The 54981-nt window shown below is 72.5% G+C and carries 57 protein-coding genes (2 of these 57 cut by a window edge); 29 read left to right on the forward strand and 28 right to left on the reverse strand.

All coding sequences use genetic code 11. The features are described 5' to 3' along the window. A protein-coding gene (locus tag ACYVLJ_RS27700; RefSeq protein WP_460440889.1) for a rhomboid family intramembrane serine protease crosses the window boundary here: on the forward strand, positions 1 to 99 show its end. 510 nt of this gene lie to the left of the window's left edge; 99 of the gene's 609 nt are visible here — the last part of the coding sequence; the start codon falls outside the window, past its left edge; the stop codon is at positions 97 to 99. Here ACYVLJ_RS27700 and ACYVLJ_RS27705 read toward each other — a convergent pair. Together ACYVLJ_RS27705 and ACYVLJ_RS27710 are read right to left on the reverse strand one after the other, a co-directional pair. Then, positions 87 to 542, reverse strand: a complete 456-nt coding sequence (locus ACYVLJ_RS27705) for a hypothetical protein (RefSeq protein ID WP_460440890.1) — start codon at positions 540 to 542, stop codon at positions 87 to 89. The two genes, ACYVLJ_RS27700 and ACYVLJ_RS27705, sit on opposite strands and share 13 nt — an antisense overlap. 87 nt (positions 543 to 629) lie before the next feature. Beyond that, entirely contained in the window at positions 630 to 1175 is a 546-nt protein-coding gene (locus ACYVLJ_RS27710) for a DinB family protein (protein ID WP_460440891.1), read from the reverse strand. Positions 1176 to 1282: 107 nt separating this feature from the next. Here ACYVLJ_RS27710 and guaA point away from each other — a divergent pair, with 107 nt between their 5' ends. Beyond that, on the forward strand, positions 1283 to 2839 hold the full coding sequence (gene guaA, locus ACYVLJ_RS27715) for a glutamine-hydrolyzing GMP synthase (protein ID WP_451977993.1): 1557 nt from the start codon (positions 1283 to 1285) through the stop codon (positions 2837 to 2839). Positions 2840 to 2894: 55 nt separating this feature from the next. On the opposite strand, the gene ACYVLJ_RS27720 is transcribed toward guaA, so the two are convergent. Further along, entirely contained in the window at positions 2895 to 3131 is a 237-nt protein-coding gene (locus ACYVLJ_RS27720) for a hypothetical protein (RefSeq protein ID WP_460440892.1), read from the reverse strand. Beyond that, positions 3124 to 4419, reverse strand: a complete 1296-nt coding sequence (locus tag ACYVLJ_RS27725; protein ID WP_460440893.1) for a PspC domain-containing protein — start codon at positions 4417 to 4419, stop codon at positions 3124 to 3126. Before ACYVLJ_RS27725 ends, ACYVLJ_RS27720 begins: the two co-directional genes overlap by 8 nt. A gap of 130 nt (positions 4420 to 4549) precedes the next feature. On the opposite strand from ACYVLJ_RS27725, the gene ACYVLJ_RS27730 reads away from it, so the two are divergent. Beyond that, entirely contained in the window at positions 4550 to 5851 is a 1302-nt protein-coding gene (locus ACYVLJ_RS27730) for a PspC domain-containing protein (RefSeq protein ID WP_451978174.1), read from the forward strand. 7 nt (positions 5852 to 5858) lie between these two features. Next, a complete protein-coding gene (locus ACYVLJ_RS27735) occupies positions 5859 to 6539 on the forward strand; it encodes a transcriptional regulator (protein WP_460440894.1) in 681 nt (226 codons plus the stop codon). Between the two features lie 278 nt (positions 6540 to 6817). Here the strand turns inward: ACYVLJ_RS27735 and ACYVLJ_RS27740 are convergent, their stop codons facing one another. Then, a complete protein-coding gene (locus tag ACYVLJ_RS27740; protein WP_460440895.1) occupies positions 6818 to 7786 on the reverse strand; it encodes a DMT family transporter in 969 nt (322 codons plus the stop codon). Between the two features lie 103 nt (positions 7787 to 7889). Between ACYVLJ_RS27740 and ACYVLJ_RS27745 the strand changes: the two genes are divergently transcribed. After that, a complete protein-coding gene (locus ACYVLJ_RS27745; RefSeq protein ID WP_451977978.1) occupies positions 7890 to 8792 on the forward strand; it encodes a LysR family transcriptional regulator in 903 nt (300 codons plus the stop codon). Here ACYVLJ_RS27745 and ACYVLJ_RS27750 read toward each other — a convergent pair. The 7 genes from ACYVLJ_RS27750 to ACYVLJ_RS27780 all read right to left on the reverse strand — a co-directional run bounded on the left by ACYVLJ_RS27750 (position 8789) and on the right by ACYVLJ_RS27780 (position 15633). Then, positions 8789 to 9868 carry a serine/threonine-protein kinase gene (locus tag ACYVLJ_RS27750; protein WP_460440896.1) on the reverse strand — a complete coding sequence of 360 codons (1080 nt, stop codon included), beginning with the start codon at positions 9866 to 9868 and terminating at the stop codon, positions 8789 to 8791. The genes ACYVLJ_RS27745 and ACYVLJ_RS27750 overlap by 4 nt on opposite strands. A 13-nt stretch (positions 9869 to 9881) precedes the next feature. Beyond that, on the reverse strand, positions 9882 to 11534 hold the full coding sequence (locus tag ACYVLJ_RS27755) for a serine/threonine-protein kinase (protein ID WP_460440897.1): 1653 nt from the start codon (positions 11532 to 11534) through the stop codon (positions 9882 to 9884). Positions 11535 to 11749: 215 nt separating this feature from the next. Then, positions 11750 to 12610 (reverse strand): hypothetical protein, encoded by an 861-nt coding sequence (locus tag ACYVLJ_RS27760; RefSeq protein WP_460440898.1) that lies wholly within the window; start codon positions 12608 to 12610, stop codon positions 11750 to 11752. A 259-nt stretch (positions 12611 to 12869) separates the two neighbouring features. Then, positions 12870 to 14030: a hypothetical protein gene (locus ACYVLJ_RS27765; protein ID WP_460440899.1), complete on the reverse strand. Its 1161-nt coding sequence runs from the start codon at positions 14028 to 14030 to the stop codon at positions 12870 to 12872. A 337-nt stretch (positions 14031 to 14367) separates the two neighbouring features. Further along, on the reverse strand, positions 14368 to 14685 hold the full coding sequence (locus ACYVLJ_RS27770; RefSeq protein ID WP_451977964.1) for a hypothetical protein: 318 nt from the start codon (positions 14683 to 14685) through the stop codon (positions 14368 to 14370). Between the two features lie 64 nt (positions 14686 to 14749). Beyond that, a complete protein-coding gene (locus ACYVLJ_RS27775; RefSeq protein ID WP_451977960.1) occupies positions 14750 to 15046 on the reverse strand; it encodes a chorismate mutase in 297 nt (98 codons plus the stop codon). Between the two features lie 161 nt (positions 15047 to 15207). Further along, positions 15208 to 15633 (reverse strand): DUF1707 SHOCT-like domain-containing protein, encoded by a 426-nt coding sequence (locus tag ACYVLJ_RS27780; RefSeq protein ID WP_451977958.1) that lies wholly within the window; start codon positions 15631 to 15633, stop codon positions 15208 to 15210. A gap of 155 nt (positions 15634 to 15788) precedes the next feature. On the opposite strand from ACYVLJ_RS27780, the gene pcrA reads away from it, so the two are divergent. Then, positions 15789 to 18200, forward strand: a complete 2412-nt coding sequence (gene pcrA / locus ACYVLJ_RS27785) for a DNA helicase PcrA (RefSeq protein WP_451977955.1) — start codon at positions 15789 to 15791, stop codon at positions 18198 to 18200. A 417-nt stretch (positions 18201 to 18617) separates the two neighbouring features. Next, positions 18618 to 18749 (forward strand): hypothetical protein, encoded by a 132-nt coding sequence (locus ACYVLJ_RS27790; protein ID WP_460440900.1) that lies wholly within the window; start codon positions 18618 to 18620, stop codon positions 18747 to 18749. A gap of 274 nt (positions 18750 to 19023) precedes the next feature. On the opposite strand, the gene ACYVLJ_RS27795 is transcribed toward ACYVLJ_RS27790, so the two are convergent. Beyond that, positions 19024 to 19704, reverse strand: a complete 681-nt coding sequence (locus ACYVLJ_RS27795; RefSeq protein WP_451977949.1) for a M23 family metallopeptidase — start codon at positions 19702 to 19704, stop codon at positions 19024 to 19026. A gap of 838 nt (positions 19705 to 20542) precedes the next feature. Here ACYVLJ_RS27795 and ACYVLJ_RS27800 point away from each other — a divergent pair. From ACYVLJ_RS27800 to ACYVLJ_RS27820, 5 genes are all read left to right on the forward strand, one after another. Next, positions 20543 to 22414 (forward strand): hypothetical protein, encoded by a 1872-nt coding sequence (locus ACYVLJ_RS27800; protein WP_460440901.1) that lies wholly within the window; start codon positions 20543 to 20545, stop codon positions 22412 to 22414. Beyond that, positions 22404 to 22727: a hypothetical protein gene (locus tag ACYVLJ_RS27805; RefSeq protein WP_460440902.1), complete on the forward strand. Its 324-nt coding sequence runs from the start codon at positions 22404 to 22406 to the stop codon at positions 22725 to 22727. The genes ACYVLJ_RS27800 and ACYVLJ_RS27805 overlap by 11 nt, the downstream gene beginning before the upstream one ends. 119 nt (positions 22728 to 22846) lie before the next feature. Continuing rightward, complete coding sequence (gene sucC, locus ACYVLJ_RS27810; protein ID WP_460440903.1) at positions 22847 to 24016, forward strand: succinate--CoA ligase subunit beta; 1170 nt, start codon at positions 22847 to 22849, stop codon at positions 24014 to 24016. Position 24017: 1 nt separating this feature from the next. After that, complete coding sequence (gene sucD, locus ACYVLJ_RS27815) at positions 24018 to 24908, forward strand: succinate--CoA ligase subunit alpha (protein WP_460440904.1); 891 nt, start codon at positions 24018 to 24020, stop codon at positions 24906 to 24908. Positions 24909 to 25116: 208 nt separating this feature from the next. Then, positions 25117 to 25896, forward strand: coding sequence for a DUF5336 domain-containing protein (locus ACYVLJ_RS27820; protein WP_451977936.1), 780 nt, complete (start codon positions 25117 to 25119; stop codon positions 25894 to 25896). Between the two features lie 34 nt (positions 25897 to 25930). Here ACYVLJ_RS27820 and wzt read toward each other — a convergent pair whose 3' ends face one another. After that, positions 25931 to 26674 carry a galactan export ABC transporter ATP-binding subunit Wzt/RfbE gene (gene wzt, locus ACYVLJ_RS27825; RefSeq protein WP_451977933.1) on the reverse strand — a complete coding sequence of 248 codons (744 nt, stop codon included), beginning with the start codon at positions 26672 to 26674 and terminating at the stop codon, positions 25931 to 25933. A gap of 72 nt (positions 26675 to 26746) precedes the next feature. Here wzt and ACYVLJ_RS27830 point away from each other — a divergent pair, with 72 nt between their 5' ends. From ACYVLJ_RS27830 to ACYVLJ_RS27850, 5 genes are all read left to right on the forward strand, one after another. Next, positions 26747 to 27373 carry a TetR/AcrR family transcriptional regulator gene (locus ACYVLJ_RS27830; RefSeq protein WP_451977930.1) on the forward strand — a complete coding sequence of 209 codons (627 nt, stop codon included), beginning with the start codon at positions 26747 to 26749 and terminating at the stop codon, positions 27371 to 27373. Positions 27374 to 27433: 60 nt separating this feature from the next. Continuing rightward, the gene (locus ACYVLJ_RS27835; protein WP_460440905.1) at positions 27434 to 28894 is read left to right on the forward strand and encodes a cell division protein PerM; all 1461 of its coding nucleotides are present in this window, start codon (positions 27434 to 27436) and stop codon (positions 28892 to 28894) included. A gap of 77 nt (positions 28895 to 28971) precedes the next feature. Further along, entirely contained in the window at positions 28972 to 29589 is a 618-nt protein-coding gene (purN, locus tag ACYVLJ_RS27840; RefSeq protein WP_451977924.1) for a phosphoribosylglycinamide formyltransferase, read from the forward strand. After that, entirely contained in the window at positions 29579 to 31138 is a 1560-nt protein-coding gene (gene purH / locus ACYVLJ_RS27845; protein ID WP_451977921.1) for a bifunctional phosphoribosylaminoimidazolecarboxamide formyltransferase/IMP cyclohydrolase, read from the forward strand. Before purN ends, purH begins: the two co-directional genes overlap by 11 nt. A gap of 30 nt (positions 31139 to 31168) precedes the next feature. Continuing rightward, positions 31169 to 31870: a hypothetical protein gene (locus ACYVLJ_RS27850; protein WP_460440906.1), complete on the forward strand. Its 702-nt coding sequence runs from the start codon at positions 31169 to 31171 to the stop codon at positions 31868 to 31870. Here ACYVLJ_RS27850 and ACYVLJ_RS27855 read toward each other — a convergent pair. The 3 genes from ACYVLJ_RS27855 to ACYVLJ_RS27865 form a co-directional block, all read right to left on the reverse strand. Then, positions 31867 to 32373 carry a GNAT family N-acetyltransferase gene (locus tag ACYVLJ_RS27855; protein ID WP_451977915.1) on the reverse strand — a complete coding sequence of 169 codons (507 nt, stop codon included), beginning with the start codon at positions 32371 to 32373 and terminating at the stop codon, positions 31867 to 31869. The two genes, ACYVLJ_RS27850 and ACYVLJ_RS27855, sit on opposite strands and share 4 nt — an antisense overlap. Further along, entirely contained in the window at positions 32370 to 33119 is a 750-nt protein-coding gene (locus ACYVLJ_RS27860) for a hypothetical protein (protein ID WP_460440907.1), read from the reverse strand. The genes ACYVLJ_RS27855 and ACYVLJ_RS27860 overlap by 4 nt, the downstream gene beginning before the upstream one ends. A 67-nt stretch (positions 33120 to 33186) precedes the next feature. Beyond that, positions 33187 to 33654, reverse strand: a complete 468-nt coding sequence (locus ACYVLJ_RS27865; RefSeq protein WP_451977908.1) for a GNAT family N-acetyltransferase — start codon at positions 33652 to 33654, stop codon at positions 33187 to 33189. Between the two features lie 215 nt (positions 33655 to 33869). Between ACYVLJ_RS27865 and ACYVLJ_RS27870 the strand changes: the two genes are divergently transcribed. The 4 genes from ACYVLJ_RS27870 (at position 33870) to ACYVLJ_RS27885 (ending at position 40064) form a co-directional block, all read left to right on the forward strand. Continuing rightward, on the forward strand, positions 33870 to 34568 hold the full coding sequence (locus ACYVLJ_RS27870) for a hypothetical protein (protein ID WP_460440908.1): 699 nt from the start codon (positions 33870 to 33872) through the stop codon (positions 34566 to 34568). Positions 34569 to 34731: 163 nt separating this feature from the next. After that, positions 34732 to 36339 (forward strand): DNA polymerase Y family protein, encoded by a 1608-nt coding sequence (locus ACYVLJ_RS27875; protein ID WP_460440909.1) that lies wholly within the window; start codon positions 34732 to 34734, stop codon positions 36337 to 36339. Positions 36340 to 36341: 2 nt separating this feature from the next. Then, positions 36342 to 36758: a hypothetical protein gene (locus ACYVLJ_RS27880; protein ID WP_460440910.1), complete on the forward strand. Its 417-nt coding sequence runs from the start codon at positions 36342 to 36344 to the stop codon at positions 36756 to 36758. Continuing rightward, on the forward strand, positions 36759 to 40064 hold the full coding sequence (locus tag ACYVLJ_RS27885) for an error-prone DNA polymerase (protein WP_460440911.1): 3306 nt from the start codon (positions 36759 to 36761) through the stop codon (positions 40062 to 40064). Here ACYVLJ_RS27885 and ACYVLJ_RS27890 read toward each other — a convergent pair. The 3 genes from ACYVLJ_RS27890 to ACYVLJ_RS27900 are packed head-to-tail and all read right to left on the reverse strand — an operon-like array spanning position 40036 to position 42023. After that, entirely contained in the window at positions 40036 to 40785 is a 750-nt protein-coding gene (locus ACYVLJ_RS27890) for a class I SAM-dependent methyltransferase (RefSeq protein WP_460440912.1), read from the reverse strand. The genes ACYVLJ_RS27885 and ACYVLJ_RS27890 overlap by 29 nt on opposite strands. A 31-nt stretch (positions 40786 to 40816) precedes the next feature. Then, on the reverse strand, positions 40817 to 41245 hold the full coding sequence (locus tag ACYVLJ_RS27895) for an acyl-CoA thioesterase (RefSeq protein WP_460440913.1): 429 nt from the start codon (positions 41243 to 41245) through the stop codon (positions 40817 to 40819). After that, on the reverse strand, positions 41214 to 42023 hold the full coding sequence (locus ACYVLJ_RS27900) for a helix-turn-helix domain-containing protein (RefSeq protein WP_460440914.1): 810 nt from the start codon (positions 42021 to 42023) through the stop codon (positions 41214 to 41216). The genes ACYVLJ_RS27895 and ACYVLJ_RS27900 overlap by 32 nt, the downstream gene beginning before the upstream one ends. A 277-nt stretch (positions 42024 to 42300) precedes the next feature. Between ACYVLJ_RS27900 and ACYVLJ_RS27905 the strand changes: the two genes are divergently transcribed. Further along, positions 42301 to 42888, forward strand: coding sequence for a pentapeptide repeat-containing protein (locus ACYVLJ_RS27905; RefSeq protein ID WP_451977879.1), 588 nt, complete (start codon positions 42301 to 42303; stop codon positions 42886 to 42888). Between the two features lie 43 nt (positions 42889 to 42931). Here the strand turns inward: ACYVLJ_RS27905 and ACYVLJ_RS27910 are convergent, their stop codons facing one another. After that, the gene (locus ACYVLJ_RS27910) at positions 42932 to 45934 is read right to left on the reverse strand and encodes a TNT domain-containing protein (protein ID WP_460440915.1); all 3003 of its coding nucleotides are present in this window, start codon (positions 45932 to 45934) and stop codon (positions 42932 to 42934) included. Positions 45935 to 46121: 187 nt separating this feature from the next. Between ACYVLJ_RS27910 and ACYVLJ_RS27915 the strand changes: the two genes are divergently transcribed. Together ACYVLJ_RS27915 and ACYVLJ_RS27920 are read left to right on the forward strand one after the other, a co-directional pair. Beyond that, positions 46122 to 46976 carry a bifunctional methylenetetrahydrofolate dehydrogenase/methenyltetrahydrofolate cyclohydrolase gene (locus ACYVLJ_RS27915; protein WP_451977873.1) on the forward strand — a complete coding sequence of 285 codons (855 nt, stop codon included), beginning with the start codon at positions 46122 to 46124 and terminating at the stop codon, positions 46974 to 46976. Next, a complete protein-coding gene (locus ACYVLJ_RS27920; protein WP_460440916.1) occupies positions 46976 to 47299 on the forward strand; it encodes a DUF3017 domain-containing protein in 324 nt (107 codons plus the stop codon). The genes ACYVLJ_RS27915 and ACYVLJ_RS27920 overlap by 1 nt, the downstream gene beginning before the upstream one ends. Here ACYVLJ_RS27920 and ACYVLJ_RS27925 read toward each other — a convergent pair. Both ACYVLJ_RS27925 and ACYVLJ_RS27930 read right to left on the reverse strand, forming a co-directional pair. Then, complete coding sequence (locus ACYVLJ_RS27925) at positions 47296 to 48477, reverse strand: MFS transporter (RefSeq protein WP_451977867.1); 1182 nt, start codon at positions 48475 to 48477, stop codon at positions 47296 to 47298. The two genes, ACYVLJ_RS27920 and ACYVLJ_RS27925, sit on opposite strands and share 4 nt — an antisense overlap. Before the next feature lie 202 nt (positions 48478 to 48679). Next, positions 48680 to 49003, reverse strand: a complete 324-nt coding sequence (locus ACYVLJ_RS27930; RefSeq protein ID WP_451977865.1) for an ArsR/SmtB family transcription factor — start codon at positions 49001 to 49003, stop codon at positions 48680 to 48682. Positions 49004 to 49113: 110 nt separating this feature from the next. Between ACYVLJ_RS27930 and ACYVLJ_RS27935 the strand changes: the two genes are divergently transcribed. After that, on the forward strand, positions 49114 to 50280 hold the full coding sequence (locus tag ACYVLJ_RS27935) for an MFS transporter (RefSeq protein WP_451977863.1): 1167 nt from the start codon (positions 49114 to 49116) through the stop codon (positions 50278 to 50280). Here the strand turns inward: ACYVLJ_RS27935 and ACYVLJ_RS27940 are convergent. Continuing rightward, complete coding sequence (locus ACYVLJ_RS27940) at positions 50277 to 50465, reverse strand: DUF1918 domain-containing protein (RefSeq protein WP_451977860.1); 189 nt, start codon at positions 50463 to 50465, stop codon at positions 50277 to 50279. The genes ACYVLJ_RS27935 and ACYVLJ_RS27940 overlap by 4 nt on opposite strands. Positions 50466 to 50660: 195 nt before the next feature. Here ACYVLJ_RS27940 and ACYVLJ_RS27945 point away from each other — a divergent pair, with 195 nt between their 5' ends. Together ACYVLJ_RS27945 and ACYVLJ_RS27950 are read left to right on the forward strand one after the other, a co-directional pair. Then, complete coding sequence (locus tag ACYVLJ_RS27945) at positions 50661 to 51095, forward strand: TrmH family RNA methyltransferase (RefSeq protein WP_451977857.1); 435 nt, start codon at positions 50661 to 50663, stop codon at positions 51093 to 51095. Positions 51096 to 51107: 12 nt separating this feature from the next. Further along, positions 51108 to 51740, forward strand: coding sequence for a spermidine synthase family protein (locus ACYVLJ_RS27950; protein WP_460440917.1), 633 nt, complete (start codon positions 51108 to 51110; stop codon positions 51738 to 51740). Between the two features lie 18 nt (positions 51741 to 51758). Here the strand turns inward: ACYVLJ_RS27950 and ACYVLJ_RS27955 are convergent, their stop codons facing one another. Both ACYVLJ_RS27955 and ACYVLJ_RS27960 read right to left on the reverse strand, forming a co-directional pair. Then, positions 51759 to 52340, reverse strand: a complete 582-nt coding sequence (locus ACYVLJ_RS27955) for an HhH-GPD-type base excision DNA repair protein (protein ID WP_451977852.1) — start codon at positions 52338 to 52340, stop codon at positions 51759 to 51761. 29 nt (positions 52341 to 52369) lie between these two features. After that, positions 52370 to 53164 (reverse strand): helix-turn-helix transcriptional regulator, encoded by a 795-nt coding sequence (locus ACYVLJ_RS27960; protein ID WP_460440918.1) that lies wholly within the window; start codon positions 53162 to 53164, stop codon positions 52370 to 52372. Between the two features lie 49 nt (positions 53165 to 53213). Between ACYVLJ_RS27960 and ACYVLJ_RS27965 the strand changes: the two genes are divergently transcribed. Both ACYVLJ_RS27965 and ACYVLJ_RS27970 read left to right on the forward strand, forming a co-directional pair. After that, positions 53214 to 53627: a DUF2000 family protein gene (locus ACYVLJ_RS27965; protein WP_460440919.1), complete on the forward strand. Its 414-nt coding sequence runs from the start codon at positions 53214 to 53216 to the stop codon at positions 53625 to 53627. A gap of 135 nt (positions 53628 to 53762) precedes the next feature. After that, entirely contained in the window at positions 53763 to 54251 is a 489-nt protein-coding gene (locus ACYVLJ_RS27970; protein WP_460440920.1) for a hypothetical protein, read from the forward strand. Here ACYVLJ_RS27970 and ACYVLJ_RS27975 read toward each other — a convergent pair. Both ACYVLJ_RS27975 and ACYVLJ_RS27980 read right to left on the reverse strand, forming a co-directional pair. Further along, on the reverse strand, positions 54241 to 54918 hold the full coding sequence (locus ACYVLJ_RS27975; RefSeq protein ID WP_460440921.1) for a hypothetical protein: 678 nt from the start codon (positions 54916 to 54918) through the stop codon (positions 54241 to 54243). The genes ACYVLJ_RS27970 and ACYVLJ_RS27975 overlap by 11 nt on opposite strands. Beyond that, positions 54915 to 54981, reverse strand: partial view of a class I SAM-dependent methyltransferase gene (locus ACYVLJ_RS27980; protein WP_460440922.1) — the 3' end only. The gene runs 551 nt beyond the window's last position; the window shows 67 of its 618 coding nt (coding positions 552-618); its start codon lies off the right edge, out of view; it ends in the stop codon at positions 54915 to 54917. Before ACYVLJ_RS27980 ends, ACYVLJ_RS27975 begins: the two co-directional genes overlap by 4 nt.

Genomic DNA, 54981 nt, shown 5'->3' on the forward strand with positions numbered 1-54981 from the left:
ACGCTCGTCCACGACAACCACGGCCTGCCCCTGCTGCTGGGAATGGCACTCGGCTTCCTGAGCCTGCCGCGGCCGGTCGGGAGTGTTCAGTCCGGGTAGTGGCCACCGAGGCGGCACCAGTGCGCGACCAGGTGCGGCTGCGGGGGCACGGCCAGGAGCTCGGCGAGGTCCGCTTCGGCCTGGCGGGCCGCTTCCTCGGCGCGGTCCCACGACTGGGCTTCCCGGCCGGCGTCGAGCACGTCCACTCCGGTGCCCCGGTGGAGGTCCGCCCGGGCCTGGGCGACGGCGATCTGCTCGCACCGCAGTTCGTCGGCCCGCCCGAGGTCCTCGGTGTGCCGGGCGTCCAGGACGATCCCGCTGCCCGACCGGGTGCCGTAGCGGACGGCGATGCGCAGGAGGTTGTTGCTGAACGCACGCGTTTCGGCGGGCACCCACGACAGTCGTTCCCAGTCGGGCAGGGGCTGGTCGTCGGGGCGGCAGACCGCGTAACCCGGCACGTCACACCAGGTCAGACGGCCGGGCGGGCGGAGTCGGTAGAGCATGCGGGCCCCCTCGGCGGTGGCGGGCCCCGGGTCGGCGCCGCCCTCGATACCCGTTGTGTCGGGCCGACGGTGACTCGGCGTTACAGATCACCGGCTCCGGTAGAGGTCGCGCAGGAGGAGGACCTCGGCGCAGTGGTGGATCATCTCGCGGTGGATGTGGAGCACGAGCGTCGCCATCGGGTACTCCGCGTACGGGCCTTCAGCCGGGCCGCACGCCTTCGCGAGGCCTTCGTCGTCGAGTGACTTCACGCCTTCGACCCACCGGGCGTAGTACTCGTCCAGCAACGCCATGGCCTCGGCCGCCGTCCCCGGGTACGGGTAGTCGTCGTAGGTCATCGCCGGGCCGTCGAAGTGGGACGCCGTCCGCATGCCCAGGACGCCGACGAGGACGTGGTTGAGCCGCCACGCGATCGTCGTGACCGGCGGCGGGGCCGGCTCGGGGAAGGCGAAGTCGATGGTGAACGGCCCGGTGCCGGGTTCGTCGTCCGACTTCCGCGGCCGCACGGTCCAGCAGCCCGCGACCGGCTCCCAGAGGTACTCGTCGTCGGTGAGGCCCTCGAGCTTCGGGCGCGTGTGCACCTGCCAGTGGAAGTCGAGCTGGTCGGTCAGTTCCTTGGTCCAGTTCACAGCCATGCGGGAACCATAGGAAGGATCGAGGACAGAGGCGGCCCTGAATCCCGGGTGACCCAGCCCACCTGGGACGATGGACGTCAATCCCGCCGCAGCCAGGAGGTCGCCAGGTGCCCAGTCCCACCGGTCCGGTTCTCGTCGTGGACTTCGGGGCGCAGTACGCGCAGCTGATCGCCCGGCGCGTCCGCGAGGCACAGATCTACTCGGAGGTCGTGCCGCACAGCGCGACCGTCGAGGAGATGCTCGCGAAGAACCCCGCGGCGATCATCCTCTCCGGCGGCCCTTCGAGCGTGTACGCCGAAGGCGCCCCGAGCATGGACCCGAAGCTCACCGAAGCGGGCGTCCCGATCTTCGGCATCTGCTACGGCCACCAGCTGCTGGCCAGCGCGCTCGGCGGCGTCGTCGAGCCGACCGGGGTCCGCGAGTTCGGCCGCACCGAGGTCCGCGTGACCGGCGACGGCGGCGTGCTGCACGCCGGGCTGCCCGCGCACCAGCCCGCGTGGATGAGCCACAACGACAGCGTCACCAAGGCGCCGGAAGGCTCGGTCGTCACCGCGTCCTCCGACGGCGCCGAGGTCGCCGGCTTCGAAGACGTCGAGCGCCGCTTCGCCGGCGTCCAGTACCACCCCGAGGTCGCGCACTCGCCGCACGGCCAGGAGGTCCTGCGCCGGTTCCTGCACGACATCGCGGGCATCAAGCCGCAGTGGACGACGTCGTCGATCGTCGAAGAGCAGATCCAGCGGATCAGCGACCAGATCGGCGACGGCCGCGCGATCTGCGGCCTCTCCGGCGGCGTCGACTCCGCGGTGGCCGCGGCCCTGGTGCAGCGCGCCATCGGCGACCGGCTGACCTGCGTGTTCGTCGACCACGGCCTGCTGCGCGCGGGCGAGCGCACCCAGGTCGAGCGGGACTACGTCGCCGCGACCGGCGTCAACCTCGTCACGGTCGACGCGCGCGAGCGGTTCCTCGACGCGCTCGCCGGCGTCACCGACCCCGAAGAGAAGCGCAAGATCATCGGGCGCGAGTTCATCCGCGTCTTCGAGCAGGCCGAGCGCGACCTCAAGGCGCAGGGCGACTACAAGTTCCTGGTCCAGGGCACGCTGTACCCGGACGTCGTCGAGTCCGGCGGCGGCGAGGGCACGGCCAACATCAAGAGCCACCACAACGTCGGCGGCCTGCCGGACGACCTGCAGTTCGAGCTCGTCGAGCCGCTGCGGCTTCTGTTCAAGGACGAGGTCCGCCGCGTCGGCCTGGAGCTGGGCCTGCCCGAGACGATCGTGCAGCGCCAGCCGTTCCCCGGCCCCGGCCTGGGCATCCGGATCATCGGCGCGGTCGACCAGGAGCGCCTGGACACCCTGCGCGCGGCCGACTTGATCGCGCGCGAGGAGCTGACGGCGGCCGGGCTGGACCGCAGCATCTGGCAGTGCCCGGTGGTCCTGCTCGCGGACGTCCGCAGCGTCGGCGTCCAGGGCGACGGCCGCACGTACGGCCACCCGGTGGTGCTGCGCCCGGTGTCGTCCGAGGACGCGATGACCGCGGACTGGACGCGCCTGCCCTACGACGTTCTGGAGCGGATTTCCACCCGCATCACCAACGAGGTCGCGGAGGTCAACCGCGTGGTCCTGGACGTGACGTCCAAGCCGCCGGGCACCATCGAGTGGGAATAGGACTCGAGGCCCCGGCGTGGGATCCGGGGCCTCGAGAGAGTGGTGGTTTTCGGTGCTAGCGGCGGCGTTTCCCGAAGGACGCGCCGAGGAGCATGAGCCCCACGAACACCGCGCCGCCGGCGATCACCCAGCGGAAGTCGAACGTCGGCAGCCAGCTCGCGCCGTCCGAGAGGACGTAGGCCGAGATCAGCAGCGTCGCGACCCCGACGATCAGGGTGAAGACGTCCACGCCGCGCCGCGCGGGCGGAGCCTCCGCCGGGTTGTCGTAGGCGTAGGGGTTCTGGTCAGCCACGGCGCACCTCCACGTTGCCCACGCTGTTCTTGACGTGCAGGGTGATCTTCTGGCCGCCGGGGCCGTCCGTGCCGTAGTCGGTGCCGCTCAGGGTGTCCTGGCTGATGCCGTCGACGGACCGGTCGAAGCAGTCGGTCGTGCCGGCGCCGGTGTGGCAGTCGTAGGTGACGTCCGCGGTGTCCGGCACGGTGATCTTGGTGTCGCCCGCGCCGTTGACCACCTCCGTGGTGATCGGCGAGCCGGCGGGCAGCGCGGTCAGGTCGAGGTCGATGTCGCCCGCGGCGTGCTGGTAGAGCGGTTTCACGTCGGTCGCCGAGCGCGGCGTCACCTTGAGGTCGCCCGCGCCGCCGCGGAAGTCGAAGTTCTGGAACGGCACGGTCGTCAGGATCATGCCGGCGATCGCCAGCGGCACCGCGAGCCCGATCAGGCCGCGCCCGCCGCGGGCGAACGCCCCGACGACCAGGCCGATCCCGACCACGCCCAGCACCAGGCCGATGATGTGCTGCGCGGAGAACCAGGTGGCGCCGTTGAGGTTCGCCAGCACGCCACCGCCGGCGGTGACCACGGCGAGCCCGAAGGTCGCCGAGCCCACCTTGGAGTTGCGGCGGCGCGGGTGGTGGCGCGGTGGTTCGTGCGCCGACGTCGGCGGCGCGGGCGGCTGCGACGACGGCGGCTCGGGCAGGTCCCAGCCGGCCGGGTCGGCGGCGAGGGGATCCCAGCCCTGGGACGGCGACTTCGCCTCGGCGGTCGCGGTGTCGGTCATGGTGAAGGCTCCGTTCCCGGTGAAGGACGTCGAGTGCGCCCGTGAGACGACCGGAGCGGGCCGGTTCTCCTGGCCGCGGCTGCGGTGCAGCAGGTAGAGCGCGATGGCGATGAGCGCGAAGCTGATGAGGGCCCCGCCGTCGAACCACGAGCCGCTGAAGCTGCCCCCGACGCTGACGACGGTGAGGACGCAAAGCACCACGGCGAACGCGGGCGACACGGACGACCGGCCGCGCCCGATCAGCGACTCGAAGCCGGAGACCTCGTCGCTCTCGCCGGGCAGGAACAGCCACCCCAGCAGGTAGAAGGGGACACCGAACCCACCGAAGATCGTCGCGACCACCAAGGCGACCCGCACGACGACGGGGTCGATCCCGTACCGGTACCCGATCGCGGCGGCCACCCCGGCCACCTTCCGCCCCGCGTGCGGCCGCCGCGGACGGCTGACCCAGAAGTCCTTCACGGTTTCCTCGAAGCCGTTCAGAGGACTCGGCTTCGGTGCCCGTGTCTCACTCGCACCACTCATACCGAAGAGCATGCGGCACGCCGGTCGGGCGGACATCCGGGATGGTCCCTGATTCTCCCCGGAGAGGGGCGCGCCCCTGGGACCGGATCAGGGGCTTCCCCGATGGAACCCCAGGCCCGTGCGTGTGACCATGGACCCCGTGCAGGAGTCCCTCGACCACGTCACCACCGAGCAGGTGGCCGTCCCGGAGAAGCCCAAGATGTTCCGGCGCCGGTCCGGGCGGGCGATCGCCGGGGTCGCCGGTGGTCTCGCCGACCACCTCGGGGTGCCGGTCGTCTGGGTGCGGACGGCCTTCGCGCTGCTCGCCGCCCTCAACGGCGCCGGCCTGCTCGCGTACGGGCTCCTTTGGGTGTTCGTCCAGCAGCAGACCGAAGAAACCGCGAAGGCGCCGACGTCGAAGGAGCGCCAGCAGGCGTTCGGCCTGATCGCGCTGGGCGTCGGCCTCGCCGTCGCGAGCGGGACGCTCACCGGGTTCATCAGCGGCTGGGTCGCCGTGCCGCTCGCGGTCGCGATGATCGGTCTCGCCGTCGTCTGGCGGGAGGCCGACGAGTCGCAGCGCCGCCGCTGGCGCGTCGGGGCGAAGGACGGCTTCGCGGGGGCGTTCCTCGGCGGGGGCGGCTGGTCGGCCGCGATCCGGATCGTCGCCGGCGTGGCGCTGGTGATCACCGGCATCACGGTCGTCGTGCTGCGCAGCGGCACGCTCGACCAGGTCCAGTTCGCGCTGATCGCGGTCGTCGCGACGCTCATCGGCGTCGCCGTGCTGACCGTGCCGTTCTGGCTGCGGCTGGTCCGGGACCTGTCCGACGAGCGCAAGGCCCGCATCCGCACCGACGAACGCGCCGAGATCGCCGCGCACCTGCACGACTCCGTCCTGCAGACCCTGGCCCTGATCCAGAAGCAGAGCGAGCAGCCCCGCGAGGTCGCCCGGCTCGCCCGCAGCCAGGAGCGTGAACTGCGCGGCTGGCTCTACGGCCCCAACGGCTACGGCAAGCCGGCCGAGAAGTCCCCGGCCGAGGAAGCCCAGACCACCGGCCGGCTGTCGGAAGCACTCGCAACGGCGTGCGGCGAGGTCGAGGACACGTTCGCGATCTCGGTCGGCCAGGTCGTCGTCGGCGACGCCGAGCTCGACGAGTCCCTGGTGGCGCTGGTCCAGGCCGCGCGCGAGGCGATCGTCAACGCGGCGAAGCACGCCGGGGTCGAGGAGGTCAGCGTCTTCGCCGAGGTCGAGCCGACCTCGGTGACGGTGTTCGTCCGCGACCGCGGCAAGGGCTTCGACCCCGACCTCGTCCCGGACGACCGCCACGGCCTCGCGGACTCGATCCGCGGCCGGATGACCCGCCACGGCGGCACGTGCAAGGTGCGCACCGCGCCGGGGGAGGGCACGGAAGTGCAGCTCGCCATGCCGGTGAAAGCGGGCAAGGGGGCAGCGTGAGGCGGCTATGCTCGACGACGTGACTGACACCCAGCGCGAACCGGTCAAGGTGTTCCTCGTCGACGACCACGCGCTGTTCCGCGCGGGGGTGCGCACGGAGCTCGACTCGATCACCGACGAGGTCAAGGTGGTCGGCGAAGCCGGCTCGGTCGCCGAGGCGGTGGCAGGCATCGCCCGGACGAAACCGCAGGTGGTGCTGCTCGACGTCCACATGCCCGACGGCGGCGGCGCCGAGGTGCTGCGCCGGGTCCGCCCGGAGCTGCCGGACGTGGTGTTCCTCGCGCTGTCGGTGTCCGACGCGGCCGAGGACGTCATCGCGGTCATCCGCGCGGGTGCCCGTGGGTACGTGACGAAGACGATCTCGTCCAAGGAACTGGTCCGGGCGGTCGTCCGGGTGTCCGACGGCGACGCGGTCTTCTCGCCGCGCCTGGCCGGGTTCGTGCTGGACGCGTTCGCGGACCGTCCCGGTTCGGCGCCGATCAACGATCCGGAGCTGGACCTGCTGACGCCGCGGGAGCGCGACGTCCTGCGGTTGCTGGCGCGGGGGTATGCGTACAAGGAGATCGCGTCGGAGCTGTTCATCTCGGTGAAGACCGTCGAGACGCACGTTTCGAGCGTTCTTCGGAAGACTCAGCTTTCGAACCGCTACGAGCTGTCTCGCTGGGCTTCCGACCGCCGCCTGGTCTGATTTCCCAGCCGTCGCTCCGACCGCCGCCCGTTCGCTCTCCACCGCCCGGCCCGAACGAACCAGATCGTTCATTGCGGCCGCCCTGCCCGGCGGTTTAACGAACTAGATCGTCCACTAGCCTCGGCTCGGCGTTAACTCACCGGTTCGTTCATCGCGCCGAGCCCGTTAACGTACTGGAACGTTCATTGGCCGTGGACGCTAACGAACTAGATCGTTAACAGGGCGCCCGAGAAAGCCGCTGCTAACGAACCAGATCGTTCATCGCTGGACCGACCCGATCAGTCGGCCAGGGGAGCGAGAGGCCGGGGTGTGCGCCCGGCGGTGTCGTCACCAAGCCCATCCGCCTGGTCACCGGGCTCCTCCAGGGCCCCTCGCTCCGGCTTCCGGAGGCGGGTCAGCGCGACCCCGCCGAGGACGACCAGCATGCCCGCGATCACCCGCAGGTTCAGCTGCTCACCCAGGAACACCGCGCCCAGCAGCACCGAGACCACGGGCAGCAGATAGCCGACCACCGAAGCCGCGACCGCGCCTTCGCTCGCCAGCAGCTGGTAGTTGAGCGCGAACGCGATGCCCGTCGACCCCACCCCGAGCACCAGCATCGCCAGCAGCGGCACCGGCGAGACGTGCACCGGCGTGAACCCGCCCGCGGGCAGCGCCACCACGAGCATCCCGCTGGCCAGCAGCATTTGCCCGCCCGAAATCGCGTACGGCGAAACCGAAGTCGCAGACAGGTACTTGCCCTCGTAGACGAACGCGAAGCCGTAGCTCGCCGCCGCCGCGAGGCAGGCCAGCGCGCCCCAGCTCAGCAGTCCCGACGCCTGCCACGGCGCGAAGATCAGCAGGATCCCGCCGAGCCCGGCGACCAGGCCCGCCAGCCGGGTCCCGGTCATCCGCGACGACGTCCCCATCAGGGGCGCCGCCAGCAGCACCCACAGCGGCGTCGTCGAGTTCAGCACGCCGGTGATCCCCGAGTCGACCGTCGTCTCGCCGATCGCGAACAGCAGGAACGGCAGCGCGTTGTGGAAGAACGCCGCGACCGCCAGGTGCCCCCACATCCGCCGGCCGCGCGGCAGCCGCGCTCCCTGCAGCCGGCACAGCAGCACCAGCGTCGCCGCGCCGAGCACCAGCCGCGCCAGCACCAGCTGCACCGGCGAGAACATCCCCAGCCCCAGCTTGATCCAGAAGAAGCTCGAGCCCCACATCAACGCCAGCGCGGCGATCCTCAGCAGGGTCTTCGTCTCTCCCACCCGGTCCTCCTTCTCCGATCAAGCGCCAGCTTCGCGCCGCGAAGTCATAAGGACAAGCGAAAATAACTGCAGGGACGCTTAAGCTCAGCTGTACGATCGGGCCATGCTCGACGTCCGCCGCATGCAGGTCCTCCGCGCCGTGATCACCAGCGGGTCGATCACCGCCGCGGCCCGCAACCTCGGCTACACGCCGTCCGCGATCAGCCAGCAGTTGTCGGCCCTGGAACGCGAAGCCGGCACCGAACTGCTCGAACGCGTCGGGCGCGGCGTCCGGCCGACCGCAGCCGGCGCGCTGCTGTCCGAACACGCCGAGACGCTGAGCACCGAGCTCGCGAAGGCCGAGGCGGCGCTGACCGAGCTCAAGGAGGGCCGCATCGGCCGCGTCGCGATCCGCTACTTCGCGACGGCCGGCGCGTCCCTGGTGCCGCCCGCCATCGCCGCCGTCCGGCGCGAGCACCCCGGCGTCCGCCTCGACCTCAAGCTGGTCGAGCCGCAGGACCCGATGGCCGACGTCGAAGCGGGCGAAGCCGACGTCGCGATCACCGTCTTCCCGCGCAGGACCCCGCCCGCCAAGGGCGTCGAGCTGGTGCACCTGCTCGACGACCCGTACCGCGCCGTGCTGCCCAAGACCCACCCGCTGGCCCGCAAGCGCGTGCTCGACCTGACGGAGTTCGCGGAAGAGCCGTGGGTCGGCGTCGACGGCCTGCCCGGCGTCTGCCGCGACATCCTGGACAGCGCCTGCGCGTCCGCCGGCTTCGCGCCGAACGTCGTCGTCGAATCCGAGGACTACCAGACGGCGCAGGGGTTCGTCGCCGCCGGCATCGGCGTCGGGCTGATCCCGGAACTCGGGCTCGGCGCGCAGCACCCGGGCGTGGTCGTCCGCAAGATCCGCAACCCGGAGCCGGCGCGCGCGATCCACGCCGCCGTGGCGTCGCGCGCGTGGGGCCACCCGGCCGTCCGCACGCTGCTCGAGGCCATGCGCGCGGCGACCGCCAAGGTGGCTTAGACGAAGAACAGCTCCGAGACGAGGATGCCGACCAGCACGGCCGCCAGGATCGCGGCCACGGTGATCAGCGTCTTCTTCGACACCGGCAGCGTCCACTCGCCCTGCTGCTGCGGGGGCTGAGGAGCCGGCGGCGGCGCGTACTGCGTCGCCTGGGGTGCGTGCACCGGCGGGATCTGCTGCGTCACGCCCTGGGCCGCGTAGCCGGGCGGCGGCGTGACCGGGATCTGCTGCTGGAACTGCGGTCCCGACGGCGGCATCGGCGGCCGGCCCACGGGCATCGTCGGCATGGCGGGCGCGGTCGGCGGGATGAACGCCGTCTCCCGGCCCTCGGTGATCGCCTTCAGCGAGCGGACCGTGTCCGCCATGGTCGGGCGCGTCGTCGGGTCCGGGCGCAGCATCTTCCGCAGCGCCTCGGTGAGCACGCCCGCGTTCTGCGGCGGACGTTCCGAGGACTGCCCGTCGTCGCCGAACGGCGGCACGCCCTCGACCGCGGTGTAGAGCGTCGAGCCGAGGGAGAAGACGTCCGCGGGCGGCGTCGGCGGCAGCCCGCGCGCCACCTCGGGCGCCACGTACGCCGCGTGCGGCCCGCCGCCGCTGATGCCGATGTCGGTGAGCTTCACGCCGCCGTCGTCGGCCAGCAGCACCGTGCCCGGCTCGAGCGTGCGGTGCACGAACCCGGCCGCGTGGATCGCGGCGAGCGCGTTGCCGAGCTGGATCCCCAGCAGCGCCGCCTGGTCGGGCGTCAGCCGGCCGTGCTCGGCGAGGAACGTCGCCATGCTGCGCGACGGGATGTACTCCATCACCAGCCAGACGTCCTGGCCGTCGGGCAGCACGTCGAACACCTTGATCGCGCACGGGTGCTCGATCCGCGCCGCGTCCTTGCCCTCCTGCATGGCGGCCGCGCGGGCCTGCTCGGCGCGCTCGCCGGTCAGCCCGACCGGCAGGTACATCCGCTTCATCGCGACGGTGCGGAACAGCCGCGTGTCGAACGCCAGCCACACGATGCCCGCGCGGCCACGGCCGATCGGCTGGTCCAGCCGGAACCGGCCGCCGACGATGGTTCCTTCAGAACTCAAGTCGGATCCTTGATCATCCGCTAGCTGGGGACGTCGGCGCCGTCGAACCGGTGCCGGTGTCGGTCGGCTTCGTGGGAGTCGTCGGCGTCGTGGGTGTCGTTTCCGGCGTCGTGGTCTTCGGAGTCGTCTTCGGCTCGGTGCTCCGCGTGGTCGTGCGCCTCGACGTAGTCGTCTCCGATGCCGGAGGCGGCACCTCCGCCGTGCTGATCGGCTCCTCCGTCGTGGACGGGAGCGACTCCGACGTCGCGGCGGGCTTCGGCTTGCTGCTCGACACCGGCGCCGCCGGTGCCTCCGGGTTGTTCGGGCTCAGCAGCCAGACGGCCAGCGCGACCAGGGCCACGACCACGACGCCGCCGATGATCGCCGGGCGCTTCCAGGCGCCGGGCCGCTCGTCTTCGTCGTCGACCGGGCCGGTCGCGCGCCGCGGCGGCGGGGGCGGCTCGTCGTCGTAGTCGTCGTACGGGTCGTCCGCGTACCGGCCCTGCTCGTGCGGCGGCACCGGCACGGCGCGGGTCGCGGCCAGGCCCGGCGGCACGCCGCCGACGTACTGCTGCGGCTGGTGGTCCTCGGGGTAGCGGTCGTACCCGTCGTAGTCGTCCTCCGGGTAGCCGGAGCCCTCCGGGTAGTCGTCCTCGTCGTAGTACGGCACGGCCTGCGTCGGGGCCTGACCGCCGTCGAGGAGGCTGCCCGAGTGGCCCGCCGGGACCTCGTCGAACATCTGGGTCGCGTTCGGGTCCGCGGCGGCGGCCGCGCCGAGGGCGCCGGCCCCGAGCGCACCGGCCCCGAGGACACCCGCGGACGGCGACATCACGGTCTCGTCCGCCGGGGCGCCCAGCGGCGTCTCGCCCCGGGCGACGGCCGCGAGCAGCTCTTCGCACTCCTCGGCGGTCGGCCGGTGCTGGACGTCGGGGTGCAGCAGCACGGCCAGCACGCTCGCCAGCGGCCCGGACTGGCGCGGCGGGATGATCTGCCCGGCCGCGACCGCGTGCAGCAGGCTCAGCGTGTTCTCCGACAGCCCGAACGGCGGCTGGCCTTCACACGCCGCGTAGAGCGTCGAGCCGAGCGAGAAGACGTCCGACTCGGGCCCCGGGTCGCCGCCGATCGCGACCTCGGGGGCCAGGTAGGCGGGGGTGCCGGCGATCATCCCGGTCTTGGTGACCGTGACGTCGTCCTTGGCGCGCGAGATGCCGAAGTCGGTGATCTTCACGGTGCCGTTGCCGGCCAGCAGGATGTTGCCCGGCTTGATGTCGCGGTGCACGATGCCGACCGCGTGCGCCTCGCGCAGGGCCGCCGCGACCTGGGCGCCGATGCGCGCCACCTCGGTCGGCGGCAGCGTGCGGCGTTCCTGCAGCACGGCGGCCAGGCTGGTGGAGTTGAGGTACTCCATGATCAGGCACGGCTGGCCGTTGTCGTCGGTGACGACGTCGAAGACGGAGATCGCGTTCGGGTGGTGCAGGCGAGCCGCGATCCGGCCCTCGCGCATCGTGCGCTGCCGGGCGTCTTCCTTGTCGTGCTCGTCCAGGTGCGGCTGGAGCAGGAGCTGCTTGATGGCCACGGTGCGGCCCAGGACCTCGTCGTGCGCCTGCCAGACCGCCCCCATCGCGCCCGTGCCGATCCGGCCGACGATGCGGTATCGATCGGCGACCAGGCGACCCTCGTCGCTCACGCGACCTCCCTTTGGGCTCCGACTTCACCAGGGCGTGAGGATCGGTGCCTGGTGACGCGGCCACGCGCACGCCGCTTCGCTGGAGCGTATGCACATGTCGTGGGCTGTGTGCCGGCTTCGCTGAGACCGGCCCGTGACAAGGCTAGGCGCTCACTCTGCGCACACGAATCCGGTACAGGCACTTGAACCACGGGTGAAGGGGTGATCGCCGAGGGCTACATGTACTGGGCCGAGATGAGCTCGGCCTCGGTGATCAGCCCGCCGGCGTCGGCGACCCGGAACAGCTGCGTCACGCGCACGAGGGCGCCGTCCGGCCGGTGCAGCGTGGCGACCGCGAGGATCGAGCCGTCCGGCTTGATCTGCGTGTCGGCCTCCTGGACGTCGATGGCGTCCATCGAGCTCCAGGTGCGGACCAGCTCGCCGGCCGCGCCGTCGGCCAGGGACGGGCTCAGCAGCGCGAGCGCGCCCGCCGAATCCCGCGCGATGGCGGCGTAGAAGTCCTTGACGGCCTGGATCTTCCGGGCCGCGCTGCGCGCGTCGGCCGCCGCGTCCGGCACCGCGTCCGCCGGGGCCGGCCCGGCTTGGGGCTGCGGGCTGCCGCCGCTGGACTCCTCCGCCGACGGCGCGCCGCCGGAGTGCGTGCTCGCCGTGGGCACGCTGCGCTGCTCGGGCGCGCCGCCCCCGGCCTGGTGCTGCGGGACGGCGAGGCCGCCGAGCTCCGCGGCGCCGCTGAAGCCGCTGGGCGTGGCCTGGGCGGTGTCGGACACCGCCCGGTGCGCGCTGGTCAGCATCGGCGCGGCGACCACCGCGCCGGCGACGAGCGCCCCCGCGGCGACGAGCCCGGCCAGCTTGGCGCGGCGGACGAACCGGCTCTCCGGGTCACCCGCGTCGTCGTCCTGGTCCGGCTCACGGACGGGCTCCGTGCGCGGCGGCAGGAACTTCTGCGGGTCGCGGAAGACCTGCTCGAGATAGTCGCGGTCGGCGTCGCCGACGCCGTCGAGTATCTCGGCCGGGATCACGTCCTCGACGCGGACGGCGTGCGGTGCTTCACGCCGTGTTCGCTGCCGATCAAGCACGAATGTCCTCGCTCTGGGTTCCGGGGACGGCGGCTCGGCCGTTCGGCCGGGCTTCCGTTGGTCCGGATGGCCGACTCGTGGCCGGTTCCGGATCCGCTGTCGTCAGGTAACCCTGTGCGGACGGGCATCACCAGGCTCTGTCGCCGGAATGCCGTCGCGATACGACGAGCGGCAGCTTATGTCACCCACCCGGACCAGGGATAACCGCTCAGCGCACCGCACGTGCATCGGAACGGGCGAACCGCACGTGCAGGTGCAGCTACTGACCGTCAGAAGTGATCTTGTCGCCGTCCCCGAACGTCAGCGTGCGCTGTTCCATCGTCTTGGAACCGTCCGTGTGGGTGATCTCGACTGTGTTCACGGTGACACCGCGTTGCTGGTCGATGCTGACCTTCTTGACCTCGAAGTAGGCGATGCCGGCGTACCGCTCCGCGAGGGCCTGCGCGCCTTGGTCGTGCAGCTGGCCGGTGGTCACCGACGACGCCGTGGCGGGGTCCGTCGTGACGGTGTTGAAGAACTTCTCCGAGTTGTCGCCCATGGTCTGGGCGTCCGGCGGGAAGGAGTACCACCACGGCGCCTTCGCCGGGGTTTCGCGCTGGGCGGGCGTGACCGGGGGCTTCTGCGGCGCGGCGCTCGGGCTGGTCGTGGTGTCGGTCGTCCGCGGCCCGTCGGTGCTCGCCGGGGGAGGCGGGGCGACGCCGTCGACCGGGCCCGCGCCGCCGCCGCTGGTCCGCCCGGCCTCCTTGTCCGGCCGGGACGAGCTGTCGGGGCCCGCCGCGGAACCGCCCTGCCGGGAGTCGGTGGGGGGCTCGCCGGAGGGGTCGATGACGGTCGGGGCGCCCTGGTAGCCGGGCCACGCGCCCTGCACGGCGTCGTCCGCCGGCGGCTTCCCGACCAGGTACGACCCGGCGAACAGCAGCCCGACGACGACGGCACCGGAGGCACCGGTGGCGAACCAGGCCGCCTTCTTCCACGTCTTGGGCGGGGTCACGGACGCCGGCACCGAGCCGATGGTGAAGCCGCCGAGCCCGTCGATCGGGGGCGCGGCGTAGATCCGGACGTCTTCGTCCTCCTCCACGCCGCGTGCCTGCGGGGTGGCGAGCGAGACGCGGGTACGCCGGGCCGCCTGGTCGGCGCGCGACTCCGTGGTGATCTCGGCTTCGTCTTCCAGCGGCAGGCTGCCCTGCGACGCGGGGAAGAGCGGGGCCGCGGGCCGCCGGTCGCGGGGTTGCGGCAGCGGCTGGGGGAGCGGGAGGGACCCGGAGACGGGCGGGTCGACCTGGGCCGGGCCGGCCGCGTGGTGGCGCGGGGCGCGGGCCGGGGGCAGGGGCGGCGTCCAGCCGTCCGAACCGCCGAGCCGGTGCCGCCCGGGATGCGCGGGCGCGGTGCCGCGTCCGTGGAACTCCGTGCCGTGGGTCATGTGGGCTCGACCACCCGGCGGCCCCGTCCTGACGCCGTCCGGCCGCAGGACGACCCGATCGGAGCACCATCCTCACGAGCGGCTTCGCGTTCCGAATCCTGCGCAGATGCACGCGCATGCGAGACTGGGCGCGCGGGGCCGGTGCCCCCGCGCGTCCTCCGGGCTTCGCCCGACCCAGACGCAAGGGTCCTCACGGCGTCAACCCTAGGAGCATCCGGCGTAGAAAGTCGCCCCCAAACCTGCAAGTTGCACAGGTTTCACTCGGTCGGGCGCGACCGATAGGGGGAAGCTGACGCTGCGGAGTTTCACTCAGCGCCATCACCCCAGGTCAGGGGATTCAGCCTCCGGAGCGGTAACGGTCCCGCGTGGACTGCAGGGCCTTCGTCGCCACCACACCGCTACCCGCAGCGACGATGATCGCCACCACGTCGAGCGTCGGTCCCCCGGCCGTGAGCAGCCAGGCGAACAAGGACGCCGCTGTGGTACCACCGGCGATGGCCCAGCGGCTGCGGACGTACTGCCCGACCGGGGCGCCACTGGCACCGCGCTTACCCGCCGCGTTGTTCAGCAGCGCCAGATAACCCACATGGCCCAGCGCGGCCAGCACGCTCGCGAGCGCGACGATGACGGCGATGAGGTTGACGAGCCAGTCCATGCGTCCAGTCTGCCCGCAGCCGGGCCGCCGGTGCCTCAGGGAAGACCCCGAATTCGGACAACCGTTACCGGCCGAGCCGCCCGCGGCCGAGGTTGAGCAGCGCCATGGCCAGCTGCCTGCCGTCCGGGCCGAGCTCCCGGTAGCGCGCGAGGACGTCCATCTCGCGGTTGTAGACGATGCGAGTGCCCCCCGCGGCCATCCGCGCGGCCCCGATCGTCTTGGACACCTCGACCCGGCGTTTCACCAGGCGCAGGATCTCCTTGTCCAGCCAGTCGATCTCCTCGCGGAGCGACGCGATGTCGTCTCCGGCGGGGGTGTGCTCGGCGGGCTGGCCGTCGGCGTTCGTCGCTTGTGCGTTCATCGGGACCTCTCCCTCGGTGCCCGGACCCGGCCCCTGGGACGGCGACAGCCCCGGGTCCGTGGACTCCGGGGCTGGCGTGATGGCGGTTCGGGCACTACGCGATCACGGGAGCCGGAGTCCGGGTCCCGTAAAAAAATCGCTCTGCGTGGTGCCGCATGGGTTCAGTATGGCACAGCGGTCCCGCGCGTCTCCCGGAACGAGCGCACCCGGGCATGAACGAAGACGCTGACCGCGAGCCAGAACACCGGGAACGCGGGCCAGAAGAACCCGGCGCCCAGCACCGCCCACCGGACGATGGCCACGACCGCGATCGCCACGACCACGGCGAGGTGCAGCCGCAGCGCGGGATGCCGCCGCAGCGCGGCGAAGGTGAGCGGGAACCCGGGCGCGGCCGGCGCGGGCCGCGGCAGGTCGGCGGTGAGCGCGGTCAGCTCGTCGGTGAACCGCGCGGCGTAGACGTGGGTGAGGCGCTCTTCGACCTCTTCGAGGGTGAGCCGGCCTTCGGAGCCGGCGGTCTGGACGGCGGTGGCGACGCGTTCGCGATCGGCGTCGGCGGCCCGGATGCGGGCGGTGCGGTTGTCTTCCATGTCCGCCGATGCTCCGCGCGGCGGGCCGCCGGCGCGTCGGACGCCAGGCGACACCTCGCGCTACGCCCGGCGCGGTAGCCGCGGCGGACCCCGGAGCCGCCACCCCGGCACGCTTTGCCCGGAGCCGGACCCGCCCGGGGTAGCGTGGACGGACGATGGACACCCTCTTCGATCTCCCCGCCGAGACCCCCGCGCGCAAGCCCGCTTCCGGCGGGCAGGCCGAGCTGCTCGACGACCTGAACCCCGCCCAGCGCGAAGCCGTCACCCACGCCGGTGGCCCGCTGCTGGTGGTGGCGGGCGCGGGATCGGGCAAGACCCGGGTGCTGACCCGCCGGATCGCCTACCTGCTCGGGCAACGCCGCGTGCACCCGGGCGAAATCATGGCGATCACGTTCACCAACAAGGCGGCCGCCGAGATGCGCGAGCGCGTGGCCGCGCTCGTCGGGCGCCGCGCGAACGCCATGTGGGTGTCGACGTTCCACTCGATGTGCGTGCGGATCCTGCGCCGTGAAGCCAAAACGCTCGACATGTCGTCGAACTTCTCCATCTACGACTCGGACGACACGAAGCGGCTCATCACGCTCGTCGCGCGCGACCTCGACATCGACCCGAAGAAGTACGCGGCGCGCACGCTCGCCGTGCACATCTCGAACCTGAAGAACGAGCTCACCGACCCGGACACGGCGTCGGCCAACGCGGCCAACGACCTCGAGCGCCGCGTCGCCGAGGTCTACGTCGAGTACCAGCGGCGGCTTTCGCTGGCCAACGCGTTCGACTTCGACGACCTCATCATGCGCACGGTTTCGCTGCTGCAGGCGTTCCCGGCGGTCGCCGAGTACTACCGCCGCCGGTTCCGCCACGTGCTGGTCGACGAGTACCAGGACACGAACCACGCGCAGTACACCCTGGTCCGCGAGCTGGCCGGGACCGCGCCGAACGAGGCCGGGGTGGACCCGGCCGAGCTGGTCGTCGTCGGTGACGCGGACCAGTCGATCTACGCCTTCCGCGGCGCGACGATCCGCAACATCGAGGAGTTCGAGCGGGACTTCCCGAACGCGCACACCATTCTGCTGGAGCAGAACTACCGCTCCACGCAGACGATCCTGTCCGCGGCGAACGCTGTCATCGAGCGGAACCCGAACCGTCGCGCGAAGCGGCTGTGGACCGACTCGGGTGACGGCGAGAAGATCGTCGGCTACGTCGCGGACAACGACCACGACGAGGCCGCGTTCGTCGCGGGTGAGATCGACTCGCTGGCGGAGAAGGGCGAGGCGGACTACTCCGACGTCGCCGTCTTCTACCGCACCAACAACCAGTCCCGCGTCTTCGAAGAGATCTTCATCCGGCTCGGCCTGCCGTACAAGGTCGTCGGCGGCGTGCGGTTCTACGAGCGGCGCGAAGTCCGCGACATGATCGCGTACCTGCGCGTGCTGGCGAACCCGGAGGACACGGTCAGCCTGCGCCGCGTGCTGAACGTCCCCAAGCGCGGCATCGGCGACCGCGCCGAAGCCGTCGTGGCGACGCACGCCGAGCGCGAGCGCATTTCCTTCGCGCAGGCGCTTCGCGACGCCGTCGACGGCAAGGTGGCGCTGCTGAACCCGCGTTCGGTCAAGGCGATCGGCGGGTTCGTCGCCATGCTCGACGAGCTGGGCGCGCTGATCGCGGACGGCGCCGAGGTGCACGACGTCCTCGAAGCGGTGATGGACAAGACGGGCTACCGGATCGAACTCGAGGAGTCCGAAGACCCGCAGGACCACACGCGCGTGGAGAACCTGGACGAACTCGTCACGGTGGCGCGCGAGTTCACCGAGATCACCGCCGAGGTCGTCGCGGACGAGAACGCCGAGCTGGTCGTGGACGAGGGTGTCCCGGCGCCGGGTTCGCTGCCGGCGTTCCTCGAGCGCGTGTCGCTGGTCGCGGACGCCGACTCGGTGCCTTCGCCCGACGGCGGCGAGGAAGGCGACGGCGGCGCGGGCGTGGTCACGCTGATGACCGTGCACACCGCGAAGGGCCTGGAGTACCCCGTGGTGTTCTGCACGGGCTGGGAGGACGGGGTCTTCCCGCACATGCGCGCGCTGGGTGACCCGACCGAGCTGGCCGAGGAACGGCGGCTCGCGTACGTCGCGATCACGCGGGCCCGGAAGCGCCTGTACGTCTCACGCGCGATCACGCGCTCGGCCTGGGGCCAGCCGTCGATGAACCCGGCTTCGCGGTTCCTCGACGAGCTGCCGCCGGACCTCGTCGACTGGCGACGGCTCGAGCCGTCCAGCCCCGGGTTCGGCTTCGGCGGCGGTTCGCGCGGCACCCCGCGGGCGGCCACGACGTGGGGCGGGCGCCGGTCTTCGCCTTCGCCGTCTTCGGGCACGTCGCCGTTCGGGAAGGGCTGGAAGGACACGGTGGCGCTGAAGCTGGACGTCGGCGACCGGGTCAGCCACGACAAGTACGGCCTGGGCACGGTGATCTCGTGCGACGGCGTCGGCCCCCGGGCCACGGCGACGATCGACTTCGGCGCGGCCGGCAAGGTCCGCCTGATGCTGATCGGCAGCGTCCCCATGGTGAAGCTCTAGCGCGCGTTACCCGGACGAGTGAATCCGGCGGCGATCCTCGCGATCGCCGCCGAAATCGTCGTACCCACCCGGTACAACTGACCCCGTGATCGAACAAGAGTTCGACGGAGGGGGTAGTGTGGTGTGGACGCGGTGCTGTTTCACCTGTTGGCCGAAGGGGTACAGAAATACTTGCGAGGAGTCCTGGGGACTGCGGTTCCCGATCGGGGTCGGGCGCCTTCGGGGGCCCCGGGAAATCCTTCGCGTGCGGGAGCGGAGGCGTGCCGGCTGGCCGCCGCCTGGCAAGCGCTGCTCAGGCAGCACGAGCTGGGCGCGGACGGTCACTGCGTCACTTGTGGGCACTGTGTGTCCTGCGGCCGGGGACGCCGCTGGACGACACGTCGCGCCGCGCGTGTCCGCTCCGCGGGGGGCGCCGAAGTGCGGGGTCGGCTGTTCTGGGACCGGCTGTTCTGGGACCGGCTGCCCGTGCGGCGGCGCGCGGGGCTGTGCACGGTGTGGCAGGTCGCGGTCGCGTACTTCATCCGCCGGTTGCCGGGCGGGCAGCGCTAGCCGGTTCCGGGCCCTGAGGCCGTTTCTGACGGCCTTGCGGGGGCTCAAGAAGGTCTCGGGCGCCCTGAGGGACTTCGGGCGGGCTGCGCCGGTCTGGACCATTCTTCGGCTGTTGATCAGCCACCTTTTGATCAGCCACGGCGTTCCCTTGCGGGCTGCCGTTCTTCGCGCGGCCGAGGGACGTCGTCGGCCCTCAGCGGCGGATCATGGCGCTGCAGCCGGACTGTTCGAATGCGGCGTCTTCGCGGACGAAGATCGCAGTGGGGTGAACGGATCAGATGACGATGCCGCGCGCGGCCAGCCAGGGCCGGGGGTCGATCTTCTTGGTGCCGTTCTGCCACACCTCGAAGTGCAGGTGCGGGCCGGTGCTCTGACCGCGGTTGCCGATCTCGGCGATCTGCTGGCCGCACTTGACCTTCTGCCCCTCCTTGACGGAGAAGCTGTTCATGTGGCCGTAGACCTGGATCGTGCCGTCGTCGAGCTGGACGCGCACCCAGAGGCCGAAGCCGCTGGCCGGGCCGGCCTCGATCACGGTGCCGTCGGAGGCGGCGTAGATCGGGGTGCCGATCGCGTTGGCGATGTCGATGCCGAGGTGGCTCGTGCCCCACCGGGCACCGAAGCCCGAGGTGAAGGTCCCGTGGGCCGGGAGGCAGGTCTTGGGGCGAGCGGCGTCTTCGGCGGCCTTCTTGGCGGCGTCGGCTTCGCGCTGCTCACGGGCCTGCGTGATGGAGGCGCTGTCAGCGATCTTCGCGGCCTCGGCGGAGGCGTCGACGGCGTGCCCGGTCGGCAGGAGCTCGGGGGCACCCCCGGAGCCCGCACCTCCCGCGGTCAGGGAAGCGCTGGCGTCCTGGCTGTTGGCCAGCGGCGTCACGGCGGCGTCGGAATCGGTGACGGTCTTGAGGGTCTGTCCCGCAGCTGCGGCGGCGAACGCACCGGCCGCCACGGCGGCGACCACGACACGGCCACGAAGGGCCGAGGAGGGCGGGGCGATGCGGTGCGCACCCCGGACACGGACGACCGCACCTTCGAGTGCGTCCTTCAGTGCCGGGGAAGGAGCTTGGCCGCCGGGGGAGCGGTGTGAAGCCAAGACAGAGCCTTCCATCGTCGGGGAGCCGGGTCTGAGGACTGCGGGCGGGGGAACCCGGTGAGCCAACCTCGGGGGTGGTTCGCTCGTCGTCCTGCTTCGTGACCTGACTGTAATGGGGACCGGGGGACAGTAACGAAGGGGCACCGCTGTAAGCAAGATCTGCCCCGCGCGTCGGCCGATCGGGTGGCATCGATCAGGCGCCCACCTGTGGGAATTACCCAAAGTTAGAAGGGGTTTACAACGATCGTTGTGACTTGGCTTACAGCTCTTGTGCTCGGTGCGAAACCACCTATGGGCAGTGGCGGCGGAAAGGGGCGGAATAAGGGTTTGCCTGCGGATGTTTGGGCACTTTCGACGTCTCGCGCCCGCGTCCCGCCCTCTCGCGACGGCGACGGTGACTGTCGAGCCGCGACGCAAGCCGACCGTTCAACGACGGAGTTTGACCGCTCGCCGACTCGGGTACGGAAGCGGTCGCCAGCGGTCCGTTTTGTCGCTTTTCGCGGCCTCTCGGCCGACCCCGCCCGCCCGTGACGGCGTGACCCGCGCACCTGGGTGACGCCCCGGCGACCACTGGCCACCCGCGCGGGCCCGGTAGCGCCTTGCTCGGCCCGCTGCCCTCCGTCCGGCCCGGCCTCTGCCGCCGCTTGACGACCCGCCACCCCGCGGGCGTCTCCCTCGACCCTCGGGCTTGCTAGCGTCGCTGCCAATGCCCCCACGATCTGAGCCTCCCGGCACCGCGCCCGGGTCCCCGGCCACTCCGGACGAGCACGATCCCGCCTCCCGGCCGCCCTCCGGCGAGCGAAAGCGCGCGCAGCCGGACACCCGCAGCGAGCCGCTCACCTGGGCCGAAGACGACCGCCGGCCCACAGTCGCGCTCGGGCTCGCCGGGCTCGGGGCCGTTGCTCTCTCCGCCGCGGCCTTCGTTCGCGTCTCGCCCGCCGCCGGTCCCGGCTTTGCCGGCTGGCCGTGGCTGGTCCTGCTCGCGCTCGCCCCCGTCGTCGCCGCCGTCTGGGTCTCCGCCGCCGGGAAGCCCGGGCTCGGGGCCGGGATCGTCCTCGGGCTCGCCGCGCTCGCTCCCGGGCGGCTGGTCCTCGACCTGCAGTTCGCCGTCAACGGGCCGCTCACCATCCGGCCCGAGCTCTACCTGCCCGACCACTTCGTCGGCGGCTCGGCCGTCGGGGCCGGGTTCTGGCTGCTCGTCGCCGGGCACGTCCTCACCGGGGCCGCCGGCGTCGCCGCCTGGCGCGCGAGCCGGAAAGACGACGAACCCGAACGTCGGCGGTGGCGCCTGTTCGTCCCGCTGCTCGCGGTGACCGCGTCCGTCGGGCTGCTGACCGAGCCCGTCGACTCCGCCAACGGCTTCCTCCTCGCCCGCGCGGCCTTCGAAGGGCCCTGGCCCGCGCTCGGCGGCTACCTGCTGCTCGCCGCCGCGCTGCCGCTGACCGCCGTCGTCGCACTCGCCGCGCCGTCCGAGCGCACGGCCCGGGGTGCGCTCCTCGGGCTGACCGCCGGGACCTTCGCCGTCGCCGTGCCGCCCGTGCTGGCCGCCCTCTTCCGGGCCGACCTCGACGTCACCTGGGGGCCGCTCCTCGCGCTCGGCGCGACGCTCGTCATCGCCGGCCTCGCCTTCACGCCCCTGGCCGAAGCCCCCGAGAAGCCCGAAGGCGACCTCGCCGGCAGCGCGAAGCTGCCCGGGCTCTTCTGGTGGCGGCTGACGACCGGCGTGCTCGGCCTCGCCACCGCCGTCGCCGCCCTGGTCGGGACCTTCGCGCCGCAGGTCGCCGTCAGCGCGCTGAACCCGGGCGCCGCCGCGCCGGTCAGCGCCGCCGCCGAAAGTCCCGCGCGGTGGTTCCTGCTCGTCGCCGCGCTCGTGGTCGCCGTCCCGTCCCTCGGCACGTTCGTCCCGAAGACGGCGCCGGGCGCGCGGTCCGTGCTCGGGCTCGCCTGGGCCGGGATCGTCCTGGCCGGGACGGCCGTCCTGAACACCGCGCTGACCGCCACCCAGGCCGGCAACCTCGCCGGGTTCGGGGGCGCGAACCTCGGCGGTACCTCGGGCGCCACCCCGGCCTTCACCTACGACCTCGGCGCCGGCGCGGCCTGGACGTTCGCCGCGCTCGTGCTCGCCGCGCTGACCGGGCTCGCCGCCGTCGGGACCGGCGTCGTCGAACGCGAAGACGCCGGGGACGGCGCCGCGCCGGACAAGAACGTGCTCACCCCCGTCGTCGCCGGCGCGGTGCTGGCCGTCGCCGCGTTCGGGCTGCCCGTCTTCAGCGTTCCCGGCTACGTCGCGCCCGGGCTCTGGTCGGACTTCGACACGCCTTCGTGGGGGCTGCTGACCGCTGCCGTGGTCGTCGTCGGCGCCGCTCTGCTGGCGCTGAGGTCCCGGCCGAAGCCGGCCGCGGCCCTGCTGACGGGCGCCGCCCTGCTCGTCGCGTTGCACGCCGCGGAGCTGCCGCTCGTCGGTGGCGCGCTCGGCGGCGCGAGCCCGTCGACCGGGTTCTGGGTCGCACTGGCCGCCGTGGTCGCGCTGCTCGTCGCGGCGGGACTCTCGGCCGCGGGCGGACGCCGTGCCTCGTGACCGCCTCCGGGTGCTGCTCGTCGAGTTCACCCGGCCCGACCCGGCCGCCGTCGCACTGGGTCGCGTCCTGCGCGACGAAGGCATGGAGGTCGTCCACGCCGGCCCGGTGGACACCGTCGAGCAGATCGTCCGCACCGCCGAGCAGGAGGACCCGGACGCCGTCGGCGTGCTCGGCGACGAACCGCCGCCGGAGCTCGCCGGGGCGTTGAACGGCGTTCGCGTGTTCACCGCCGCGGACCCCGGAGAAGTCGTGGAATCGTTGGCCGGTGGGCGGTCTCACACCGCGGGAACACCACCTGACCGCGTACGGTGACCGACTTCACCAGGTGCGGAGTCCCCTGCGTCTGCGCAGGTCGCTAACCTCGACTGGTCCGACAGCGCGGTCCGGTAACACGGACCACCACAGTGGCGTGTCGTCAGGAGACTGGAGTAGTGGACCTCTACGAGTACCAGGCGAGGGATCTCTTCGCCGCCCACGGAGTACCGGTTCTGCCGGGCTCGGTGGCTAGCACCCCCGAAGAAGCCAAGACCGCCGCGGAGCAGATCGGCAACCAGGTCGTCGTCAAGGCGCAGGTGAAGGTCGGCGGCCGCGGGAAGGCGGGCGGCGTCAAGCTGGCCCAGACGCCCGACGAGGCGAAGGAGAAGGCGGAAGCCATCCTCGGCCTCGACATCAAGGGCCACATCACGCGTCGCGTGCTGGTGGCCGAAGCCTCGGACATCGCGTCCGAGTACTACTTCTCCTTCCTGCTGGACCGCGCGAACCGCACGTTCCTGGCGATGGCGTCCTCCGAGGGCGGCATGGAGATCGAGCAGCTCGCGGTCGAGCGCCCCGACGCGCTCGCGAAGATCCCGGTCGACGCGATCGCCGGGGTCGACAAGGCGAAGGCGCTCGAGATCCTGAAGGCCGGCAACTTCCCGGCCGAGATCATCGACGAGGCCGCCGACGTCGTCGTGAAGCTCTGGGAGACCTTCGTCTCCGAGGACGCCACCCTCGTCGAGGTCAACCCGCTGGTCCGCGACCCGCAGGACAAGATCATCGCCCTCGACGGCAAGGTCACCCTCGACGAGAACGCCTCCTTCCGCCAGCCGGGCCACGAGGCCCTGGTGGACAAGGACGCGGAGAACCCGCTCGAGGCGAAGGCCAAGGCCAAGAACCTCAACTACGTCAAGCTCGACGGCGAGGTCGGCATCATCGGCAACGGCGCCGGGCTCGTCATGTCCACTTTGGACGTCGTGGCGTACGCGGGCGAGAAGCACGGCGGCGTGAAGCCGGCGAACTTCCTCGACATCGGTGGCGGCGCGTCGGCCGAGGTCATGGCGGCCGGGCTGGACGTCATCCTCAACGACACCGACGTGAAGAGCGTCTTCGTCAACGTCTTCGGCGGCATCACCGCCTGCGACGCGGTGGCGAACGGCATCGTCGAGGCCCTGAAGATCCTGGGCGACGAAGCCAGCAAGCCGCTGGTCGTCCGGCTGGACGGCAACAACGTCGTGGAGGGTCGCAAGATCCTGGCGGACGCGAACCACCCGCTGGTCACCGTGGTGGACACAATGGACAACGCGGCCGACAAGGCTGCCGAGCTCGCCGCGGCAGGTGCGTGAGATGTCGATCTTCATCAACGAGAACAGCAAGGTCATCGTCCAGGGGCTCACCGGCTCCGAGGGCATGAAGCACGCGACCAAGATGCTGAAGTCCGGCACGAACATCGTGGGCGGCGTCAACGCCCGCAAGGCCGGCCAGACGGTCACCATCGAGGGCAAGGACCTCACCGTGTTCGGCACGGTCGAGGAGGCCATCAAGGAGACCGGCGCCGACGTGTCGGTCATCTTCGTGCCGCCGAAGTTCGCCAAGGACGCGGTCATCGAGGCGATCGACGCCGAGATCCCGCTCGCCGTGGTCATCACCGAGGGCATCCCGGTGCACGACTCGGCCTACTTCTGGGCGCACGCGGTCGCGAAGGGCAACAAGACCCGCATCATCGGCCCGAACTGCCCCGGCGTGATCAGCCCGGGCAAGTCGAACGCCGGCATCATCCCGGCCGACATCACCGAGGCCGGCTCGATCGGTCTCGTGTCGAAGTCCGGCACGCTGACCTACCAGATGATGTACGAGCTGCGGGACATCGGCTTCTCCACCGCCGTCGGCATCGGCGGTGACCCCATCATCGGGACCACCCACATCGACGCCCTCGCGGCGTTCGAGAAGGACCCCGAGACCAAGGTCATCGTGATGATCGGCGAGATCGGTGGCGACGCCGAAGAGCGCGCCGCGGCCTACATCAAGGAGAACGTGACGAAGCCGGTCGTCGGTTACGTCGCGGGCTTCACCGCGCCCGAGGGCAAGACCATGGGCCACGCGGGCGCCATCGTGTCGGGTTCCTCCGGCACGGCCGCCGCGAAGAAGGAGGCCCTCGAGGCCGCCGGCGTCAAGGTCGGCAAGACCCCGAGCGAGACCGCCGTCCTCGCACGTGAGCTGTACAACAGCCTCGGCTGAATTCGACGCATTGCTCCTGGTGAGGCCGGGCACCGACTGCGGTGCCCGGCCTCACTGCGTTTGGGGACGAAACCTCCTGAGGTATTCACGCGTCTGTTGGGTCGGTGGCCGCGTAGTGCGCTAGCGTTCTGCGCACACAAGCCGCCTCGTCTTCCCCCGGGTGTCTTCGTACCCCGGAGTGCCGGTCGAACCGACAGGAGTGCATCCGATGACCTTCCCCAGCGGTGGGCCTGGCTACCCCCAGCAGGGTGGCGGCCAGCAGCCCCCCGGACCGCCGTCCAGTGGCTTCCCGGCGCAGCAGCCGCCGCACTCGCACCAGGCGCCGTCGCCCGGCGGAGCCGCGGGCCTGCCCCAGAACCTGCCGCTGCTGCTCGCGCTGGTGGTCGCGGTCTTCGGTCTGGTCGAGTACTTCCTGGGTTTCGCCGAAACCGGTGACGTCGGTCTCGGCGGCACGTTCCTGCTCGGCGGCGGCCTGCTCGCCGGGCTGCACGCGCTGCCGAAGGGCCCGAAGACGCTGCCGTTCGCGGCGCTGTTCAGCGTCCTCGGCGCGCTCGAGGTCCTGCAGACGCTGGTCGGGATGCAGACGTCGCCGGGCGTCGTCACCGTCATCCTGATCCTGGGGATCCTGCAGATGATCGTCGCGGTCGGCGCGCTGCTGCTCGAGTACGACGTGATCAAGCCGCCGGCGCCGAAGCCCGCCGCGCCGCAGTACGGCCAGTACGGCCAGCCCGGTCAGCAGCAGTACGGCCAGCCCGGCCAGGGCTACCCGCAGGGGACGCAGGTCCAGCCGGGGCCGGTGGCGTCCACCGGTGAGCCGTCGGCGCCGTTCTCGCAGCCGGGCCAGTACGGCTCGCCGAACCCGCCGTCGACCACGCCGCCGCCGGGGCAGCAGGCCACGACCTACGCCCCCCAGCAGGGCCAGTTCTTCCAGCAGCCGCCGCCGGAGAACCCCGGCACGCCGCCGGGCGGGTTCGGCAAGTCGAACTGACGTTGGTCCTGGAAACACCCGCTGTGACGCCCGGTCACAGCGGGTGTTTCTTGTATGCGGCCAGGACTTCGTCCAACGGGCCGGCGAAGTGGATCCGGCCCTCGTCCAGCCAGAGCGCGCTCGTGCACAGCTCCCGCAGCAGCTCATCGGAGTGGTTGGCGAACACCAGGACGCCGGCGCGGCGGGCGAGGTCCACCAGCCGGTCGCGGGCCTTGGCCATGAACGCCGCGTCGACCGCGCCGAGGCCTTCGTCGAGGATGAGGATTTCGGGGTCCATGGTGGTCACCACGCCGAGCGCGAGCCGCACCCGCATCCCCGCGGAGTAGGTGCGCAACGGCAGTTGCAGGTAGTCGCCGAGCTCGGTGAACTCCGCGATGTCGTCGACGCGCTTCGCCAGCTGCCGGCGGCTCATGCCGAGGAACAGGCCGCGGATCATGATGTTGTCGTGGCCCGAGACTTCGGGGTCCAGGCCCACGCCGAGGTCGAACACCGGCGCGATCCGGCCGACGACGCGCGTGCTGCCGCGGGTCGGTTCGTAGATGCCGGACAGCAGCCGCAGGAGCGTCGACTTCCCGGCGCCGTTGTGCCCGACCAGGCCGACCCGGTCGCCTTCGCCCAGCGTCAGGGTGATGTCCCGCAGGGCCTCGATGACCGGCACTTTCGCGTCGGCGCCGATGGGCCCGCCCGCCTTGCCGAACACCTGTTTCTTCAGCGACCGGGTCCTGGCGTCGAAGACCGGGAAATCGACGCAGGCGTCCCGCACCTCGATGCTCACCATGGTGCCCCCTCGGTTGGTATGCGAATGCACGTTATCATTCGCATTCAGGCGAGGGGAGGTAACGTGCGGCCGGTGAGTGAGCAGTCCGCCGAGCCGGCCTTCCGCCCACCGCAGCAGGCGCGCAGCCGGGAGTCCCTGCGGAAGGTGCTGGCCGCCGCCGAGCACGTGCTGGCCGGACAGGGCCTCGACGAGTTCACGGTCGCGGCGGTCGCCGAGCAGGCCGGCCTGTCGGTCGGCGCGATCTACCGCCGGTTCGCCGGCAAGGAGCAGCTGCTCTACGCCGTGAAGGACGAGCTGCTCGGCCAGCTGGAGGCCGCCGTGGGCGAAGCGCTTCGCGCACCCGGGCCCGGGCTGAGCGGGATCGTCGGCGCGTTCGTCCAGGCCATGGCCCGCACGTTCGCGCGGCACGACCGGATCTTCCCCGAGCTGCTCGACGCGCAGCGGGCCGAAGGCCGCGACCGTGGCCTCGAGGCGCTGGCCACGATCCTGGACGCCTTCGTCGAAGCCGTCCGGACCGGCCTCGGCGAAGACCACGCGGCGGCCGTCCGGATGGCCGGCCGGACCATCATCGGCTCGTGCGTGCACCGGGCCGCCAGCGGCCGGTACTGGCCCGACGACTTGACCTGGGACGCGTGGGCCGCCGAGACGACCGCGCTGGTCCTGGCCTACTTGGCGGGGCCACTCGACCGGGTGGGTTAGCTTCCCCACGTCGCCGCGCGGCGGCGTGGCTCACCCGGACGGACCAGCGCGGATGTCAGGGTGCGGATCATGGATGTGCTCACCGACTCCCGCGAAGAGCCGGTGGGCGACCTCGAACCCGGCGTCGGACTCTCGCGGGCGGCGCGGGTGCGGGTGTTGCTCGCCGCCGCGCTCGGTCCCCTGGTCACGGGCTACGCCGCGGTCGCGACCGTGCTGACGCTCGTCACGCTCACCGCCGAGCGCACCGTCTTCTCCGGCATCGGCGTGCTGCTGGCCGCCGGCCCCGGCTGGCTCGCCGCGCACCAGGTGCGCCTCGACATCGGCGGGCACCCGCTCGGCGTGCTGCCGCTGCTGCCCACGCTGGGCGCACTCGCGCTGGCCGCGCGGACGGCGTCCGGTGCCGTGCAGCGCCTGGGGTGCCGCTCGCCGCGCGAAGCGCTGCCGGTGTTCGGCACGATCACCGGCGCGCACGCCGTGTTCGGCCTGGTCATCGCGTTGTGCGCGCAGGGCTCCCCGGTGACGGCGAACCCGCTGGTCGCCTTCGCCGTGCCGGGTCTGCTCGCCGGGCTGGCGTCGGCGGCGGGCATCATCTGGCGCTGCGGGCTGCCGGACGCCGTCGCCGAACGCCTCGACCCCCTGGCCGTGCGCGGGCTGAAGGCCGGCGCCCTGGCCCTCGCGGTGCTCGTGGCCTGCGGCGCCGCCGTGTTCACCGTCGCGACCGCGCTGTCCTGGCGGACGGTCGCCGACATCTACGAGCCCGCGTTCGGCAGCAGCTTCGGCCTGTTCCTGCTTTCCGTGCTGTACCTGCCGAACGCCGTGACGGCCGCGCTCTCGTTCGTCACCGGGCCCGGCTTCTCGATCGGCGACCTGAACGTCGGGATGTTCGGCTACCGCGGTGGCGCCGTGCCCGGCGTGCCGCTGCTCGGCGGCCTGCCCGAACACCACTCGGCGTGGTGGCCCGCGCTGCTGGTGCTGCCCGCGGCGACCGGCGTGCTGATCGGCTGGACGCTGCGCAAGGCCGACGCCGACCCGGCGCAGCGCATCCGCACGGTCGCGGTGGCCGGCACGGTCGTCGCGCTCGGCTGCCTCGCGCTGGGCACGCTGTCCGGCGGCCGGCTCGGCGACGGTCCGTTCGACCCGGTGAGCGTGCCGGTCGGGGTCGCCTCGGTCGTCGCGTTCTGCTGGATCGTCATCCCGGGCTCCTTCACGGCGTTCTTCGCGGGCGAGCACGAGCCGCCCGCGCCGCCTGAAGCCCTCGAAGACAACGAAGCCTTCGAGGACGCCGAAGACGTCGACGCCGAGGAGGCGGCCGAAGCCGTCGAAGAGCTCGAAGCGTCCGAAGAGGACGAAGATGACGAAGAAGAACCCGAAGAAGAACCCGAAGAGTCTCCCGAGGACGCGGAGCTCGAAGCCGAGGCCGACGCCGAACTGGGCCTCGAAGACGAGCCGGTCGAGGACGAAGCTGTGACCGGAGGCACCGAGACCTGCGGCGACGTCGAGCCGGACGAGACCGACCGTTAGGGTTGACGTGACCTGGTGAAGCGCCGTGCGCCCGGCTGCGCACCGCCCGCGGCAAGGAGCCCGCTCTGTCTCAACGGTTGGAGCTGCCCACTCCGGTGAAGCTCGTCGTGCTCGCGTCGGGCTCCGGCACCCTCCTGCAGGCGGTGCTGGACGCCACCGGCCGGTCCGGCTTCCCGGCCAAGGTCGTCGCCGTCGGCGCCGACCGCACCGGCATCGAGGCGCTGACCCGCGCCGAGCGCGTGAGCGTCCCGTCGTTCACCGTCCGCGTCGCCGACCACCCCGACCGCGCCGCCTGGGACAAGGCGCTGACCGAGGCCGTCGCCGCGTACGAGCCCGACCTGGTCGTCTCCGCCGGGTTCATGAAGATCCTCGGCGAGCAGTTCCTCGGCCGCTTCACGGTCGTCAACACCCACCCGGCGCTGCTCCCGTCCTTCCCCGGGATGCACGCGGTGCGCGACGCGCTCGAGGCCGGCGTCAAGGTCACCGGCTCGACCGTGCACTTCGCGGACGCCGGCGTCGACACCGGGCCGATCATCGCCCAGGAAGCGGTCGTCGTGGAGCACGACGACACCGAAGACGTCCTGCACGAACGGATCAAGGCCGTCGAGCGCAGGCTGCTGGTGGAAACGATCGAGCGACTCGGCCGCGGTGGCTGCACCGTGGACGGACGAAAGGTGACATTTCGTGAGCACTGACCTGGGACGGCGCCCGGTCCGCCGGGCGCTGATCGGCGTCTCGGACAAGGCGGGCCTGCTGGACCTCGCGACCGGCCTGCACGCGGCCGGCGTCGAGATCGTCTCCACCGGCGGCACGGCGAAGGTCATCGCCGACGCGGGTGTCCCGGTCACGCCGGTCGAAGACGTCACCGGCTTCCCCGAGTCGCTCGACGGCCGCGTCAAGACACTGCACCCGCGCGTGCACGCCGGCCTGCTCGCCGACCAGGGCAACCCCGACCACGTCGAGCAGCTGCGCAAGCTGGACATCGCGGCGTTCGACCTGCTGGTCGTGAACCTGTACCCGTTCGAGCAGACCGTCGCGTCCGGCGCGAGCGTCGAGGACTGCGTCGAGAACATCGACATCGGCGGCCCGGCGATGGTCCGCGCGGCGGCGAAGAACCACGGCAGCGTCGCGGTCGTCGTCGACCCGGCCCGCTACGCGTGGGTGCTCGAGCGCGTCGCCGACGGCGGCTTCGACTTCGACGACCGCAAGCGCCTCGCCGCGCAGGCGTACGCGCACACGGCGTCCTACGACATCGCCGTCGCGTCCTGGTTCTCGAACGTCTACGCGCCCGCGGACGACTCCGGCTTCCCCGAGTTCTCCGGCGTCAGCTGGGAGCGCGGCGAGGTGCTGCGCTACGGCGAGAACCCGCACCAGAAGGCCGCGCTCTACAAGGGACACCGGGCCGGCCTGGCCCACGCCGAGCAGCTGCACGGCAAGGCCATGTCCTACAACAACTACGTCGACACCGACGCCGCCCGCCGCGCCGCGTTCGACTTCGCCGAGCCCGCCGTCGCGATCATCAAGCACGCCAACCCGTGCGGCATCGCGGTCGGCACGGACGTCGCCGAGGCGCACCGCAAGGCGCACGCCTGCGACCCGGTCTCGGCCTACGGCGGCGTCATCGCGACGAACCGGCCGGTCAGCCGCGAGGCCGCCGAGCAGATCGCCGAGGTGTTCACCGAGGTCGTGCTGGCGCCGGACTTCGACGCCGAAGCGCTGGAGATCCTGCAGCGCAAGAAGAACATCCGGCTGCTGAAGCTGCCCGAGACCGCGCAGGCGCCGATCGAGTTCCGCCAGATCTCCGGCGGCGTGCTCGTCCAGACCGTCGACGCGATCGACGCGCCGGGCGACGACCCGGCGTCGTGGACGCTGGCCACCGGCACCGCGGCCGACGAGCAGACCCTGCGCGACCTCGAGTTCGCGTGGCGCTCGCTGCGCGCGGTGAAGTCGAACGCGATCCTGCTCGCCGCGGACGGCGCGACCGTCGGCGTCGGCATGGGCCAGGTCAACCGCGTCGACTCCTCGCGGCTCGCGGTTTCGCGCGCGGGTGACCGGGCCAAGGGCTCGGTCGGCGCGTCGGACGCGTTCTTCCCGTTCCCGGACGGCCTGGAGGTGCTGGTCGAAGCGGGCGTGCGCGCGATCGTGCAGCCCGGTGGCTCGGTCCGCGACGCCGAGGTGATCGCGGCCGCCGAGAAGGCGGGCGTCACGATGTACCTGACGGGCACGCGCCACTTCGCGCACTGACCCCGGCTTCGCTTCGAGAGGGAGGGCTCGATGCAGCAACCGCCGCAGTACGGCTACGGCCAAGGCCGGCAGGGGTACCCGGGTCCGCCCGGGTACCCGCCGCCCGGCTACGGCCCGCCGATGCCGCCCCCGAAGAAGAAGCGCACGGGGCTGATCTTCGCGATCATCGGCGTCGTCGTCGTGCTGCTCGGCGTGGGCATCCCGCTCGGCATCTTCGCGAAGGACTACTTCAAGAGCACCGGCGCGGCACCGGCTTCGACGCCGGTGCCCGCCGAGTGCCAGGTGCCGCCCCAGGCGCTGGCGAAGGCGGGTTTCCCGAGCTTCGCCGCCGGCGGTCCGGGCACGGCCGACGTTCCCGGGCTGAAGCAGGTCAACTGCAGCTGGAAGCCGGGGCCGGACGAGAACGTCCGCGACGCCACCCTGAGCGTCCGGATCACCGCGTACTCCGGCGAAAACGCGCGCGAGCAGGCGAACACCCTGTTCCAGCCGCGGGACCCGGCCCTGCCGCCGACGGGCGTCCAGGGGATCGGGGACAAGGCGGCGCTGGTCCGCCTGGTCACCAAGAGCGCGTTCAGCGGCTCCGAACTGCACGTGCTCACGGGCACGACGGTCGTCATCGTCGAGGTGTCCGGCTGGGACAAGGGCTTCTTCTCCAACTCGCCGATGCCGCAGCAGGAAACCGACGACGCGGTGAAGACGGTCGGCACCGAGGTCGTCAAGCGCCTGGGCTAGGAGCGGAAGAGCGCGTAAACCACTTCGTCGCGCCAGCTCCCGCCGCGCCAGGTGACCTCGCGCATCACGCCTTCGCGGTGGAACCCGGCCCGCTCCAGCGTTTTCTGCTCGGCGACGTTCTCGCCGTCGGTGAACGCCTCCAGCCGGTGGGCGCGGGTGACCGAAAACAGGTACGTGACGAGCAGCCGGTGCGCGGCCGTGCCGAGGCCGCGGCCGCGGTGCTCCGGCAGCAGCGTCAGGCCGATTTCCCAGCAGCCGCCCGCCGGTCCGCCGCGGTCGGCCGCCTCCCAGCTCGCCAGGCCGGCGACGACCTCGCCGGCCGTCACGGCCAGGGCCGAGTCGTGCGCGCCGAGGTAACCGTCTTCGGCCCAGCGGCGGCGGCGCGCCCGCGGGTCGGTGAAGCCGGTCCACTGGTGCGGGCCCAGCACCGCCGGGTCGGTCGAGAACCGGTCCAGGACCGGCAGGTCCTCCTCGCGGAAGGGGCGCAGCGCGACCTCGTTCACGCGGGTGCGGGCAGCGTCTTGCAGAGCGCCACGGGGAACTTCGGCTCGGCCGCCCGGATCTCCGCGCAACCGGCCGACTTGACCTGCGCGAACGCCGTCCACCCGGTGTCGCTCCAGCGGAACACCGAGCGGGCGGGCGGGGCGGCCTGGTGCGGCGCCAGGTCGAGGACCAGCCAGCCCGGGTCGCAGGCGCGGGTCGTGCCCGCGCTTTCGGCGCCCGTCGCGGACACGGCGGCGCCGATCCACGCCGGGTCGCAGTGGTCGGCGGGCGGGGCGCAGGTGCCCTGGGGCGCGCAGTGGCCCCAGCCGGCGCCGAGCTTGTGCCAGGCGTTCCCGTTGTCGCCGTTGAGGATCACGGTCCGGTCCGCGACCGGCTCGGCCGTCGTCAGCCGCAGCTCCGCGGGCACCTTGTCCTGGCAGCCACCCGACGCGGGCCGCGTCGAGTAGACGACGTCGGCGCGCACGTCCGTCTTCGACTCCACGACCTGCTCGATCCGCGGCTCCCGGACGCACCCGGGATCCTTGCCGGGCAAGGCGACCTGCACGAGCAGGCTGACGTCGTCGGGGCCCGGGCGGATCCCGGTGACGTCGGCGCGGAACGAGCGCCACTCCGCGCCGATGGTCGTCGGCGCCGGCGCCGCGGCGTCGGCGCCGGGCACCCCGCCGCCGGCGGTGACCACCACGGCCACCACCGCGCCCGCCACGACCAGTGCCCCGGCGATCCACAGAACCGGTCCCTTGGCCATCGTCACCCCCAGAAGTCCACCGGGCAATCTAGCCGAACCCACAGCGTCAGAAGGGCGGACCGAGTTTTTAGCGCTGTGTGACGTCCTTCTCGAGGTACACGGCGCCGGCGATGTGGCCGCCGGCCGCGGGAGCGTCGGTGAGCCGGTAGCCGGCGCGCTGGTAGAGCGTGATGTTGCGGGTGCTGCGGGCCCCGGTGAACAGCGCGAACCGGCGGGCTTCGGCGGGCGCGTGCGACTCCGCGTGCGCCAGCAGCCGCCGGCCGAGCCCGCGCCCGGCCAGGTCCGGTGCGACCATCAGCCGGCCGATCTCCCAGCAGTCCCCTTCGAGCCGGGCGCGGACGGCGCCGACGAGGCGGTGCTCCTGCCGCAGGACCCACACCGACCAGGTCTTCGTCCAGTCGCGCACGTCTTCGAGGCTTTCGTGCAGCGCGGGGATGTCGAGGGTGCCGTTGAGGACGGCCTCCTGGACCCAGCAGCAGCGCTGCAGAACGAGCAGTTCGGCGCAGTCTTCGGGCCGGATTCCGGTGAGCTCCACGCGGGTCTGTCTAGCGATCGGGAGGTCGCCCGGGCAACTGCATTACCCCGCTTGTGGGTGACTTGACAGGTCCCGGGGTTCACGGTTGACTGGTCTACGTCGAACAAGTGTTCGACGTAGAACCGCCGCCTTCCCCGCGGCGGACCAGAGCCGTCGGTCGTGTTTTTGGGAGAGGCCCGACCGCCGGCCCAGTCCGTGGTGGGGAGGTGCGTGCGGTGACCGCTGTGGTGGAGCCGCCGGTGGCCCGGCTGGCGGCCCTGCCCGGGGTCAGCACGGCGAGCCGGGTCGCGGCCCAGGCCGGCCAGGCGCGGGCGACGGGAAGGGTGCTCCCGGTCGCCCCGGCGCTGGCCGGGCTGCTGCCCGCGGCCGGGCTGCGGCGGGGGAGCACGGTGGCCGTCCACGGGGCGACGTCACTGCTGCTCGCCCTGCTCGCCGAAGCCACCGCCGCCGGGTCGTGGGCGGCCGTGGTCGGCATGCCGTCGCTGGGGCTGGCGGCGGCGGCCGAGCACGGCGTCGACCTCGCCCGGGTGGCGTTGGTCCCACGTCCGGGCGCGGAGCTGCCGGCGGTGGTCGCGGCCCTCCTCGACGGCGTGGACGTGGTGGCGGTCCACGCGGGGACGGTCCAGGCAGCCGTGGCGCGGCGGCTGTCGGCCCGCGCCCGGCACCGCGGCGCGGTCCTGCTGGCGTTCGGCGCCTGGCCGGGCGTGGACGTCGAGCTGTCCTGCCGCGTCGAGCCGTGGACGGGTCTCGAGGACGGGTACGGCCACCTCCAGGAGCGCCGGGTGACGGTCCGCGCCCACGGCCGCGGCGCGGCAGCCCGCCCGGTCACGGCGACCCTCCACCTCCCCGGCCCGTCCGGCGCCGCGGCTCCCGCCTCACCCCGCCTGACCCTCCGAACCGAGGCGACGGCATGAGCCCCTCCCGTCCAAAGTGGACCCCCACCCGCCTCCCGGCCCCACACCCAACCCCGTGTCGACCCTCCAGTCACGCGTGTCGACCCGCTAATCACGCGAGCCGACTGTCCGGGTGGGCGAGCCACCCCTCGGCGTGCGCGAGCCGTCCCGGCTGGGAGGCCGCATGACCGTCCCCGCGCAGCGCAGTACTTCCGAGCAGCCCACCCGGATGCTCGTCCTCTGGTGCCCGGACTGGCCCGCCGTCGCCGCCGCGGCCGTGGGGCAGGTGCCCGTCACCGAACCGGCTGCCGTGTTCAGTGCCAACCGGGTCGTCGCGTGCAACGCCGTCGCGCGCAGCAACGGCGTTCGGCGGGGCATGCGGCGGCGGGAGGCGCAGTCGAACTGTCCGGATCTGGCCGTCTTCGCCGCCGACGACGGACGGGACGCGCGGCTCTTCGAGGCCGTCGCGCGGGCGGTCGAGGCGCTCGTCGTCGGGGTCGAGGTCGTGCGGCCGGGGCTCGTCGCCGTTCCCGTGGCCGGGGCCGCCGGGTACTTCGGTGGTGAGCACGCCCTCGTCGAGCGGCTCGTCGACGAGGTGTCGGCCGCCGCGGGCGTCGAGTGTCAGGTTGGTGTCGCCGAAGAGCTCTTCGCCGCGACGCTCGCCGCTCGGTGCGGGGAGTTCGTCGAACCCGGGCGCGTCGCCGAGTTCCTCGCGCCGCTGCCGGTCACCGAGCTCGACCAGCCCGGCGCCGACCGCGCGGAGCTCGTCGACCTGCTGCGCCGCCTCGGGTTGCGCACGCTCGGCGCGTTCGCGGACCTGCCGGAGCGCGACGTCGCCAACCGCTTCGGCGCCGCCGGGCTGCTGGCCCACCGGCTGGCGCGGGGACGCTCGGAACGTCCGCCGCTGCGCCGTCGCCCACCACCGGAACTGACGCTGGCCGAGGAGTTCGACCCGGTCGTCGAGCGGGTCGACGTCGCGGCGTTCCTCGCCAAGGGCCTCGCGACGCGGTTCTGCGCCGCCCTCGCCGGCCACGGCCTGGCCTGCACCCGGCTCGGGATCTACGCGGTCACGGAAGACGGCGAACACCTCGGGCGCGCGTGGCGCTGCGCGGAACCCTTGACGCCCGCCGGGGTCGCCGACCGCGTGCGCTGGCAGTTCGAAGGCTGGCTGCGCGCAGCCCCGGGGCAGCGGCCGACGTCCGGCGTGGTGCGGCTGCGGCTCGAACCCGAGGAGACCGTCGAAGGGCGGTCGCTGCAGCTCGACCTGTGGCAGAACGGCGGTTCGGAGGAGGACGACGAGCGCGCGGCGCGGGCGTTCGTGCGGGTCCAGGGCCTGCTCGGCCCCGAAGGCGTGGTGACACCGCTGCTCGACGGCGGCCGCGACCCGGCGGGCCGCGTCCGCCTGGTGCCGTGGGGCGACCCGCGCGAGCGGACGACCCCGCCGGACGCGACCTGGCCGGGACGCTTGCCGGCGCCGTCCCCGGCGACGGTCCTCGACCGCCCGGTGCCGGCCCAGGTCTTCGACGCCACCGGCCGGCCGGTGGGCATCACCCAGCGCGAGCAGGTCACGGCGCCGCCGCACGGGCTGAGCATCACGGGCGGCCCGCCGAGGGCGGTCGTGGGATGGGCGGGCCCGTGGCCCCTGGCGGCCGACCGCCGAAGACCCGGCCCGCGGCGGGCGCGGCTGCAGCTGCTGCTCGCGGGCGAGGCGGACGACCCGCCCGAGGCGGTGCTGGTGCACTGCGCGGGCACGGAAAATCCACTGTGGACGGTCGAGGGAGTGTACGACTGAGCATGGACGAGGACTACGCACGCAAGCTCCGCGCCTGGCTGCGCGCCGAACCGGAGGCAGCACCCCGCCCAGCGGACGAGCGCGAATGGCTGCGGGAGATCCCGGAGCCAGGCCCCGCCGAGGGCAGGTGGACGCCCGGCCAACGGCTCCCGGAACCCGGCACCGGCGATGAGCGACCAACCGCCGACCGGGATCCGCAGACCGGCTCCGAGAAGTGGTCGGTGTGGGGACAGCTACCGGAAGCCGACCTCGACGAAGAGTGGGTCTGTCCGGTGATCGACCTCCCGGTACCGCGCGTCTCCGACGAAAACGGCTGCCGCATGAGCGATGCCGAAGCCCGCAGTCGCTGGAACCACCCCTCCAACTGGCATCGGCGACGCCGCGCGGCCGCCGATGAACACCGCGACGGGAACCGCTGAATGGGCTGGAACAACCCGCCCGTGCGCTGGAAGGACCTCGCCCGCACCCTGGCCGGCGGGGTTCCTCCCGGTGACCACGGTGACAGCCCCGCCTGGGGGCGGCGGCGCGAGGCCTACCAGCGGCCGGACGACGTCCCCACGCGGCGCAACGACGATGGTGGCGAGACCGTCCGCGTCCCCTACGCCGAGCTGCACTGCCACTCCAACTTCAGCTTCCTCGACGGTGCCAGCCATCCCGAGGAGCTCGTCGAAGAGGCCGCGCGCCTGCAGCTCGACGCCATCGCCCTCACCGATCACGACGGGATGTACGGCGTCGTCCGCTTTGCCGAGGCCGCACGGGAACTCGGCGTCAACACCGTCTTCGGGACCGAGCTCAGCTTCGGGCTGAGCGGCCCGCAGAACGGCTTCGCCGATCCCGAAGGCGAGCACCTCCTGCTGCTCGCGCGCGGCGACCAGGGCTACCGGGCCCTCTGCCGCGCCATCACCGCCGGGCAGATCCACCGGGACGCCGAAAAGGGCAAGCCGATCTACGACCTCGGTGCGGTGGCCGAGGAGGTCGCCGGGCAGTGCGTCGTCCTCACCGGGTGCCGCAAGGGCGCGGTGCGCTCCGCGCTCGTCACAAATGGCCCGAGTGCTGCCGCCGAAGCGCTGGAGAACCTCGTCGAGCGCTTCGGCCGTGACAACGTCTACGTCGAGCTCACCGACCACCGCCAGCCGCTCGACAGCACGCACAACGACCTCCTGACGAAGCTCGCCGAAGAGATGCACCTGCCCACCGTCGCCACCACGGCGGCGCACTACGCCCGGCCGGAACGCGCCCCGCTCGCCGACGCGCTCGCCGCCATCCGGGCCCGGCGGGGGATCGACGACCTCGAAGGCTGGCTGCCCGCGGCCGGGACGGCGTTCCTGCGCAGCGGCGCCGAAATGGACGTCCTGTTCCGGCGCTACCCCGGCGCCGTCCGGCGTTCGGCCCTGCTGGGCATGGAATGCGCGTTCCCGCTCAAGCTCATCGCGCCCAAGCTGCCGCCCTTCGACGTCCCCGAAGGCCACACCGAGGCAACCTACCTGCGGAAGCTGACCGAGAAGGGCGCGGCGGAGCGGTTCAGTGGCAAAGACCACGAAGACAAGGCGAACGAACAGATCGAGCACGAGCTCGCGATCATCGAAGACCTCGGTTTTCCCGGCTACTTCCTGATCGTCTGGGACATCGTCCGGTTCTGCAACGAGAACAGAATCCTGTGCCAGGGCCGCGGCTCGGCCGCGAACTCGGCCGTCTGCTACGCGCTCGGCATCACGAAGGTCGACTCGGTGGCCAACAAGCTGCTGTTCGAACGCTTCCTCGCCCCGGACCGCGACGGCTACCCGGACATCGACCTCGACATCGAGTCCGACCGCCGCGAGGAGGCCATCCAGTACGTCTTCGAGAAGCACGGCCGCCTCCGAACGGCCCAGGTCGCGAACGTGATCACCTACCGCGCCCGGTCCGCGGTCCGCGACGCCGCCCGCGCGCTCGGCTATTCGCCCGGTCAGCAGGACGCCTGGAGCAAGCAGATCGACCGCTGGGGTTCCCTGCGCACCACCGAAAAGGACCACGACCACGACATCCCGGACGAGGTGGTGCAGCTCGCGTTCGCGCTCGAGGACTTCCCGCGCCACCTCGGCATCCACTCCGGCGGGATGGTCATGTGCGAGGAGCCGGTGAGCCAGGTCGTGCCGGTCGAGTGGGCGCGGATGGCCGACCGCAGCGTCATCCAGTGGGAGAAGGAGGACTGCGCGGCCGCCGGGCTCGTCAAGTTCGACCTGCTCGGGCTCGGCATGCTCTCGGCGCTGCACTACATGCTCGACCTCGTCGAGGAGTACAAGGGCGAGAAGATCGACCTCGCCGAGCTGGACCTCACCGACCAGAACATCTACGGCATGCTCTGCCGCGCCGACGCGGTCGGCGTGTTCCAGGTCGAAAGCCGGGCGCAGCTGGCGACGCTGCCGAGGCTGCGGCCCACGGAGTTCTACGACCTCGCGGTCGAGGTCGCGCTGATCCGGCCCGGTCCGATCCAGGGCGGCTCGGTGCACCCGTACATCCGCCGCAAGCAGGGGATCGAGGAGTGGGACTACGACCACCCGTTGCTGAAGAACGCGCTGCACAAAACGAAAGGCGTGCCGCTGTTCCAGGAGCAGATGATGCAGATCGCCCTGGACGTCGCGAACTTCACCGCGGCGGAGGCCGACCAGCTGAGGCACGCGATGGGGTCGAAGCGGTCGGACCGCAAGATGGAACGGCTGCGGCAGCGCTTCCTCGAAGGCGCCATCGCGAACGGCGTCGAAGAGGACCTCGCCGGGAAGATCTTCCTGAAGCTCAAGGCGTTCGCGAACTTCGGCTTCCCGGAGAGCCACGCGCTGAGCTTCGCGCACCTCGTGTTTTCCAGCGCCTACTTCAAGTTCTACCACCCGGACGCGTTCCTGGCGGGCCTGCTTCGCGCGCAGCCGATGGGGTTCTACTCACCGCAGTCGCTGGTCGCCGACGCGCGGCGCCACGGCGTCACCGTGCACGGCCCGGACATCAACCGCAGCCTGCCGCACGCCACCCTCGAGGCGGGCGCCGGGAAGGTCCACGACGTGCGCACCGGGCTGAGCACCGTCCGGCTGATCGGCGAGGACCTCGCGAAGGCGATCGTCGCGGAAAGGCTGGCGAACGGCGACTACACCGACATGGCCGACGTCGCCCGCCGCGTGCGGCTGACCACGCCGCAGATCGAGGCGCTGGCGACGGCCGGTGCGTTCGCCGGCTTCGGCGGCGACCGGCGGCAGGCGCTGTGGACCGCGGGCGCGGTCGCCGGGGAACGCCCGGAGAAGCTGCCGGGCCTGGTCGGCGGGCAGGCCCCGGTGTTGCCGGGGATGGACGGCCTCGACGTCGCGGCGGCGGACGTGTGGGCGACCGGGGTGTCGCCGGGCAGCTACCCGACCGAGTTCATCCGAGACAGCCTCGACGCGATGGGTGTCGTCCCGGCGAGCGGGCTGGCCGAGCTCGAAGACGGCGCACGGGTGCTGGTCGGCGGCGCGGTCACGCACCGGCAGCGTCCCGCGACCGCGGGCGGCGTCACCTTCCTCAACCTCGAGGACGAGACGGGGATGGTGAACGTGATCTGCACGCTCGGTCTGTGGCAGCGCTACCACCGCGTCGCGCGCGCCAGTTCGGCGCTGCTGGTCCGCGGCGTGCTGGAGAAGGCCGACGGCGTGGTGAGCGTGCTCGCCCACCGCGTCGAGGCGCTGCCGATGCGGATCAAGGCGAAGTCGCGGGACTTCCAGTGAGCGGGCGCCGCGCGATCGTGACGATCTCCGGGCTTTCGGACGTCACCGGCGTGCGGTCCCAGTAGCCGTATTGCTCGTCGACGACCAATCCGGCGTCCTCGATGAACGCGTTCAGCGCAGGGACGTCCAGGAACCGCAGTGTGCTTTCGCTGTACTGCGGTGCGTCCCAGCTCGGGCTTTCGTACGTGGTCTTGAAGGCGACGTACCCGTTCTCGAACGGCCCGGCGTCGTTCCACGACCGCACGTCGCCGGCTTTCCAAACGTGCACAGGCGTCCAGCGTTCCCAACCGCGAGCCGCCGGGTTGCGCGTTTCGAAGCCGAACCGGCCGCCGGGTTTCAAGGCCCGCCGGACCGCCGCGAACGCCGTCCGCAGCTCGTCGTCGGTCAGCAGCACCTGGAACGCGTGCCCGGTCATCACGGCGAAGTCGAACTCGCTCTCCCAAGCCACGGTCGACAAATCGCCGTGCACCCACTCGACGTCGTCGCGGCGGCGGGCCTGGAGGAGCATGCCCTCGGCGGGGTCGAGCCCGACGAGCCGTCCGCGGTGGCCGGACTCGCGCGCCCAGTGCAGCAGCGACCCGGTGCCGCAGCCGACGTCGAGCACCGACTCCGCGGCCATGATCATCGGCAGGTAGAACTCGAAGTCGCCGGAGCTCTCCCGCGGGTTGAAGGCGTCGTACAGCGAGGCGAGGTACGGGTCGACGTAGTCGTGGTCGGGCACGGCGTCACCGTAGCCAGTGAGCCCGAGAAGATCACGCCGTTTTCGGGGCCAGGCCGAGGAGCTCCGGCCGCGCCGCCAGCTCCTGCCAGTACGCGCCGGGGTCGGGGAGCAGCCGTCGCCGGTCGAGGTCGAGCAGCCCCGAGACCGACGACACCGAAGCGACGAGCGTGCCGTCCGGGGCGTGGAACTCCTGCGTCACGCGGGAGTTTTTGCCGGTGCCCCAGTGGAATTCGCAGCCGACCGACACCTCGCTGCCGGGGACGAGCTCGCGGTGGAACCGCACGGTCGTCTCCAGGTTCACCGGGCCGATCCGGCGCGCGGCCAGCGCGGCGGGGCCGATGCCCGCGGCCCGGACGCACACCCAGCGCGCGTGGTCGGCGTAGGCGAGGTAGGCCGGGCCGCGGACGTGCCCGTTGACGTCGAGGTCGTCAGCGCGCACCGCGATGGTGACTCGGAACATGCGGTCGATCGTGGCGTGCGGTCGCCGCGGGTGTCTGGAACTTTTCGGCCACCCGTACGAGGGCGGCGGGCGAGGAGCCGGACAGGCGGCGGCATTCGCGGCCGAGGTGGGACTGGTCGGCGTACCCGAGTTCGGCGGCGACGCGGGCCAGCGTCGTCCGCCCGCCCGCGAGGGGTTCCACCCGGCGCAGGAACCGCTGGAACCGCCGGACGCGGTGCAGCTGCTTCGGGCCGGCGCCGACCGCGTGGACGAAGTGGCGCCGCAACGTGCGCTCGCTGATGCCCACCGCGACATCGGACGTCCGCGCGGCCGTGCCGAGAGCGTGGACGGCGGCCAGCACCCGCCGGTCCGGCATCGCGCCGCGGCGAGCGACGAGCGATTCGAGAATTCCGCGCTGCGCCTCAGGATCGGACGACGCGAGCTGCTCTTCGGCGCGCCGGGCGTCCGCGCCCCAGAGGTCGCTCAACCTGGTCACGGCGGGCAGTTCCGGCACGGCGGTCCCGAGTACGGCGGCCGCGGCGCCGCACCGCAGCCGCACCCCGACCCGCGACGCGGACGCCGGAACCCACAGCCGCAACGGCGCCCCGACGGTGACGACGACCGTGAGCGCGGCACCGTCCCAGACGAGGTCCGCGCAGCCGTCGGGGAGGACGCGCAGCGGCCGCGCCCAGCCGGTGCTCCCGTGCCAGCCGCAGGCCAGCACCCCGGCCAGCGCGGCGGGCGGGGCGACCTCGCGGTACACCGACCGCGCCGCCACCGGCCGCAGGGGAACTCCCATGAGCCCAGTATGCAGCGGTATCACCCCGTGGATCATCGGCCGCGACACCGCATCGGCGACGCGGTCGCGATGGCGTTCGACTCGCCCGCGGGCTGGGGCCGAGACCCGGGCTTCGTGTGGCTCCACGTGCCGGACAGTGAAGAGACGCAAGGGTGTGCGATCGCGGCCGGCGCCACCGAGGTGACCCGCGGACCGTGTTGTTCTTCGGCGACCGCGTCAGCCGCGTGCGTGACCCGTGCGGCAACCGGCCCTGATCGCGTGTGGCACCCTGGGCCCCGTGCTGGAAACGGGGGAGGACTACCGCGAAGCGGTGTTGTCCGGGCAGTGGTGGGAAAAGCGCCGGTTCACCGGCTGCGACTTCACCGGGGCGGACCTGAGCGGGCTGCGGACCCGCGGCTGCACGTTCGACGACTGCGTGTTCACCCGGGCCGACCTGGCCCGGTCGCGCCACGACGCGTCGGCGTTCCGCTCCTGCACCTTCGACCGCTCCGTGCTCGTCGAAAGCCGCTGGACGTCGTGCTCGCTGCTCGGCTCGTCGTTCACCGAGAGCGGCTTGGCGGGCATCGCGCTCACCGAGTGCGACCTCTCGCTGGCGTCGCTGTCCAAGGCGCGGCTGCGCCGGCTCGGGCTGTCCGGGCTGCGGCTGCGCGAAGCCAACCTGACCGAGGCCGACCTCACCGGCGCCGACCTGCGGGACAGCGACCTCACGGGCGCCCGCTTGCAGGCCGCGAAGCTCGACGGCGCCGACCTGCGCGGCGCTCGCCTCGACGCGAACGCCCTGGTGCAGGCCGACCTGCGGGGCGCGCAGGTCGACGTCGAGACGGCCCTGGCGTTCGCCGCGGCCCACGGCCTGGTCATCCGCTGACACGACGAAGGCCCCGGCAGCGCCGGGGCCTTCGAAGCGGGACTCAGTCGATCGGCGGTTCGCCCGGGTCGAGCTCGATCAGGTCGCCCTCGGCGAGCAGTTCCTCGATCGACGCCGGCAGCAGGTACGCCGACCCGCCGCCCGGCTGGTTGAACCACGGGATCGCGACGCCGGCCAGCGTCTCGAGCGGCCGCTGCACGCGATAGACGTGGTACGGCCGGTTCACCCACTCGGGCACCAGCGAGCGCTCGGCGAAGGGCGTGCCCGCCGCGTATGTCAGGTTGCCGTTAGGGCCGCCGAAGCGGTCCAGCTCGCTGCCCGCGGGCAGCTCGCGCAGCTCCTTGCCGCGGAACAGCGTCAGCGGCGGCTCGCCGGCCATCGGCCCGATCGGCCACTGCTGCTGGCCGCCGCCACCGCCGCCGTTGACGGCCGGGCGGGCCGGCTCGTCACGACGTTGCGGCGGGGCCGGCGGCGCGGGCGGGACCGGCGGGGCACCCGGCGAAACCGGCGGGGCCAGGACGGTCGGCGCGGACGGCGGCTCCCGCCGGGGCGGCGCTGGGGCCGCGGGCGGCGGGCCGGCCTGCTGCTGGGCCACCGGGGGCGGCCCGGCCGGGACGGGGGTGGGCGAGCCGGGCTGGTGCGGCGGGGCCGTCGGCTCGTCGTCTTCGAGGTCGCCGAAGAGCTCCTCGGCGCTGGTGAACGCCGTCTGCTCCTGCGGCGGCACCGGGTCCGGCTTGCGGACCGGGTACGAGCCGGTCGCGACCTCCGGCGACACCGTCGCGACGACCCGCTGCGGCACGGGCTCCGGCTCGGGTTCCGGCTCGGCGAGCGGCGGCGGCTCTTCGTCGGGCACGTGGCCCTCCGGGTTGAGCAGCAGCTTGCCGAGCATGAACGCGGCCGCGTCCTCGGCGTCGCCGAACACCGCGGGGTTGCTGAGCTTGCCGTCGTACCAGCCGACGCGCCAGCCTTCGTCGACCTGCTCGACGCTCCAGCCGTGCTCGGCGGGCTCGCCCAGCTTGTAGCCGCTTTCGGGCACCTCGAGCTCGTCCAGCTTGCTCTGCAGGCCGGCGAGCACCGGGTGGTCCGGGGTCTCGCGGCGCAGCGCGCGACGGCCCGACCGCGGTGCCTGCTGCGGCGCCTCGGCGGGCTGGGCCGGGGCGGGCGCCGGGGGCTCCGGGACCGGCAGCACGCCGGGCACCTCGGTCTGCGTGATCATGGTCGGCGGACCGGGGTCGAACGCGGCGTGCGCCGGCTCGTCCGGCTCGAAGGCTTCGTCGCGTCGCGGCGAGAAGCCGCCGGGCTCATCGCCCTCCCGGCGCGGCTGGCCGGACTCGAACGCGGCTCGCGCGGGCGCCTCGTCCCGCTGGGGCTGGAATCCGGCGTGTGCGGGTTCGTCGTCGTCCGGCTGGCCGGGTTGGAAGGCGTCGTGCCCCGGCTCCACGTCCCGCTGACCAGGCTGGAAGCCGGTGTGCCCGGACTCGTCGTCTCGCTGGGGCTGGAATCCGGCGTGTGCGGGTTCGTCGTCCGGCTGGCCGGGCTGGAAGGCGTCGTGCCCCAGCTCCACGTTCCGCTGGCCGGGCTGGAAGGCGTCGTGCCCCGGCTCCACGTCCCGCTGACCAGGCTGGAAACCGGCGTGCCCGGGCTCGTCGTCCCGCGGGCCGGGCTGGAACGCGGCGTGCGCCGGCTCGTCGTCCCGGTGGGACCCGGCGTCGAAGGCGGGGTGTGCCTCGTCCTCGCGGTGCGAGGGGTGCTCGTCGTGGCCGCCCTCGTCGTCCCGCGGCTGCTCGCCGTGCCCGATCGGCTGGTCGGGGACGTACTCCGCGGTCTCGTCGAGGTCGGGCACGCGGCCCGGCTCCGGCGACGAGCCGTTCGTGCCGGAGGCGTGCTCTGCCTGGTCGTACTCCTCTTCGCCGTACTGGTGGTCTTCGTCGGCGAAGCGGTCGTCGAACTCCTGGTCGTCGTAGGCCTCTTCGGCGTATTCGTGCTCTTCGGCCGGGGCCTCGGGCTCGGGGGCGCGCGCCGCGAGCGGCGGCTCCACCGGCCCGGGCGGCTGCTGCTGCGGCGGCACGACGGGCTGGGGCGGCGCCGCCATGACGGGCGGCGGGCCCACGGGCGCCTGCTGCTGGGGCGGCGGGCCCTGCGGCGGCGGCCCGGCCGGGCGCTGCTGCTGGGGCGGCGGCTGGTTGCCCCGGGTCAGGTACGCGCCGGCGGCCTGCAGTGTCGGCTCGTCGACCGGTGGCAGCGCGAAGCCGACCGCCCGGACGTGCTCGACCAGGTCCGATTCCGGTGAAACGCCGTACTTGCGCAGGTAGAAGTTGACGGCGGCGGGCCAGATCCACTGGCCGTCGCTGTGGAAGGCCACCGGCACGGTCGCCTCGGGCGTCGCGGCCAGCCGGTCGATGTCGTAACCGCGCTCGGTGACGACCAGCGGCGCGTGGTCCAGGTACTCCAGCAGCCGGTCCTGCTCCTCGACCTCGAGGTCGGGGCGGTTGATGACCGGCCGGCCGGCCGGGCCGATCGTGTCGAAGATCCGCGCGATCCGGAAGTGCGGCCCCGGCTGCTCCGGGCCGAGCCCGGACATCCGCCGGATCAGCCAGTCGGGCACGTTGTCCTCGGTGCGCGGGAACATCCGCAGCTCGTCCGAGTAGGCCTGCGGCGGCGGCGCGAGGTTCCACACCGGCTCGTCGCGGTTGTACTCGAGGTTGTAACTGGACGGGTGGTCGAGCTGGTAGCGCGCGTTGAACCAGGTGCCGCGGCCGTCGCGGTACATGCCGCCGCGCAGGCGCCCGAACAGCGTCGCGATGTCGTGGGTGGCGAGCCACTCGTGGACCGTCCCGTCTTCGGTGACGATCTCGCCGGTCAGCTCGTGGTACCTCCCGACCGCCCGGTACTCCGCGGTGACCTTGCGCCAGTCGCGCGGGGCGGCACGGAGCAGGGCAAGGCCGATCTGCTTGACCAGGGTGTCCTGCTCGGTCGCGTTCAGCTGCGTCGTCGGTTGTGCCACGGGGACATTTTGACTGTTCGCGCGCGCGTGTGCACCCCGCATGTGGGTTTTGCCGCCCGGGGACCCGGTGGCACACGGTCTGACCTCGCGTGATGCGACGTGCGGTAGATCACAGCTTGATCGCGGTCGCCGTCGCGAGTGGACCGAGCGGGGATGCCGATCACTTTACGCGCCGCGCCCGGCTGAGCCAGGAGCGACGCGCGGGGCTCCCTTTGCCAGAATGGGGCGCGTGACGGCGAAGATTCTCGACGGCAAGGCCACCAAGAACGCCATATTCGCGGAGCTCGAGCCGCGCGTCGCGGCGCTGGCCGCGAAGGGGGTGACGCCGGGCCTGGGCACCGTCCTGGTCGGCGACGACCCCGGTTCGCACTCGTACGTGCGGATGAAGCACGCCGACAGCGGCAAGATCGGGATCAACTCGATCCGCCGCGACCTGCCGGCCGACATCACCCAGGAGAAGCTCGAAGCCGTCATCGACGAGCTGAACGCCGACCCGGCCTGCCACGGCTACATCGTCCAGCTGCCGCTGCCGAAGCACCTCGACGCGAACCGCGTGCTCGAGCGCATCGACCCGGAGAAGGACGCCGACGGCCTCGCCCCGGTCAGCCTCGGCCGCCTGGTCCTCGGCCAGCAGGGCGCCCTGCCCTGCACGCCGTACGGGATCATCGAGCTGCTCAAGCGCCACGGCGTCGAGCTGAACGGCGCGCGCGTCACGGTCGTGGGCCGCGGGATCACCGTCGGCCGGACGCTGGGCCTGCTGCTGACCCGCCGCAGCGAGAACTCGACCGTCACGCTCTGCCACACCGGCACCCGCGACCTGGCCGCCGAGGTGCGGCGCGCCGACATCGTGGTCGCGGCGGCGGGCGTGCCGGGGATCATCACGCCGGACATGGTCGCCCCGGGGGCGGCGGTGCTGGACGTCGGCGTGTCCCACGTGGACGGCAAGCTCACCGGCGATGTTCACCCGGACGTGGCCGAGGTGGCGGGGTGGATCTCGCCCAACCCGGGCGGGGTCGGGCCGATGACCCGGGCGATGCTGGTCAGCAACGTGGTCGAAGCGGCCGAGCGCTCGGTCCAAGGCTGATGACGATGACGGAAGACCGGCGGGACACGTCCGACCGCCGGCGCGGGCAGGCCCGGTTCACCCAGCTCCCGTTCGCGGTGGTGCTGCTGGTGGTGGCCGTGGCGGCCCTGCGGATCGTGCAGTACCACTGGCGGGAGGGCGCGGCGCTGATCGGCGCCGCGCTCCTCCTCGCCGGGGTGCTGCGGGCGGTGCTGCCGACCGCCAGGGCGGGCCTGCTCGCGATCCGCGGCAAGGTCGTGGACGTCGTGACCTACGCCGGCCTCGCGGCAGCCGTGCTGTACGTGGCCCTGACGATCATCGGCGGCCCGTTCAGCCCGAGCTAGGACGCCATCGCCAGCTCGCGCTTGTCGGCGCGGGCTTCGCGGCGGTCGAGCGTGCCGGAGACGATGGCCAGGCTCAGCCCGAACACGGCCAGCAGCGCGCCGACCCAGTTCGGGGCGACCAGGCCGAGGCCGCCCGCGATGACCAGGCCGCCGAGGTAGGCGCCGATCGAGTTCGCGATGTTGAACGCGGACTGGACGGCGGCCGACACCAGGGACGGTGTGCCGCCCGCCTTCTCCATGATCCGCGCCTGCATCATCGGGCCGATCATGAACCCGGCGACACCGACGAAGAAGATCGTGATCGCCGCGCCGACCTTGCCCTGCGCGGTGATCGTGAAGATCCCGAGCACGCACGCCAGGGACAGCAGCGCCGCGTACAGGCCCGGCATGAGCGCGCGGTCGGCCAGGCGGCCGCCGAGCAGGTTGCCGATCGTCATGCCGACCCCGGCCAGGGACAGCAGCAGCGTGACGTTCGACGGCGAGTAGCCGGCGACGTCGGTCAGCATCGGCGTGATGTAGGACAGGCAGGCGAACACGCCACCCAGCCCGAACGTGACGATCGCCAGCGCCAGGTGCACCTGCGGCCGCTTGAACGCGCCCAGTTCACCCCGCAGCGACGCGTCGGCGGGCTTGCCCTGGTGGGGCACCAGCCTCCAGATGGCCGCCGCGGCGACCAGGCCGATCACGGCGACGACGCCGAAGGTGGCGCGCCAGCCGACCTGCTGGCCGAGCAATGTGCCCAGCGGCACGCCGATGACGTTCGCCAGGGTCAGGCCGAGGAACATCATCGACACGGCCTTCGCGCGCTGGCCGGGGCCGACCAGACTGGACGCGACCACCGCGCCGGCGCCGAAGAACGCACCGTGGGGCAGCCCGGCGAGGAACCGGAACGCGACGCCGAACTCGTGGTTGGGCGAGAGCGCGAACAGGCCGTTGCCCAGCGTGAACAGGCCCATCATGGCCAGCAGCATGGTCTTGCGCGGCAGCCGGACGGCGACCGCGGTGAGCAGCGGGGCGCCGACGACGACGCCGAGGGCGTAGGCGGAGATCAGGTAGCCGGCGGTCGGGATGTCGACGCCGAAGTCGGCGGCCGCCTGGGGCAGCACGCCCATCATGACGAACTCGGTGGTCCCGATGCCGAAAGCTCCGATGGCGAGCGCGAGCAGCGCGACGGGCACGGCACTCCTTCCAGGGTTGTGCGGGAAATCGATTACTTGGCCGATCTCGTGGTCAGGGTCACTGGATCGGTTCAGTGAAGTTTCAAAAAGGAAGACAGCCATCCGGCCCCAGCGCCGTGAGCTGCCCACCGACAGTCCAACCGACGGAGGGGGTCGTTGTCATCCGGGTATTCGGGTGACGATCCACACCGTAACGACGTAATCAGCGGGGAGCGGCGAGCACGCCTGCCAAAAGCCCCGGGAACAGCGCGTCGAGATCGTTGCGGCGCAACGAGTTGAACCGGGTGGTCCCCTCCTGGCGGCCGGCCACGACGCCGGCCTGGCGCAGGATGCTCAGGTGGTGGGTGATTGTGGACTTCGTCACCGGCACGGTCAGCCCGCCGCACGCGATCTCGTGGTCCGCGGCCGCGAGCTGGCGCACGATCGCCAGCCGCACCGGGTCCGCCAGGGCGCGGAGCACGCCTTCGACGGTGATCTCGTCCCGCTCGGGGTGCACGAGCGGCGGCAGGGTCGCGGGCTTGGCCATGGGGCCATTGTACGACGCCGGTCGAAATTGTCGGGGCCGCGTAGTACGGTGATCGTCGAACTACGACGTTCGTCGAACCAAGCCCTGCTCCTGCTTTGGGGGACCCACCCATGTCCACACCCACGTCGTCGAGGATCTCCGTCCTCGCCTTCGGCGCGTTCGGCGTCGGGACCAGCGGCTACATCGTCGCCGGGCTCCTGCCCGCGCTGACCGGCGAGCTGCACGTCTCGGCCACGGCCGCGGCGCAGCTCGTCACCGCCTTCGCCATCGCGTACGCGGTCGGCTCGCCGCTCTTCGCCGCCGTCACCGGCACCTGGGAACGCCGGACGCTGCTGGTCGCCGCCCTCGCCGTCACCGCCGCCGGCAACCTCTTCGCGGCCCTCGCGCCCGGCTACGGCACGCTCCTGGTGGCCCGGGTGGTGACCGCGATCGGCGCCGCGGTGTTCACCCCGGCGGCGAGTGCCGTGGCGGCCCAGCTGACCGGCCCGGAACGCCGGGGCCGCGCGATCGCGCTCGTGTTCGGCGGCCTGACCGTCGCGCTCATCTTCGGCGTCCCGCTGGGCAGCCTGATCTCGCAGCACCTCGGCTACCGGGCGGCGTTCGCGCTGGTCGCGGCGTTCTCGCTGGCGAGCGCCCTGGCCGTGCGGATGGCGCTGCCGCCGGTCGCCGCGCCGCCGCGAGTGCGCCTCTCCGAGCGGTTCGCCGCGGGCCGCGACCCGCGCGTCCTCGTCATGCTGGCCGTCACGGTCCTCGGGTGCCTCGCCGCGTTCATGGTCTACACGTTCGTGTCACCGCTGCTGGCCGCGACCGCGGGCCTGCACGGCACGGCGGTCACGGTGCTGCTCTTCTGCTACGGCGTCGGCGGCGCGGTCGGCAACTTCGCCGGCGGCCGGGCGGCCGACCGCTGGGGTTCGCGCGCGCCGCTGCTCGTCGTGACGGCCGGGATCACGGTCGTGCTGGCGCTGCTGCCGATCGCGACGACGACGCCGGTCGTGGCGGGCGTCGCGCTGTTCGTGTGGGGCGTGGCGACGTGGTCGTTCAGCCCGCCGGTGCAGCACCGCCTGATCGAGCTGGCTCCGGGCCACGCGGGTCTGGTGCTGTCGCTCAACGCGTCGGCGATCTACCTCGGTGTCGGCTTGTCGGGCGTCGTCGGGGGCGCGGTGCTCGACTCGGGCGGCCCGCTGGTGCTGCCCGAGGTCGCGGCCGCGCTGACCCTGGTCGCGCTGGTGCTCGTCGGGGCCGCGTGGGGCCGGGTCCGCGAGCCGGTCGCCGCTTAGTCGGCGTGGGCCTGGACTTCGCAGTCGGGCCCGGGGTAGACGAGTCCTTCATGCCCGTCGGCGAACCGCACCAGGTAGGGCGGGGCGCCGTCGGGCCCGCGGACTTCGAGGATCTCGCCGCGCTGCTCGGCCGACCCGACGGTACGGCCGTGTACCTGGATTTCGTCTCCTACTCCTGCGTACATGGCTTCACCTCCGTGTCCAGGGTAGGAGCGCGAACCGGTCTGCGGTCCCGGCGAACGGGTTAGAATCGAGGGCATGATCGACGAAAACGGAGGCGCCGCGCCTCGGCGCCGGTGAGCCCCGCCATCCGGGTCCGCACGCCCCGCGAGCTGCGGAAGTCCCGGCGAACCCAGCCACATCCCTGTTGGGGTCACCTCGTGGCCGCCCCGCTCTGGCCGATGCACGGCGCGAACCTCGGCACCCTCCTGCGCACTTGTGACGCGGTCGGCGCGTGCCTGGCCGTACCGCGGTTCCCGTGGGTGCCGGAGGCGCTGCGCCGCGGGAACACGTTGCGGCGCCCGGCATGCGTGCACTGGGTGCACGACCCGCCGGCCTGGCTGGCACGGGAACGAGCCGCCGGCACCGCGGTCGTCGGCGTCGAGCTGGCCGAGGAGGCGGTGCGGCTGGCGGACCTCCCGGCCGCCCGCGGCCGCACGATCGCCGTGCTCGGCCACGAGCGGACCGGCATCCCGCCGGAAGCGCTCGACTTCCTCGACACCGTCGTCGAAATCCCGATGGTGGGCCACGGCGCGAGCCTGAACGTCGCGGTGGCGGGGAGTCTGGTGCTGTACAAGCTCGCCGGCCTGCTGTGAGAAGGTCGACGGGTGGCCGAGGTGGTGGAGACGGTCGCGGGCCGCGGCGGCGAACTGGTGCTGCGGCGCGACGGCGAAGCGTTCGAAGTGATCGAGAACGGCGTGTTCCTGATGGACACCCGCAACGGCGAGTCCGAGCGCCTCCTGGTGACGGGCGCCCTGTCGCCGGGGGCGAGCGTGCTGATCGGCGGCCTCGGCGTCGGCTTTTCGCTGCGCGCGGCCCTCGACGCCGGCGCGGCTTCGGTCGTGGTGGTGGAACGGGAGCCGGCGGTGATCGCCTGGAACCGCTCGGGTCCACTTCGGACGGTCCACGGCGACGCCCTCGCCGATCCCCGGGTCACGGTGGTGGAGGCGGACCTCGTCTCGTGGCTCGCCGGGACCTCGGCGCGGTTCGACGCGCTGTGCCTGGACATCGACAACGGTCCTGAGTGGACGGTCACGGAGGACAACACCGCGTTGTACTCCGACGCCGGCCTGGCGCGATTGCGTGAGGTGCTGAACCCGGGCGGCGTGCTGGCGGTGTGGAGCGCGGCCACGGCCCCGGCGTTCGCCGCGCGTCTACGGGAGCACTTCGCCGACGTCCGCGAGGTGCCGGTGGAGGTCCCCCGCGGCGAACCGGACGTGTTGTGGTTCGCGACGCGGTAGCCCTGCGTTCCTGGTGCGTCAGCCCGCCGCCGGGGCGGCCTTGGCGGCCTTCTTGAACGCCCGGACCTGGGCAAGGGATTCGGCGCTGGTGACGTCGGCGATCGACCGGCGCGACCCGCGGTCGCCGTACGCGCCCGCTGCCTCACGCCAGCCCTTGGGCGTGACCCCGCGCTGCTTGCCCAGCAGCGCCAGGAAGATCTTGGCCTTCTGCTCCCCGAAGCCGGGCAGAGCGCGCAGGCGCTTCAGGACCGTCGGGCCGTCGGGCTTGGGGCGCCCGTCGAGCCAGATGCCCTCCGTGCGGCCGTCGTAGTTCTCGATGATGTGCTCGGCCAGCGCGTGGACGCGGCGGGCCATCGAACCGCCGTAGCGGTGGATCGCCGGCGGGACCACGCACATCTCGACGAACGTGTCGAGGTCGGTCGCGGCGATCTTCGCCAGCTCGAACCCGTCCATCCGGTCGGCGATCTTCCGCGGGCCGGCGAACGCGTGCTCCATCGGGTACTGCTGGTCGAGGAGCATGCCGACGAGCAGGGCGAACGGGTCGTCGTTGAGCAGCTTGTCGGCGGCCGGGTCGCCGGTCAGGTGCAGTTCGCGCAGCATGTCGTCATCTTGACACAAGAGACCTCTTCTTACGTGCGCTCTTGCCCGTCACGGGGTTTCCGGTACCTCGACGGGGTCGTGCCCAGGTACCGCTTGAAGTGCCGCGTCAGGTGCGCCTGGTCGGTGAACCCGGTGACGGCGGCGACGTCGGCGGCCGGTGCCCCGGCGAGCAGCAGCCGGCGGGCGCGGTCGACGCGGCGGCCGGTCAGGTAGCGGTGCGGCGGCAGGCCGAACCGCGCGCCGAAAGAGCGCACGAGGTACGCCGGGTGCGCTCCGAGCGTCTCGGCGGCTTCGGCGAGCGTCAGCGCTTCGGGCAGCTTCGCGTCGAGGAGGTCGCGCAGGTCGTCGGCGAGACCGCGTTTCGGCTCGTGGCGGGCGGGCCTGCCCAGGTGGGTGTGCAGCCGCTCGGCGACCAGCACCAGCCGGCTTTCGGCCTCCAGCGCGTCGCCGGGGTGGGCGAGGGACTCGTGCAGCTGGTGGATCCGCGTGCGCAGCAGCCCGTCGGCGACGCTCGGCCGGTCGACGGCCGCGCCGACGAGGTCCTCGCCCAGCACCGACGTCTCGAGGTAGAGCACGCGCTTGCGGAAGCCGTGGCTGGTCGCGGCGCGCCCGTCGTGCGCGACGTTCGGCGGCAGCAGCGTCACGGCCGGGCCGAGCGCGCCGTGGTGGTGGCGGTCGAGGTCGTAGCGGATGACGCCGTCGTCGACGATCAGCAGCGTCCACGTGTCGTGCGTGTGCGGCGGGTAGGCGTGGGTGGTGAAGCGGGCGTGGAAGACCTCGGCGATCCCCGGGACCGCCGGCCGCCAAGCTTCCACGTGGGCCATGTCAAGAACGTACAAGACGCGCGGGTCCCCGACGGGCGAGTCTGGGCCCATGAGTTCCTTCGACACGAAGATCGCCGTCCTGCTCCGCGACGACTTGGCGTCCTGGCAGCGGCTCAACGTCACCGCGTTCCTGGTGAGCGGGATCGCCCACGTGACGCCGGAGCTGATGGGCGAGCCCTACCGCGACGCCGACGACACGGAGTACCTGCCGATGTTCGGCCAGCCGGTGCTGGTCTTCTCGGGTCCGGGCGACGTCCTCACGGCGGCGCACACCCGCGCGCTGGGCCGCGGCCTGCGCATCTCGATCTTCACCGACGAGCTGTTCCACACGGGCAACGACGTCGACAACCGGGCGGCGGTCCGCGCGGTGCCGGGGGAGAAGCTCGCGCTGGCCGGGCTGGCGGTGCACGGCCCGAAGAACGCGGTGGACAAGATTCTCAAGGGTGCTTCTCTCCACAAATAGACGTCCCATGAGGTGTCCAGGTTGCCCATCTGGGAAAAGCGTGGCGAACGGCGCAAACACCTCCTCCCGGGCCGGAGCTCGCTGCCATGATCGGCGGCAGCGCCGCGGAGAGCGGCTCGGACTGGGGAGGGTTCCGTGAATTCACTTCGTCGTGCGTGCGTGATCCTGACGGCGGCGGCCGGCCTGGGCGTGGCGCCCGTGTCGGTCGCGTCGGCGGACCCGGTGCGGACGGTGAGCTACACCTCGGAGGACGGCGCTTGGCCGATGCGGGGCAGCGCCCAGTACGCGTCGCCGGGCGACGAGATCGCCGTGTGGCAGCGCGACGGCAAGCTGACGATCGACGTCGACGCGGGCTTCGACTACCTCCGCATCGAGTTGAGCGCCCCGGCGGGGGAGACCCTGCACACCGGGACGTACACGGGCGCGCGCTACCGCAGCCCGAGCGACCCGGCGCTGAGCACGCCGGGATTCTCGGCGGTCACGGGCGGCTTCGGCTGCGGTGACGACTACGCGGACTTCACGATCGACCGCCTCGACGCGACGGGCGTCGACGCGACGTTCGTCCAGCACTGCGGCACCCCGGACGGCCCGGCCACCCGCGGCGAGGTCCACTTCACGGCCTGAGCCGCTCGACCGGCGGTAGCTGGCCTGTCGTCAACCAGGTGACCCAGTCGGTGGGCTGGAACACGCAGTTCCCGGACCACACGCGGCTCGCGTGGCCGCCGAGGAGCTGCACCGCGCGCCAGAGGTCGTCGTCGGCGTCGCGGCGCTCGAAGGTGACGCGGTCCGCGGAGGTCGTGCAGAAGACGCCGGTGGTGGAGGACGCCAGCCGGTCCCGGCGCTGGAGGAACCAGCCGTCGGGATCGGCGGGCGCCCCCGCCTCGCCGCCCAAGGTGCGCCACACGACGTCGGGACCCAGTGCCGGGATCTCGGCGATGGCGAGGGTGCAAACATTTGCGGACGGCTTGGGAAGCACGGTCCGCCGCTCGATTCCCAGCGACTTCAGCTCGAAGGCGGCGGCGGAGACCCGGATCCGTAGCGGGGCGAAGAACTCGACGGTCGTGCGCCCGCCGTCCTCCCACCATGAAGGTTCTTCGATCGTGTGGTCCGCAGCCGGCGGCTCGGCCATTTCCAGCTCGGCCTGATCGGCGCTCAGCTCGAACACCTCGACCACCGAAACGTCGCCCGGCACCCGCCGGTACTCCGCGTACGCCTCGAGCAGCACCGAGACCCGGCCGCCGACACTGGTGATCGCCGTCAGGTGGCCGTCGGCGAACCGGTCCAGCCTCACGGCGCCGTGGCGTGCACCAGGAAGACGCTGCGGACCCGGTCGCCGCCGTCGGCGGTGAACGTC

The organism is Amycolatopsis stemonae, from assembly GCF_054781455.1.

What these genes read in the sequence shown, in the direction of transcription:
- ACYVLJ_RS27705 (WP_460440890.1), bottom strand. Translation starts at nt 542, where the DNA reads ATGCTCTACCGACTCCGCCCGCCCGGCCGTCTGACCTGGTGTGACGTG.
- ACYVLJ_RS27710 (WP_460440891.1), bottom strand. Translation starts at nt 1,175, where the DNA reads ATGGCTGTGAACTGGACCAAGGAACTGACCGACCAGCTCGACTTCCAC.
- ACYVLJ_RS27725 (WP_460440893.1), bottom strand. Translation starts at nt 4,419, where the DNA reads ATGAGTGGTGCGAGTGAGACACGGGCACCGAAGCCGAGTCCTCTGAAC.
- ACYVLJ_RS27730 (WP_451978174.1), top strand. Translation starts at nt 4,550, where the DNA reads ATGGACCCCGTGCAGGAGTCCCTCGACCACGTCACCACCGAGCAGGTG.
- ACYVLJ_RS27735 (WP_460440894.1), top strand. Translation starts at nt 5,859, where the DNA reads ATGCTCGACGACGTGACTGACACCCAGCGCGAACCGGTCAAGGTGTTC.
- ACYVLJ_RS27745 (WP_451977978.1), top strand. Translation starts at nt 7,890, where the DNA reads ATGCTCGACGTCCGCCGCATGCAGGTCCTCCGCGCCGTGATCACCAGC.
- ACYVLJ_RS27765 (WP_460440899.1), bottom strand. Translation starts at nt 14,030, where the DNA reads ATGACCCACGGCACGGAGTTCCACGGACGCGGCACCGCGCCCGCGCAT.
- ACYVLJ_RS27770 (WP_451977964.1), bottom strand. Translation starts at nt 14,685, where the DNA reads ATGGACTGGCTCGTCAACCTCATCGCCGTCATCGTCGCGCTCGCGAGC.
- ACYVLJ_RS27775 (WP_451977960.1), bottom strand. Translation starts at nt 15,046, where the DNA reads ATGAACGCACAAGCGACGAACGCCGACGGCCAGCCCGCCGAGCACACC.
- ACYVLJ_RS27780 (WP_451977958.1), bottom strand. Translation starts at nt 15,633, where the DNA reads ATGGAAGACAACCGCACCGCCCGCATCCGGGCCGCCGACGCCGATCGC.
- pcrA (WP_451977955.1), top strand. Translation starts at nt 15,789, where the DNA reads ATGGACACCCTCTTCGATCTCCCCGCCGAGACCCCCGCGCGCAAGCCC.
- ACYVLJ_RS27800 (WP_460440901.1), top strand. Translation starts at nt 20,543, where the DNA reads ATGCCCCCACGATCTGAGCCTCCCGGCACCGCGCCCGGGTCCCCGGCC.
- sucD (WP_460440904.1), top strand. Translation starts at nt 24,018, where the DNA reads ATGTCGATCTTCATCAACGAGAACAGCAAGGTCATCGTCCAGGGGCTC.
- ACYVLJ_RS27820 (WP_451977936.1), top strand. Translation starts at nt 25,117, where the DNA reads ATGACCTTCCCCAGCGGTGGGCCTGGCTACCCCCAGCAGGGTGGCGGC.
- wzt (WP_451977933.1), bottom strand. Translation starts at nt 26,674, where the DNA reads ATGGTGAGCATCGAGGTGCGGGACGCCTGCGTCGATTTCCCGGTCTTC.
- ACYVLJ_RS27850 (WP_460440906.1), top strand. Translation starts at nt 31,169, where the DNA reads ATGCAGCAACCGCCGCAGTACGGCTACGGCCAAGGCCGGCAGGGGTAC.
- ACYVLJ_RS27860 (WP_460440907.1), bottom strand. Translation starts at nt 33,119, where the DNA reads ATGGCCAAGGGACCGGTTCTGTGGATCGCCGGGGCACTGGTCGTGGCG.
- ACYVLJ_RS27875 (WP_460440909.1), top strand. Translation starts at nt 34,732, where the DNA reads ATGACCGTCCCCGCGCAGCGCAGTACTTCCGAGCAGCCCACCCGGATG.
- ACYVLJ_RS27880 (WP_460440910.1), top strand. Translation starts at nt 36,342, where the DNA reads ATGGACGAGGACTACGCACGCAAGCTCCGCGCCTGGCTGCGCGCCGAA.
- ACYVLJ_RS27885 (WP_460440911.1), top strand. Translation starts at nt 36,759, where the DNA reads ATGGGCTGGAACAACCCGCCCGTGCGCTGGAAGGACCTCGCCCGCACC.
- ACYVLJ_RS27895 (WP_460440913.1), bottom strand. Translation starts at nt 41,245, where the DNA reads ATGTTCCGAGTCACCATCGCGGTGCGCGCTGACGACCTCGACGTCAAC.
- ACYVLJ_RS27900 (WP_460440914.1), bottom strand. Translation starts at nt 42,023, where the DNA reads ATGGGAGTTCCCCTGCGGCCGGTGGCGGCGCGGTCGGTGTACCGCGAG.
- ACYVLJ_RS27910 (WP_460440915.1), bottom strand. Translation starts at nt 45,934, where the DNA reads ATGCGGGGTGCACACGCGCGCGCGAACAGTCAAAATGTCCCCGTGGCA.
- ACYVLJ_RS27920 (WP_460440916.1), top strand. Translation starts at nt 46,976, where the DNA reads ATGACGATGACGGAAGACCGGCGGGACACGTCCGACCGCCGGCGCGGG.
- ACYVLJ_RS27930 (WP_451977865.1), bottom strand. Translation starts at nt 49,003, where the DNA reads ATGGCCAAGCCCGCGACCCTGCCGCCGCTCGTGCACCCCGAGCGGGAC.
- ACYVLJ_RS27935 (WP_451977863.1), top strand. Translation starts at nt 49,114, where the DNA reads ATGTCCACACCCACGTCGTCGAGGATCTCCGTCCTCGCCTTCGGCGCG.
- ACYVLJ_RS27940 (WP_451977860.1), bottom strand. Translation starts at nt 50,465, where the DNA reads ATGTACGCAGGAGTAGGAGACGAAATCCAGGTACACGGCCGTACCGTC.
- ACYVLJ_RS27955 (WP_451977852.1), bottom strand. Translation starts at nt 52,340, where the DNA reads ATGCTGCGCGAACTGCACCTGACCGGCGACCCGGCCGCCGACAAGCTG.
- ACYVLJ_RS27960 (WP_460440918.1), bottom strand. Translation starts at nt 53,164, where the DNA reads ATGGCCCACGTGGAAGCTTGGCGGCCGGCGGTCCCGGGGATCGCCGAG.
- ACYVLJ_RS27965 (WP_460440919.1), top strand. Translation starts at nt 53,214, where the DNA reads ATGAGTTCCTTCGACACGAAGATCGCCGTCCTGCTCCGCGACGACTTG.